The 55,688-nt window shown below is 66.6% G+C and carries 57 protein-coding genes, 1 pseudogene and 1 riboswitch (1 of these 59 running past the window's edge); of the genes and pseudogenes, 29 read left to right on the top strand and 29 right to left on the bottom strand.

The genetic code is table 11. The annotated features are described in order from the left end of the window. The 6 genes from B9C43_RS45310 to B9C43_RS45285 form a co-directional block, all read right to left on the bottom strand. Positions 1-1,429, bottom strand: partial view of an MFS transporter gene (locus B9C43_RS45310; RefSeq protein ID WP_084433545.1) — the 5' portion only. The gene continues 125 nt to the left of window position 1, outside the view; the window shows 1,429 of its 1,554 coding nt (coding positions 1-1,429); it begins with the start codon at positions 1,427-1,429; its stop codon lies off the left edge, out of view. 144 nt (positions 1,430-1,573) lie between these two features. Next, positions 1,574-2,578 (bottom strand): LLM class flavin-dependent oxidoreductase, encoded by a 1,005-nt coding sequence (locus B9C43_RS45305; protein WP_143447064.1) that lies wholly within the window; start codon positions 2,576-2,578, stop codon positions 1,574-1,576. Continuing rightward, on the bottom strand, positions 2,556-3,752 hold the full coding sequence (locus B9C43_RS45300; RefSeq protein ID WP_084433544.1) for an MAB_1171c family putative transporter: 1,197 nt from the start codon (positions 3,750-3,752) through the stop codon (positions 2,556-2,558). Before B9C43_RS45300 ends, B9C43_RS45305 begins: the two co-directional genes overlap by 23 nt. After that, positions 3,742-4,698, bottom strand: coding sequence for an ImmA/IrrE family metallo-endopeptidase (locus B9C43_RS45295; protein ID WP_084433543.1), 957 nt, complete (start codon positions 4,696-4,698; stop codon positions 3,742-3,744). Before B9C43_RS45295 ends, B9C43_RS45300 begins: the two co-directional genes overlap by 11 nt. After that, entirely contained in the window at positions 4,695-5,237 is a 543-nt protein-coding gene (locus tag B9C43_RS45290) for a hypothetical protein (protein WP_084433542.1), read from the bottom strand. Before B9C43_RS45290 ends, B9C43_RS45295 begins: the two co-directional genes overlap by 4 nt. Before the next feature lie 255 nt (positions 5,238-5,492). Continuing rightward, entirely contained in the window at positions 5,493-5,864 is a 372-nt protein-coding gene (locus B9C43_RS45285) for a winged helix-turn-helix transcriptional regulator (RefSeq protein ID WP_033388012.1), read from the bottom strand. Positions 5,865-5,975: 111 nt separating this feature from the next. On the opposite strand from B9C43_RS45285, the gene B9C43_RS45280 reads away from it, so the two are divergent. Continuing rightward, positions 5,976-6,371, top strand: a complete 396-nt coding sequence (locus B9C43_RS45280; protein WP_084433541.1) for a nuclear transport factor 2 family protein — start codon at positions 5,976-5,978, stop codon at positions 6,369-6,371. Positions 6,372-6,374: 3 nt separating this feature from the next. Here the strand turns inward: B9C43_RS45280 and trpC are convergent, their stop codons facing one another. Then, positions 6,375-7,163 carry an indole-3-glycerol phosphate synthase TrpC gene (gene trpC, locus B9C43_RS45275; protein ID WP_084433832.1) on the bottom strand — a complete coding sequence of 263 codons (789 nt, stop codon included), beginning with the start codon at positions 7,161-7,163 and terminating at the stop codon, positions 6,375-6,377. A 53-nt stretch (positions 7,164-7,216) separates the two neighbouring features. On the opposite strand from trpC, the gene B9C43_RS45270 reads away from it, so the two are divergent. Beyond that, positions 7,217-7,816, top strand: a complete 600-nt coding sequence (locus tag B9C43_RS45270; RefSeq protein WP_084433540.1) for a phosphoribosylanthranilate isomerase — start codon at positions 7,217-7,219, stop codon at positions 7,814-7,816. Here the strand turns inward: B9C43_RS45270 and B9C43_RS45265 are convergent. Next, the gene (locus tag B9C43_RS45265) at positions 7,813-8,466 is read right to left on the bottom strand and encodes a TetR/AcrR family transcriptional regulator (protein WP_235039225.1); all 654 of its coding nucleotides are present in this window, start codon (positions 8,464-8,466) and stop codon (positions 7,813-7,815) included. The two genes, B9C43_RS45270 and B9C43_RS45265, sit on opposite strands and share 4 nt — an antisense overlap. A 158-nt stretch (positions 8,467-8,624) precedes the next feature. Here B9C43_RS45265 and B9C43_RS45260 point away from each other — a divergent pair, with 158 nt between their 5' ends. Genes B9C43_RS45260 through atzF form a run of 5 tightly spaced genes read left to right on the top strand, consistent with a single transcriptional unit; the run spans position 8,625 to position 16,822 of the window. Further along, positions 8,625-10,127 carry an amino acid permease gene (locus B9C43_RS45260; protein WP_084433538.1) on the top strand — a complete coding sequence of 501 codons (1,503 nt, stop codon included), beginning with the start codon at positions 8,625-8,627 and terminating at the stop codon, positions 10,125-10,127. 41 nt (positions 10,128-10,168) lie between these two features. Beyond that, positions 10,169-10,999: an urea amidolyase associated protein UAAP1 gene (locus B9C43_RS45255; protein ID WP_084433537.1), complete on the top strand. Its 831-nt coding sequence runs from the start codon at positions 10,169-10,171 to the stop codon at positions 10,997-10,999. Beyond that, positions 10,996-11,613 carry an urea amidolyase associated protein UAAP2 gene (locus B9C43_RS45250; protein WP_033388016.1) on the top strand — a complete coding sequence of 206 codons (618 nt, stop codon included), beginning with the start codon at positions 10,996-10,998 and terminating at the stop codon, positions 11,611-11,613. The genes B9C43_RS45255 and B9C43_RS45250 overlap by 4 nt, the downstream gene beginning before the upstream one ends. Next, on the top strand, positions 11,610-15,164 hold the full coding sequence (gene uca, locus B9C43_RS45245; RefSeq protein WP_084433536.1) for an urea carboxylase: 3,555 nt from the start codon (positions 11,610-11,612) through the stop codon (positions 15,162-15,164). The genes B9C43_RS45250 and uca overlap by 4 nt, the downstream gene beginning before the upstream one ends. After that, complete coding sequence (gene atzF / locus B9C43_RS45240) at positions 15,161-16,822, top strand: allophanate hydrolase (protein WP_084433535.1); 1,662 nt, start codon at positions 15,161-15,163, stop codon at positions 16,820-16,822. The genes uca and atzF overlap by 4 nt, the downstream gene beginning before the upstream one ends. A 30-nt stretch (positions 16,823-16,852) precedes the next feature. On the opposite strand, the gene B9C43_RS45235 is transcribed toward atzF, so the two are convergent. Then, on the bottom strand, positions 16,853-17,224 hold the full coding sequence (locus B9C43_RS45235) for a winged helix-turn-helix transcriptional regulator (protein ID WP_084433534.1): 372 nt from the start codon (positions 17,222-17,224) through the stop codon (positions 16,853-16,855). 138 nt (positions 17,225-17,362) lie between these two features. On the opposite strand from B9C43_RS45235, the gene B9C43_RS45230 reads away from it, so the two are divergent. Next, positions 17,363-17,770, top strand: coding sequence for a RidA family protein (locus B9C43_RS45230; protein WP_084433533.1), 408 nt, complete (start codon positions 17,363-17,365; stop codon positions 17,768-17,770). A gap of 60 nt (positions 17,771-17,830) precedes the next feature. Here B9C43_RS45230 and B9C43_RS45225 read toward each other — a convergent pair whose 3' ends face one another. After that, on the bottom strand, positions 17,831-18,391 hold the full coding sequence (locus B9C43_RS45225) for a dihydrofolate reductase family protein (protein WP_084433532.1): 561 nt from the start codon (positions 18,389-18,391) through the stop codon (positions 17,831-17,833). 164 nt (positions 18,392-18,555) lie between these two features. On the opposite strand from B9C43_RS45225, the gene B9C43_RS45220 reads away from it, so the two are divergent. Then, positions 18,556-19,227 carry a TetR/AcrR family transcriptional regulator gene (locus B9C43_RS45220; protein WP_051896668.1) on the top strand — a complete coding sequence of 224 codons (672 nt, stop codon included), beginning with the start codon at positions 18,556-18,558 and terminating at the stop codon, positions 19,225-19,227. A gap of 33 nt (positions 19,228-19,260) precedes the next feature. On the opposite strand, the gene B9C43_RS45215 is transcribed toward B9C43_RS45220, so the two are convergent. Continuing rightward, entirely contained in the window at positions 19,261-20,649 is a 1,389-nt protein-coding gene (locus B9C43_RS45215) for an MFS transporter (RefSeq protein ID WP_084433531.1), read from the bottom strand. A gap of 155 nt (positions 20,650-20,804) precedes the next feature. On the opposite strand from B9C43_RS45215, the gene B9C43_RS45210 reads away from it, so the two are divergent. Continuing rightward, positions 20,805-22,379, top strand: a complete 1,575-nt coding sequence (locus B9C43_RS45210) for a C1 family peptidase (RefSeq protein WP_084433530.1) — start codon at positions 20,805-20,807, stop codon at positions 22,377-22,379. A gap of 50 nt (positions 22,380-22,429) precedes the next feature. Here B9C43_RS45210 and B9C43_RS45205 read toward each other — a convergent pair whose 3' ends face one another. After that, positions 22,430-22,951 carry an RICIN domain-containing protein gene (locus B9C43_RS45205; RefSeq protein ID WP_084433529.1) on the bottom strand — a complete coding sequence of 174 codons (522 nt, stop codon included), beginning with the start codon at positions 22,949-22,951 and terminating at the stop codon, positions 22,430-22,432. 417 nt (positions 22,952-23,368) lie between these two features. On the opposite strand from B9C43_RS45205, the gene B9C43_RS45195 reads away from it, so the two are divergent. Further along, on the top strand, positions 23,369-24,307 hold the full coding sequence (locus B9C43_RS45195; RefSeq protein WP_084433527.1) for a Dyp-type peroxidase: 939 nt from the start codon (positions 23,369-23,371) through the stop codon (positions 24,305-24,307). On the opposite strand, the gene B9C43_RS45190 is transcribed toward B9C43_RS45195, so the two are convergent. Then, positions 24,304-25,626 (bottom strand): neutral zinc metallopeptidase, encoded by a 1,323-nt coding sequence (locus tag B9C43_RS45190; protein WP_084433526.1) that lies wholly within the window; start codon positions 25,624-25,626, stop codon positions 24,304-24,306. The two genes, B9C43_RS45195 and B9C43_RS45190, sit on opposite strands and share 4 nt — an antisense overlap. 93 nt (positions 25,627-25,719) lie before the next feature. Next, complete coding sequence (locus tag B9C43_RS45185) at positions 25,720-26,121, bottom strand: hypothetical protein (protein WP_143447063.1); 402 nt, start codon at positions 26,119-26,121, stop codon at positions 25,720-25,722. Positions 26,122-26,262: 141 nt separating this feature from the next. Here B9C43_RS45185 and B9C43_RS45180 point away from each other — a divergent pair, with 141 nt between their 5' ends. Beyond that, positions 26,263-27,225 carry a MucR family transcriptional regulator gene (locus B9C43_RS45180; protein ID WP_084433524.1) on the top strand — a complete coding sequence of 321 codons (963 nt, stop codon included), beginning with the start codon at positions 26,263-26,265 and terminating at the stop codon, positions 27,223-27,225. On the opposite strand, the gene B9C43_RS45175 is transcribed toward B9C43_RS45180, so the two are convergent. Then, a complete protein-coding gene (locus tag B9C43_RS45175; protein WP_084433831.1) occupies positions 27,194-27,706 on the bottom strand; it encodes a PadR family transcriptional regulator in 513 nt (170 codons plus the stop codon). The genes B9C43_RS45180 and B9C43_RS45175 overlap by 32 nt on opposite strands. A 95-nt stretch (positions 27,707-27,801) precedes the next feature. Here B9C43_RS45175 and B9C43_RS45170 point away from each other — a divergent pair, with 95 nt between their 5' ends. Beyond that, positions 27,802-28,644 (top strand): MBL fold metallo-hydrolase, encoded by an 843-nt coding sequence (locus B9C43_RS45170; protein WP_200825994.1) that lies wholly within the window; start codon positions 27,802-27,804, stop codon positions 28,642-28,644. On the opposite strand, the gene B9C43_RS45165 is transcribed toward B9C43_RS45170, so the two are convergent. The 7 genes from B9C43_RS45165 to B9C43_RS45135 all read right to left on the bottom strand — a co-directional run bounded on the left by B9C43_RS45165 (position 28,629) and on the right by B9C43_RS45135 (position 35,518). Next, positions 28,629-29,972, bottom strand: coding sequence for a DUF6297 family protein (locus B9C43_RS45165; protein ID WP_084433522.1), 1,344 nt, complete (start codon positions 29,970-29,972; stop codon positions 28,629-28,631). The two genes, B9C43_RS45170 and B9C43_RS45165, sit on opposite strands and share 16 nt — an antisense overlap. Continuing rightward, a complete protein-coding gene (locus B9C43_RS45160; RefSeq protein ID WP_033388053.1) occupies positions 29,972-30,595 on the bottom strand; it encodes an ABC transporter ATP-binding protein in 624 nt (207 codons plus the stop codon). Before B9C43_RS45160 ends, B9C43_RS45165 begins: the two co-directional genes overlap by 1 nt. A 28-nt stretch (positions 30,596-30,623) precedes the next feature. Then, the gene (locus B9C43_RS57915; protein WP_084433521.1) at positions 30,624-31,586 is read right to left on the bottom strand and encodes a glycine betaine ABC transporter substrate-binding protein; all 963 of its coding nucleotides are present in this window, start codon (positions 31,584-31,586) and stop codon (positions 30,624-30,626) included. Further along, complete coding sequence (locus B9C43_RS57910) at positions 31,583-32,299, bottom strand: ABC transporter permease (protein WP_051896676.1); 717 nt, start codon at positions 32,297-32,299, stop codon at positions 31,583-31,585. Before B9C43_RS57910 ends, B9C43_RS57915 begins: the two co-directional genes overlap by 4 nt. A 32-nt stretch (positions 32,300-32,331) precedes the next feature. Beyond that, on the bottom strand, positions 32,332-33,429 hold the full coding sequence (locus B9C43_RS45145) for an ABC transporter ATP-binding protein (protein ID WP_084433520.1): 1,098 nt from the start codon (positions 33,427-33,429) through the stop codon (positions 32,332-32,334). Then, on the bottom strand, positions 33,419-34,069 hold the full coding sequence (locus tag B9C43_RS45140) for an ABC transporter permease (RefSeq protein ID WP_084433519.1): 651 nt from the start codon (positions 34,067-34,069) through the stop codon (positions 33,419-33,421). The genes B9C43_RS45145 and B9C43_RS45140 overlap by 11 nt, the downstream gene beginning before the upstream one ends. 333 nt (positions 34,070-34,402) lie before the next feature. Further along, a complete protein-coding gene (locus B9C43_RS45135; protein WP_084433518.1) occupies positions 34,403-35,518 on the bottom strand; it encodes a hypothetical protein in 1,116 nt (371 codons plus the stop codon). 82 nt (positions 35,519-35,600) lie between these two features. On the opposite strand from B9C43_RS45135, the gene B9C43_RS45130 reads away from it, so the two are divergent. Beyond that, positions 35,601-37,217, top strand: coding sequence for a hypothetical protein (locus B9C43_RS45130; protein WP_084433517.1), 1,617 nt, complete (start codon positions 35,601-35,603; stop codon positions 37,215-37,217). 81 nt (positions 37,218-37,298) lie between these two features. After that, positions 37,299-37,523 carry a hypothetical protein gene (locus tag B9C43_RS45125; RefSeq protein WP_033388057.1) on the top strand — a complete coding sequence of 75 codons (225 nt, stop codon included), beginning with the start codon at positions 37,299-37,301 and terminating at the stop codon, positions 37,521-37,523. Positions 37,524-37,572: 49 nt separating this feature from the next. On the opposite strand, the gene B9C43_RS45120 is transcribed toward B9C43_RS45125, so the two are convergent. Next, complete coding sequence (locus B9C43_RS45120) at positions 37,573-38,058, bottom strand: carboxymuconolactone decarboxylase family protein (RefSeq protein WP_033388045.1); 486 nt, start codon at positions 38,056-38,058, stop codon at positions 37,573-37,575. 184 nt (positions 38,059-38,242) lie between these two features. On the opposite strand from B9C43_RS45120, the gene B9C43_RS45115 reads away from it, so the two are divergent. The 5 genes from B9C43_RS45115 (at position 38,243) to B9C43_RS45095 (ending at position 42,084) form a co-directional block, all read left to right on the top strand. Continuing rightward, positions 38,243-39,124 (top strand): RNA polymerase sigma-70 factor, encoded by an 882-nt coding sequence (locus B9C43_RS45115; RefSeq protein ID WP_033388046.1) that lies wholly within the window; start codon positions 38,243-38,245, stop codon positions 39,122-39,124. Positions 39,125-39,226: 102 nt separating this feature from the next. Further along, the gene (locus B9C43_RS45110; protein ID WP_033388047.1) at positions 39,227-40,414 is read left to right on the top strand and encodes an LLM class flavin-dependent oxidoreductase; all 1,188 of its coding nucleotides are present in this window, start codon (positions 39,227-39,229) and stop codon (positions 40,412-40,414) included. A gap of 2 nt (positions 40,415-40,416) precedes the next feature. Continuing rightward, on the top strand, positions 40,417-40,854 hold the full coding sequence (locus tag B9C43_RS45105) for a MarR family winged helix-turn-helix transcriptional regulator (RefSeq protein WP_033388048.1): 438 nt from the start codon (positions 40,417-40,419) through the stop codon (positions 40,852-40,854). Further along, positions 40,851-41,516 carry a CE1759 family FMN reductase gene (locus B9C43_RS45100; RefSeq protein WP_033388049.1) on the top strand — a complete coding sequence of 222 codons (666 nt, stop codon included), beginning with the start codon at positions 40,851-40,853 and terminating at the stop codon, positions 41,514-41,516. Before B9C43_RS45105 ends, B9C43_RS45100 begins: the two co-directional genes overlap by 4 nt. Positions 41,517-41,526: 10 nt before the next feature. Next, a complete protein-coding gene (locus B9C43_RS45095) occupies positions 41,527-42,084 on the top strand; it encodes a hypothetical protein (protein WP_143447061.1) in 558 nt (185 codons plus the stop codon). Here the strand turns inward: B9C43_RS45095 and B9C43_RS45090 are convergent. Both B9C43_RS45090 and B9C43_RS45085 read right to left on the bottom strand, forming a co-directional pair. Next, positions 42,077-43,297 carry a multicopper oxidase family protein gene (locus B9C43_RS45090; RefSeq protein ID WP_160097166.1) on the bottom strand — a complete coding sequence of 407 codons (1,221 nt, stop codon included), beginning with the start codon at positions 43,295-43,297 and terminating at the stop codon, positions 42,077-42,079. The genes B9C43_RS45095 and B9C43_RS45090 overlap by 8 nt on opposite strands. Beyond that, positions 43,290-44,012 (bottom strand): cupredoxin domain-containing protein, encoded by a 723-nt coding sequence (locus B9C43_RS45085; RefSeq protein ID WP_084433514.1) that lies wholly within the window; start codon positions 44,010-44,012, stop codon positions 43,290-43,292. Before B9C43_RS45085 ends, B9C43_RS45090 begins: the two co-directional genes overlap by 8 nt. 142 nt (positions 44,013-44,154) lie before the next feature. Here B9C43_RS45085 and B9C43_RS45080 point away from each other — a divergent pair, with 142 nt between their 5' ends. Genes B9C43_RS45080 through B9C43_RS45070 form a run of 3 tightly spaced genes read left to right on the top strand, consistent with a single transcriptional unit; the run spans position 44,155 to position 46,123 of the window. Beyond that, positions 44,155-45,300 carry an MFS transporter gene (locus B9C43_RS45080; protein WP_084433513.1) on the top strand — a complete coding sequence of 382 codons (1,146 nt, stop codon included), beginning with the start codon at positions 44,155-44,157 and terminating at the stop codon, positions 45,298-45,300. Continuing rightward, positions 45,297-45,713 (top strand): Dabb family protein, encoded by a 417-nt coding sequence (locus tag B9C43_RS45075; protein WP_033388063.1) that lies wholly within the window; start codon positions 45,297-45,299, stop codon positions 45,711-45,713. Before B9C43_RS45080 ends, B9C43_RS45075 begins: the two co-directional genes overlap by 4 nt. 2 nt (positions 45,714-45,715) lie before the next feature. Next, the gene (locus B9C43_RS45070) at positions 45,716-46,123 is read left to right on the top strand and encodes an ester cyclase (RefSeq protein WP_160097164.1); all 408 of its coding nucleotides are present in this window, start codon (positions 45,716-45,718) and stop codon (positions 46,121-46,123) included. Here the strand turns inward: B9C43_RS45070 and B9C43_RS45065 are convergent. Next, complete coding sequence (locus B9C43_RS45065) at positions 46,116-48,713, bottom strand: ATP-binding protein (RefSeq protein WP_084433511.1); 2,598 nt, start codon at positions 48,711-48,713, stop codon at positions 46,116-46,118. The two genes, B9C43_RS45070 and B9C43_RS45065, sit on opposite strands and share 8 nt — an antisense overlap. Before the next feature lie 23 nt (positions 48,714-48,736). Further along, positions 48,737-49,078 (bottom strand): nuclear transport factor 2 family protein, encoded by a 342-nt coding sequence (locus B9C43_RS45060; protein ID WP_084433510.1) that lies wholly within the window; start codon positions 49,076-49,078, stop codon positions 48,737-48,739. Between the two features lie 114 nt (positions 49,079-49,192). Between B9C43_RS45060 and B9C43_RS45055 the strand changes: the two genes are divergently transcribed. The 6 genes from B9C43_RS45055 (at position 49,193) to B9C43_RS45030 (ending at position 54,068) form a co-directional block, all read left to right on the top strand. After that, positions 49,193-49,678 carry a nitroreductase/quinone reductase family protein gene (locus B9C43_RS45055; protein ID WP_143447060.1) on the top strand — a complete coding sequence of 162 codons (486 nt, stop codon included), beginning with the start codon at positions 49,193-49,195 and terminating at the stop codon, positions 49,676-49,678. 99 nt (positions 49,679-49,777) lie between these two features. Next, entirely contained in the window at positions 49,778-50,722 is a 945-nt protein-coding gene (locus tag B9C43_RS45050; protein WP_143447059.1) for a hypothetical protein, read from the top strand. Then, positions 50,716-51,075, top strand: coding sequence for a GntR family transcriptional regulator (locus B9C43_RS45045; RefSeq protein WP_033388068.1), 360 nt, complete (start codon positions 50,716-50,718; stop codon positions 51,073-51,075). Before B9C43_RS45050 ends, B9C43_RS45045 begins: the two co-directional genes overlap by 7 nt. 13 nt (positions 51,076-51,088) lie before the next feature. Continuing rightward, a riboswitch (cobalamin riboswitch) is annotated at positions 51,089-51,222 on the top strand. A 31-nt stretch (positions 51,223-51,253) separates the two neighbouring features. Next, positions 51,254-52,195: an ABC transporter substrate-binding protein gene (locus tag B9C43_RS45040; protein ID WP_084433828.1), complete on the top strand. Its 942-nt coding sequence runs from the start codon at positions 51,254-51,256 to the stop codon at positions 52,193-52,195. Next, positions 52,192-53,223, top strand: a complete 1,032-nt coding sequence (locus tag B9C43_RS45035; protein ID WP_084433508.1) for a FecCD family ABC transporter permease — start codon at positions 52,192-52,194, stop codon at positions 53,221-53,223. Before B9C43_RS45040 ends, B9C43_RS45035 begins: the two co-directional genes overlap by 4 nt. Next, positions 53,220-54,068, top strand: a complete 849-nt coding sequence (locus tag B9C43_RS45030; protein WP_084433507.1) for an ABC transporter ATP-binding protein — start codon at positions 53,220-53,222, stop codon at positions 54,066-54,068. Before B9C43_RS45035 ends, B9C43_RS45030 begins: the two co-directional genes overlap by 4 nt. Here the strand turns inward: B9C43_RS45030 and B9C43_RS45025 are convergent. Together B9C43_RS45025 and B9C43_RS45020 are read right to left on the bottom strand one after the other, a co-directional pair. After that, positions 54,041-54,874 (bottom strand): chitosanase, encoded by an 834-nt coding sequence (locus tag B9C43_RS45025; RefSeq protein WP_407657169.1) that lies wholly within the window; start codon positions 54,872-54,874, stop codon positions 54,041-54,043. The genes B9C43_RS45030 and B9C43_RS45025 overlap by 28 nt on opposite strands. Positions 54,875-55,196: 322 nt before the next feature. Then, a pseudogene (locus B9C43_RS45020) lies at positions 55,197-55,688 on the bottom strand (hypothetical protein); the annotation flags it as partial.

Below are 55,688 nucleotides of genomic sequence, written 5' to 3'. Positions count from 1 at the left end.
CGTTGACGAACGTGCTGCTGGCGGCGAAGCGCAGCGCGTCACCGAGTGCGGTGGGCAGGCTCGCGGCCGCCTCGAAGGCTGAGCCGAGCGTTTCCTTTGCCTGCACGAGAACCTCTGCGGGAAGACCGTCCGGTGCGGACAGTTCAAGGTCGTTGCGGTAGACCACGGCGCCGAGGCTGCCCAGCAACGCGATGCCGGTCGCGCCGCCGAACTCGTTGGCTGTCTCGGAGATCGCCGCTGCCGCACCCGCGCTCTCCTTCGGCGCGGTCGCGAGCACGAGATCCGTCGAAATCGTCGCCACCGCACCGATTCCACCGGCCAGCACGATTTGCGACGCCACCACCCACGCCACTCCTGACTCCACACTGACCTGAGCGAACAACGCGAAGCCGGCCCCGCTGAGCACCAGTCCTGACGCGACGATCACCGAAGGCTTGAGTTTCGCGGCGATCGCGGTTGCCGTGCTCACGCCGACCAGCATCCCCGCCATCCCGGGCAGACACCACAGCGCGGCCTCGAGCGGGCCGTATCCCAGCACCAGTTGCAGGTACTGCGAGACGAACATGCCCAGTCCGGCGAGGACGAGGAACGTGATCGCGCACGCGCCGACCGCGCCGCTGAACTGAGCCCTGCGGAACAGCCGCACATCGACCATCGGGTGCTCGGCGGTCGACATGCGGCGCAGGAACGTCGCACCGAACGCAAGCCCCAGCGCGATGGAACCGACGTATTCCCAAGCGAATCCGTCCGCCGCGAGCTTCTTGATCCCGTAGATCACCGGCAGGATCGTCGCCAGCGACAGCACGGCACCGAGCAGATCGAACCGTCCGGCCTTGGGGTTGCGGAACTCCGGCAGCAGAGCCGGGCCGAGCACGAGCAGAAGCACCATCACCGGGACGTTGAGCAGGAACACCGAGCCCCACCAGAAGTGCTCGAGCATGAACCCGCCGACGATCGGCCCGACGATCGCACCGCCCGCGAACCCGAGCGTCCACACACTCACCGCGACCTGACGTTGCCGCGGATCATGAAACATGTTGCGGATCAACGAAAGCGTGGACGGAGCCAGCGTCGCGCCCGCGATTCCGAGCACTGCCCGCGCGGCGATGAGCATCTCGGTGGACTGTGCGTAGGCCGCGGCGACGGACGCCAGGCCGAACAGCGCCGCACCGGCGAGCAACACCTTGCGCCGCCCGATCCGGTCGCCGAGGGTTCCCATCGATATCAGGAATCCGGCCAGCACGAACCCGTACAGGTCAAGGATCCACAGCAGCTGCGAACTGCTCGGCGCCAGATCCGCGCTGAGGAACGGCAGCGCGTAGAACAGCACCGACAGATCCATCGAAACCAGCAGGCACGGCAAAACGAGGACGACCAGCCCTAGCCACTCGCGCCGGGTCGCCATCCGGTGCGGTGTCACCAACTGCATGAGATCCCCCTCGGGTGTTTACATGGCAAACAAGCGTCGTTTACAACGTATACACAGCGCAGCGCGGACGCAACGCATTAGGTGAGAGGGAGAAGTTATTGTCGAAGCCTGTGCTTACTGTGTAATCATCGGGGATGGTCAGGGCTAGCGCTTCGGGCTGAGCCGGTCGGCGATGGACGCCAGCAGCTCGTACGACAGGCGGCGGTCCGCGTGGTCGTACACCGGTGTGGTCACCATGATCTCGTTGGCGCCACTGTCATCCAGGATCTTTTGCAGCTGCTTGGCCACCGTGTCCGGGCTGCCGACGAGGACACCGCCCGCGCGGGCGGCGATTTCCGCGCGGTCATCCTCGGTGTACGGATACGCCGCCGCGTCCTGCGGGCTCGGCAGCTGGATGCGTTTGCCGCGGATCCGGCTGAGCACCTTCACTCTGGTGGAGCCAGCGAGCCATTCGGCGCGTTCGTCGTCCTCTGCGACGATGACCGACAGGCTGACCAGCATCTTCGGCGTCGCGGCACTTTCCCGGTAGACGCGGGTGGCCTCGGCGGTCATGTCCAGGTTGAGGTGACCGGCGTAGGCGTACGCCAGGCCGAGTTCGGCGGCCAGTTGAGCGCTGTTGGGCGAGGATCCGAGCAACCAGATCGGCGGTACGTTGCCTCCGACAACGGGAACCGCTTTGATCCGTGCGTCCTGCGCGGGGTTGAACCACGCCAGCAGCTCTTCCAGCTGTTGGCGGAAGGTCTTCGCGTTGCGCTCCCGCTCGGGACGAACCGCTTCCACGGCCGAACTGGGACCGCCGGGCGCGCGGCCGATGCCGAGGTCGATCCGGCCAGGATGGAGTGCGGCCAACGTGCCGAACTGTTCGGCCACGACGATCGGAGCGTGATTGGGCAGCAGCACACCGCCCGCGCCGACGCGTAGCTGGTGTGTACGGTTCGCGAGGTGGCCGACCAGCACGGCCGGGGCGGAGCTGGCGACGCCGCGCATGCTGTGGTGCTCGGGCACCCAGTACCGGTGATAGCCCAACGTATCCGCGAGGATCGCGAGATCGACCGTGTTCTCGAGCGCTTGCTTTGGCGTGGACCCCTGCACGATCGGCGAGGTGTCCAATACCGACAGACGAATCTCAGCCTGCCGAAGCGGGCTCATGTTCGTCCTCTTCGATCACTCCGCGGCTGCGCAGGAGTTCCGTCACCGAGGTCATCCATTGGGCGCGGCTGCGCCAATCGGGGAAGTCCGGTTCAAGGCGTGGGTACGGCGGCTCAGCCGGTACCTCGTCGTCACCGGCCCACTGCGCCTTCCGTTGGTCGGCGCGCCGCAGCAAGCCCGCGGCGATGGCGTCCGCCGCCACTTGCGGATCGCGGATGTCCCCGGTCGGTGCCGGGCAGTCTCTGGCCAGCTCGCTCAGGCCGTCGGTGATCTCGGTGGTGACCCGGTCGTAATCGATCACTCCGCTATCGACACTGTCGACACCGTCGAGCGCGACATAGGGAAACTCAGCAGTCAATGTCCGCCACAGTGGCAGCATCCGCTTGCTGTAGCGGGCGCGCAACGACTTCTCGTAGCGCGCCCGCAGCGACACCACGATGGTCGCCAGCGGGACCAGGGCCAAGCCCAGTGCCAGCACGAACTGCCCGCCGAGCTGACCGATGGAGTACAACGAGGTCAGCCAGTCCGGATCGAACTTCGTGTCGAACTGACGGCCGAACTGGCGGACGAGGACCACACCGTCGACGCCGATCGCCATCGCGGCGGACCCGACGATGACGATCCAGAACGCGGCCCGCGCCCAGGCCTGGCTCAGTTTGCGCCGCAACACCAAGGCGCGGCGGACACCCACGAACCACACTGTCAGGGCGTAGCCGGACACCGACAGGTACCACGCGGTGCGTTCCCAGTCGTGGTAGCGCTCCGGGCTCGCGGCGGGCCGGCGGATCCCGTCGACGGAGATCTCCTTGACCACCACCATGATCACCAGCGCGGCGACCAGGAAACCGAGCTCGATCAGCGCCTTGCGCCTGCGCTGCGCCTCCGGCTTGTCCGTGTTGGCCAGCAGGAAGAACGTGGCCCAGCAGTAGGCCATCGCCATCCAGCAGCCGTTGAGGATGTACCCCCACACCTCGGGCCCGAAGAAGTCCTTGATCGGCTCGAGGATCGGTGTCTTGATCCCGAACGTCGCCGCGATGGCGAGGAACACGAGTCCCAGGGTCAGCACTCGCAGGGCTGGATCATTCGGTCTGCGGGACAGTTGCACGATCTCCCAGATCGCGACGGCGCAGATGACCACGCCCTTGGTCCACCGGATGACCAGCTCAACGTCCATACGTGAACCCAAACGCCCCTGCGATGCTGTGATCGGCCGACCCTGCTGCGTGCGGCAGACGGTTCGGCTTCGGTCGTTGCTGTGCCAACCGCGCCAACTCGCGTGCCCCGACTTCAGCCTCCCACTCGCGCCAGTCGGCATACGCACCGGCCGCTGGATCTTCGGCGGCACCGACACCACAGGTGAAAGTGTCACCCAGCGCGAGGTGATCCCGCACGATGTGCATCACCTCGTGGAAGATCACCAGCGACTGCTGTGGCGCGGGGGAGTCCCGTTCGACGAAGATCCGGTCGACGTCGCGGCTGGGCGCCAGGTGCCCGACACCGGACGTGCCACCGAGATCGGTCGCCTTGACCTTGATACGCCTGCCGCGGAGTTTGGCGAGCCGGTCGCACAGGTCATGCGGGCCAAATGGCGTGTTCAACCCGAGGTCGTCGACCAGCTTCCGACACAGCCCATGGAGCTGCGAAATGCTCATTGGCGTCGATGTCATCCCCGTCGTCCCGCCGTCGTGCCCCGGCTCCTCCTCGGCCCGCCGGTCATCATGCCACGTTCGTAGGGTGCCGATGACTGCACGTTCGCGCAAAATCGCGCGCCGCAACTGTTCGCGCTGGGTAGCCGTCGGGACGGACATCCGGCAGATCAAATACGACAGGAACCCGCACTCGCGCAGTGCTCGGATGAGCAGTTCATCCCGGATCCGATCGACCACTGCCTTGTCATCGCCGAAGAACGCCGGATCCACGCCGAAGAACTCGGCGAGTGCTGCCAGTTGGCCGGGTTCCGCTGTGGCGCCGGCACGCAACTGCTCGACAACCGTTCCGCCTGCTTCCGCGTTCGTGTAGGGCCGCCAGGCGCCCGTGGCTGGGTCGCGTGCGACGACCACGTCGAACAGCCAGTTCAGCCGCTCGGCCACGGACCCGGGCGCTGGCCCGGGTGCGCTCACGCAGGTGCCCCGTCGTCCTCGTCATCGTCGTCGACCAAGGCCTTGGCCAGTGCCCGCATCATGGACGCCTGCTCACGCGCTGTCCTGGCGTTTCCGGCCGCGTCCCTGCGGGCAGTCCGCGTCACACCGGAGGCACGCAGCGCCTCCTGCAGCTCCTTCGCCGCGTTGCGCAGCTCGTCCTGCGCCTGCCGGCTCTCGGCGAGTTGCTCGTGCAGCCGCTGTTCTCGTTCGACCAGGCCACGTTCCACCTCGGCGGTCACCGCCGGGTCGGTGAAGTACCCGACCGGGACGTCGAAGAACCACGCCACCGCCTTCAGGGTGCGCAGCGTGGGGTTCTGTTTGACGCCCCGGCGCAGCTCGCTGAGGTGCGACTCGGACAGGTCCCAGCCCTCGGCCCGGCAGGCCGTGACCACCTCTCGGTTGGTGAACGTCCGGTCGGGCGAGCCGGCCGGCCGCAGCACCTCGAACAGACGGTTGAGCTGCGCGCCCAAGCTGCCAGGTGGTTGCGCCGCGGCGTGCGGCTGCTCGTCGTGTGCCATCGCATGTCTCCCGCAGTATCAGTAGCACTGCCCGAGAACGAGGACAACACGTGCCTGCTCAGCGTCCTCGGTGTGCATCACTACTGCATGTTGTCACGCTCCAGCGTAGCGCAACCCCTAAAACGTGTTGTACAGTTTCGCTGAAGCGGCCTGGGGGTGCGCTTCAGTGGGGGTTCGGTTCGCTGCGTGTGATCCGGGCTAGAGGGAAGATTGGCCGGTACTGCCCCAGGTCAGGGGCAGTACCGGCACCGCGCGTCAGGCGCGTTGGCTGTCGTAGTGCTCGCGAGCGGCGAGAACTTCCGGGACGTGCAGCTCCGCCCAGTCGACCAGGGCCCGTAGGGGGTCGTAAAGGGTGCGGCCCAGTGGCGTGAGGCGATACTCGACGCGCGGCGGGACTTCGGCGTATGCCTGGCGTTCGACGAGGCCGTCCCGTTCGAGGTCGCGCAGCGTCTCGGTGAGGACCTTGCCGCTGATGCCGTCAAGTGCCGTGCGGATGTCGGTGAAGCGCAGCTGCTTGCCTGCGAGCACGGTCACGATCATCGCGGTCCACTTGTTCGCGATCCGCGCCAACGATTTCCGGGATGGGCAGGTGCGGGCCAGCACACTCCAGTCGACCGGTTGTGACATGGCGCACACACTTCCAATGGTTACGTTGAGGTAATTGGTTACTGATCCACACCATAGGCGGCGTCCAGTCATTGGATCAACACTCGCCGGACCAACATGGAGGAGCGCGCCATGAGCGTGGCAGCCGTCGCCCAGAAGTACTTCGACGCCCTGGAGGCCAAGCAGTTCGACGTCGTGGCGGGCATGTTCGCCGACGACATCGTCTGGCACCAGCCGGGCGCCAACCGGTTCTCCGGCACCCACCGCGGCGCCGGTGCCGTGAACGCCATGATCGGCGGGATGATGGAGATCAGCCGCGGCACGTTCGCCTTGTCGTTGCGGTCGGCGCCGATGGTGAACGGCGACCTGGTCGCCGCAGAGGTCCGTTTCGGTGGCGAGCGGGAAGGCGCGTCGATGGCGCAGGACGGCGTCGACGTGATGCGTGTGTCTGATGGCCAGATCGTCGAGGTGTGGCTGTACTCCGGGGACCAGAAGGCAGAGGACGCTTTCTGGGGTCCTGCGGCGTAGAGCTCAGCGGGTAGTGGCCTGGCGGATGAACTCGCCGACCGACGAGCGGGGATCGCCGGAGCGCACCAGCGCCTCCCCGACCAGCACGACGTCGGCGCCCCACTGGTGGTAGTCGGCGACGTCCGCCGGGCCGCTGACACCGGACTCCGCGACCCGGACCCTGCCTTCGGGGATCTGCGGGACCAGCCGCTTGAGCACGGTGCGATCCACGTTCAGCGTGGTCAGGTCACGGGCGTTGACGCCGATCAACTCGGCGCCAGCGTCCACGGCGCGGGAAAGTTCGTCCTCGGTGTGCGCCTCGACCAACGCGGTCAGCCCGATTTCGGTTGCCAGGCCCAGCAAATCCCGCAGTTGCCCGCCTGGCAGCGAGACCACCATGAGCAGCGCGAGATCCGCGCCCCAGACGCGTGCCTCCCACAACTGGTACGGCGTGACGATGAAGTCCTTGCGCAGCACGGGAATGTCCACGGCTTTGCGCACGGCAGCCAGGTCGGCCAGCGAGCCGCCGAAACGACGTTGCTCAGTCAGCACGCTGATCGCCGACGCGCCACCCAGTGCGTACTCGCTTGCCAGCCCGGCGGGATCGGTGATGTCGGCCAGCGCGCCTTTGCTCGGGCTTTTCCGTTTCACCTCGGCGATGATCGAGACGCCGGGTTCGCGGAACTTCGGCAACGGGTCCATTGTGGGCGGTATGTCCGCCGCGCGCGCCTGCAGTTCGCGGAGCGGGACTTCGCTTTGCCGCTGAGCCAAGTCTTCCAGCACGCCGTCAAGAATCCCGTCGAGAACGCTCACATCGATGCCTTCCTCGTGTCGCATGTTCATGCTAGGCCGTTATCCTCGTTGGCGTGTACGTGAAGGTGTGCGGTCTGCGGACCGAAGCGGACGTCGCCACGGCAGTCGAGGCGGGCGCGGACGCGGTCGGCTTCGTGTTCGCCGCGAGCCCACGGCAGATCGACATCCCCACTGCTCAGAAGCTCATCGCCGACGTCCCGCCGCACGTGCTCACGGTCGGCGTCTTCCTCGAACAACCGGCCGGCGAGGTCCGGCAGATCGCCACGGAAGCCGGAGTCGGCATGATCCAGCTGCACGGCGACTATCCACGTGAGACATTCGCCGAACTGGCTGGTTCTCGCCTCATGCGGGCGACGACATTGACGCCGGAAACCGACGTGACCGTTGGGGCGTACGGGGAAGAAATGCTGTTGCTGGACTCGCCGAAGGCAGGCTCCGGCGAACAGTGGGATCTCACCCGGCTCACCACGTCCCGCCCGGACGGCCCATGGCTGCTCGCCGGTGGTTTGACCCCGGGGAACGTCCGAGCCGCCATCGAAGCGGCGCGGCCGTGGGGCGTCGACGTGTCCAGCGGGGTGGAGTCCAGCCGAGGCGTGAAGGACCACGGCCTGATCCGCACGTTCGTCGCGGAGGCCAAGCGGGACCAGCGCTAAAGCGGAACCTCCAGCAAAGCCATCGCGGCGGACCGGAGCTGGGAATTCGGCGAATGAAAACCAGCGAGCCGCAAAACCCCGTCGGCCCCGTGATGAGCGTGAGCGTCGATATCCAGATCGGGCTCATCCCGCCGGACAACCGCGATGCTTTCCACCAAGCCGAAAGCGAGATCGGTCCGGGTAGCCGTCGGGGCCTCATCGGGAATCTGATCGATCAGCCCTCGATAAGCATCCTTCAACTCGGCCCGTTCCTGCCGGAAAGTAGCCAACCCGGGCGAAGCCACTTCTGGCAGCAAGTACAAGGCCCCCAGGTTGTACCTGGCAGCCCCGAGCAACTGGATATCCGAGTACGCCAAAGCCCAAAGCTTCGTGGCCGCGTCACCCTCAGCCCCCGGCAGCGTACGAGCAACCTGCAGCGAAGGCCGTACCGTCTCGGCCAGCAACGCGCACAGGATGTCTTCCTTCGCAGGGAAGTGGTAGTACAGCGTCGCCTGTCGTAGTCCCGCCCGTTCTGCGATCGACCGTGTCGTTGTCGCCGCGTAGCCCGTGGCCGTGAACAACTCCGCTGCTGCTTCCATGACGGCGCGTTTCGCGTCTTGGCTGCTTGCCATCGCTCCGCTGGCGCGTGGCCGTCCCACCCTGCTGGTCACCCCTAGATCCTGCCAGCTGCCATCACGTTACGGATTTCGGTAACACGACCGGCTTGCCGTTTACGCCCCGGCAACACGGGTGAGACCGCACTGTCGTCCCGTGGACCTAATTTCGGTCGACCGATCGAAATTGCTGACCTGCATGGACGGGAGCGGTGATGACCACTACGGCAAGTGAGCTCGCTGAGTTCGGCTACCGCCAGGAGTTACGGCGGACCCTCGGCGGCTTCTCGGCGTTCGCCGCGGGCTTCTCCTTCGTGTCCATCCTCACCACTGTCTTCCAGCTCTTCGGGTTCGGCTATTCGTTCGGTGGCACGCTCTTCTTCTGGACTTGGCCGGTGGTTCTGCTCGGCCAGCTGATGGTCGCGCTCACCTTCGCCGAACTGGCCTCCCGCTACCCGCTCGCCGGGTCGGTGTACCAATGGGCGAAACAACTCGCCAGCGGCTTCCGCGGCTGGTTGGCCGGTTGGACGATGCTGCTCGGGTGCGTTGTCGCGCTCGCGTCGGCAGCCATCGCGTTGCAGGTCGTGCTGCCATCGGTGTGGAGCGGGTTTCAGATCGTCGGTGGTGATCCGTCGATCACCTCGGCCACTGGCGCCACCAACGCGGCCTTGCTCGGCGCGCTCCTTCTTGTCTGCACGACTGTCGTCAACGCCATTGGTGTGCGCGTCATGGCTCGTATCAACGACATCGGGGTCGCGGCCGAACTGGTCGGTGTCGTGGTGTTGATCGGTGGGCTTGTCACGTTCGCGGTCAGAGGCCCGCAGGTTGTCCTGCAGGAGTCGTCCGGCGGTGGAGGAGCGTGGTTGGCTTCCGCGCTCGCTGCGGCGTACGTGCTCTACGGCTTCGACACTGCGGCTTCCGTGTCCGAGGAAACCAAGAACGCGCGCCGGGCGGCGCCGCGGGCAGTACTGCGGGCACTGGTGATCTCCGGTGTCGGCGCGCTGGCCGTGGTCCTGGTCGCGTTGATGGCCGCCCCAAGCCTGACCGACGGAAACTTGGCTGGCCGAGGTCTGCCGTATGTGATCACGTCGGTGTTCGGCGAGACCTTCGGCCGGATCTTCCTTGCTGACGTGGCCGTCGCTGTGGTCGTGTGCACGCTGACCATCCAGACCGGCACGATCCGGCTGTTCTACGCGATGGCTCGCGACAACGCGCTGCCGTTCTCCGCCAGGCTGTCCCGGGTCAATGAACGGACCGGCACTCCAATCGCGCCCGCAGTGGTCTCCGGTGCACTCGCGATCGCGCTGTTGTTGTTGAACCTCGGCAACTCGACGCTCTTCGCCACGATCGCCGCGACCTCTGTCGTCCTGGTGTACCTGGCCTATCTGCTGGTGACCACGCCGCTGCTGGGCAAACGTCTGCGCAAGCAGTTCCCCGCGCCGCAGCCTGGCTGGTTCTCGCTCGGCCGTTGGGCGCTGCCGGTCACGATCGCGGCCGTCGCGTACGGCGCGCTGATGATCGTGAACATCGCCTGGCCGCGTGGTGAGATCTACGACCTTGCAGGTACGGGATCCATCTGGATGCTGCTGTTCCCCATCGAGTTCGTCGTGGTCGCGGTGCTGGTCGGCTGGTTGTACTGGCGTAGCCGCGAAAGCGCTATTTCGGTCGATCGATCGAAATTTCTGACCTGCATAGACTCCAGCGTTCGGGAGCACTAGGGTCGCTTGGAGGTAGCCGTGAGTCCGGAAGGAGCCCTGCCTTGACCACCGCCACCACGTACGGCGCACGCGATCACGCGCGCGCCCAGGATGGCACCGTTGTCGAGACCATGCCGACGATCCCGGCGACGAACTGGCCGGACCCGCCTGAGGGCGTAGCGCCCGAAAAGCTTGTCTGGGCGGAAACTGTCGCAGGCGGCGGATACACCCACAAGGTCCTGGCGCGCGGCACGGAGCTGCGGCTGACCGACCTGCGCGGCGACGCCTGCGCTCACCTGCTGTTCTACAACGCCGACGCGCCTTGGGAGCGGTTGAATGTCGCGGACACCGTCAAGGTCCAGTGGAACGCTTACCTGGGCCGGTCAATGGCTTTGCTGTCCGACCAGGCCAGGGTGCTCGCCACGGTCGTGAGCGACGAGTCCGAGCGGCACGACGCGCTATGCGGCACGTCGACCATCGCGGGCAACACCGAGCGCTATGGCGACGGCAGCCCGCAAGGCGAGTCGCCTGCTGGCTTTGGATTGTTCACGTTGGCCGCCGCCAAGCACGGCCTTACCCCACGGGACATTCCGCCGAGCTTGTCGCTGTTCCAAGGTGTACGGGTGGAACACGACGGGACACTGGAGTTCGAAGGATCGGCCGGAGCGGGCTGCTCGGTGCTGATCCGGACCGAGATGCCGGTGATCGTGCTGATCGCCAACGTGCCGCATCCGTTGGACCCACGGCCTGACTACACCGTGACTCCGTTGCAGGTACTCGCTTGGCGAGCCGAACCGTCCACGCCGGAGAGTCCGGAGTGGAACGCCACGCCGGAAACGCGCCGCGCCTTCGAGAACACCGCCGACTACCTGAGCGCCAGGGGGATCGCGTGACGAACGCCGTGCTGGACATGGAGGTCGCCGCGCGGGCGCCGTTCTCCACCATCGTCCGAAAAGGACAGGTGCTGAGCATCATCGACCTCGGTGGCAACCAGGCCGTGGACTTCCTGGCCTACGACGCCGCGGACACGAGCAAGCGGTACAGCGCGGCAGCCACGATCGCTGCTCAGCGCAACATCTTCCTCACCACCGGAAGCGTGCTGCGCACGCAAGAAGGCGCGCCGCTGATGACGGTCGTCGCCGACACATGCGGCCGCCACGACACGCTTGGTGGCGCGTGCAGCAAGGAATCCAACACCCTGCGGTACGGCCAGCACACCCGTTTCCAGCACGCGTGTGTGGAGAACTTCCTCATCGAGGGCGCTCGTTGGGGGCTGGGCAAGCGCGACCTGGTCAGCAACGTCAACTGGTACATGAACGTGCCGGTCGAGAAGGACGGCACCCTCGGCATCGTCGACGGCATCTCCGCGCCAGGGCTGGAAGTCCAGTTGCGCGCGGAGACGGACACGCTGGTGCTGGTGTCGAACTGCCCGCAGATCAACAACCCGTGCAACGGGTTCGACCCGACCCCGGTGCGGATGATCGTCACCGAAGGCGGCACCGGGTGAAGCTGCTGATCGCCAATCGCGGCGAGATCGCCACCCGGATCATCCGAAGCGCCCACGAACTCGGCATTCCTTGCGTCGCCGTGTACTCCGACGCCGACCGCATGTCGCCCCACGTGCGGTCGGCTGACGAAGCCGTCCGCATCGGACCCGAAGCCGCCCGCGACAGCTATCTCAGGGCAGATGCCGTCATCCAGGCCGCGCTGGACACCGGCGCGGACGCGATCCACCCGGGGTACGGCTTCCTCTCCGAGGACACGAGCTTCGCCCAGAAAACCGAAGCGGCGGGTATCGCGTTCGTCGGGCCCACGCCGGAACACCTGGAAGTGTTCGGCAGCAAGCACACCGCGCGCGAGAAGGCGATCGCGGCCAGTGTTCCCTTGTTGCCTGGCACGGGGTTGCTCGCGACCGTGGACGAGGCGACGGCGGCGGCCGAGGAGATCGGCTACCCGGTGATGCTCAAGGCCACCGGCGGCGGTGGCGGGATCGGCATGCGCGCCTGCCACACTCCGGACGAACTGCGGGCCGCGTGGGATTCCGTGCAGAGCATCGCTGCGAAGAGCTTCGCGACGTCCGGCGTGTTCCTCGAACGGCTCGTGCAGCGGGCACGGCACGTCGAAGTGCAGATATTCGGTGACGGCGAAGGCCGCGTGCTCGCGCTGGGCACCCGCGACTGCACGTTGCAACGGCGCAACCAGAAGGTCGTCGAGGAGTGCCCCGCGCCCGGCCTCCCGGAGGCCGTGGTCAAGCGCTTGCTCGAATCGGCGGTCGCGCTCGGCGAGTCGGTGCGGTACCGGTCGGCAGGCACGGTCGAGTTCGTCTACGACCCTGTTCGCCAGGAGGAAGCGTTCCTGGAAGTGAACACCCGCCTGCAGGTCGAGCACCCGGTGACCGAGGCGGTGTACGGGATCGACCTCGTGGCGTGGATGCTCCGCTTGGCCAACGGCGACAAGGGAATGTTCGACGTCATCCCGGAACCGCGCGGTCACGCTGTCGAAGCGCGTGTCTACGCCGAAGATCCCAACGCGGGACATCGCCCCAGCGCGGGATTGCTGACGGGTGTGCGTTTTCCGGCCGATGCACGCGTGGATACGTGGGTGGAAGCGGGCTTGACCGTCACCACCCACTATGACCCGTTGCTGGCCAAGGTCATTGTCACAGGCGCGGACCGCGCAGACGCACTTGACCGGCTCGGCGATGCTCTCGCCGAAACCCGCATCGACGGCATTCGCACCAACCTTGGCCAGTTGCGCGCTGCCGTCCAGCATCCGGACGTTCGCGAGGCTCAGCACGACACGGCGACTTTGGACGGCGTGCCCGACGCGGACCCGCGTATCGAGGTCCTGCGCGGCGGCACGTCCACGACCGTGCAGGAATGGCCGGGCCGTATCGGCTATTGGCACGTCGGCGTTCCGCCGAGCGGGCCGATGGACGACTTGTCGTTCCGGCTCGGCAACATCGCGGTCGGTAACGACGAAGGCGTGGCCGGGCTTGAGTGCACTGTGGATGGTGCAGTGCTGCGCTTCAGCCATGAGACCGTGGTGTGTGTGACGGGTGCGCCCGCCGCGATCACAGTGGACGGAACCGATGTTCCTCAGTGGACGCCTGTGACCATTCTCGCCGGCGGGGAACTCGACATCGGCCCGAGCAGCCTGGGCCTGCGGACCTATGTCCTGGTGCGCGGCGGTCTGGACGTGGCCGCGTTCCTTGGCAGCAAAGCGACATTCACCCTGGGGAAGTTCGGCGGCCATGGTGGTCGCGCGCTGGCCACAGGGGACGTGCTCACGCCCGGTGCCGAACCGGAAACCCCGGTAGCGGGCGAAGTCCCGGCGGACCAACGACCGGTGTTCGGCCAGCACTGGGAGATAGGCGCGCTCGAAGGGCCGCACGCCGCGCCCGAATTCTTCACCTCCGAGGACATCGACCAGTTCTACGCGGCAACCTGGAACGTGCACTTCAACTCCGCGCGAACCGGTGTCCGGCTCGTCGGCCCCCGGCCTGCTTGGGCACGTGAGGACGGCGGCGAGGCAGGACTGCACCCGTCGAACATCCACGACACCCCGTACTCCGTCGGTGCCGTTGACTACACCGGCGACCTGCCGATCCTGCTCGGGCCGGACGGCCCCAGCCTCGGTGGGTTCGTCTGTCCGGCCACAGTGGTCACTGGCCAGCGGTGGAAGCTCGGGCAGTTGCGGCCCCGCGACACAGTCCGATTTGTACCCGTCGATACCGAACAAGCCACTGCGTTGCGCAGCAAGCCGGTGAGGGCACTCACTGCCGCAAGGCTTTCGGATGGTGGCGTACTGGACCGGCTTGACTCTACTGCGGACCGACCGGCTGTGACGTACCGGCGCAGCGGTGACGACAACGTGCTCGTCGAGTACGGGCCGATGAAGCTGGACCTGGCGCTGCGGATGCGGGTGCACGCGTTGGCCGAGCGGCTCGCGAAGGTCGACGTACCCGGCATTGTGGACATCACGCCGGGTATCCGGTCGCTGCAGGTGCACACCGACCCTGACCAGTTGTCGGTCAGCAAGGCGCTGGGCCTGGTCCGTGAACTGGAGCAGGAGCTGCCCGCGACCGGGGACCTGGTGGTGCCCAGCCGGTCGGTGCGGCTGCCGCTGTCCTGGGACGACCCGGCGACACGCGAGGCGATCGAGCGGTACATGGCAGGCGTCCGCTCGGACGCGCCGTGGTGTCCGTGGAACATCGAGTTCATCCGCCGGATCAACGGTTTGTCCAGTGTGGACGACGTGTACCGGACGGTGTTCGACGCCTCGTACTTGGTACTGGGTCTGGGCGACGTGTACCTGGGCGCCCCGGTCGCGACACCACTGGATCCGCGACACCGCCTGGTCACGACGAAGTACAATCCGGCGCGGACGTGGACAGCGGAGAACTCCGTCGGCATCGGTGGCGCCTATCTGTGCATCTACGGCATGGAAGGGCCGGGCGGGTACCAGTTCGTCGGCCGGACCGTGCAGGTGTGGAACGGCTGGCAGCAGCGTGGCTCGTTCGAACCGGGATCGCCGTGGCTGCTGCGGTTCTTCGACCGGATCTCCTGGTATCCCGTGTCGGCGGATGAATTGCTGGAGATGCGTGCGGCCAGTGCCGCCGGGCAGCTCGAGTTGGACATCACCGACGGCGAGTTCGCGTTGGCCGACTACGAGAGGTTCCTCGACGACAACGCGGAATCGATCGCCGAGTTCCGTGCCCGGCAGTCGGTCGCGTTCGAGGCCGAACGGCAGGCGTGGGCCGCGGCCGGCGAGTTCGACCCCAAGCCCGAACCAGAACCCGTGGTCGCGGCCACAACGAAGGTGTCGGCGCCGCCCGGCGGACGGGTCGTGGAGGCTCCGTTCGCGGCGACGGTGTGGCGGGTCGACGTTCAGTCAGGCGACCGTGTCGGCAAAGGACAACCATTGGTGGCGCTGGAGGCGATGAAGACGGAAACGCAGTTGTCCGCACCCGCACCAGGCGTGGTGGTGGAGCTCTTGGTGCAACCCGGCACACAGGTCGCGCCTGGGACCCCGGTTGCCGTGCTGGGGCCGGCATGAGCGCGGTCGAGCGGGTGCGGGCCGCGTACCGCAGGATCGCCGAGGTCGACCGGCCGGAAGTGTGGATCACGCTGCGCGACTGCGACGAGGTGCTCGCCGAGGCCGCCGAGGTACGTCCGGACCTGCCGCTTTCCGGACTGGTGTGTGCGATCAAGGACAACATCGATGTCGGGGGACTGCCGACCACTGCGGCGTGTCCTGCTTTCGCTTACACGCCAAGGAAAGACGCGACCGTCGTACAGAGGTTGCGCGACGCGGGCGCGATAGTCATCGGCAAGACGAACCTCGATCAGTTCGCGACCGGCCTGGTCGGCACGCGAAGCCCCTACGGCGCGGTGCGCAACGCCCACCGGCCTGACCGGATCTCCGGCGGGTCCAGTTCGGGCTCGGCTGTCGCGGTCGCGCTGGGGATCGTGGACTTCGCGCTCGGTACGGACACTGCCGGGTCTGGCCGGGTCCCGGCGGCGTTGCACGGCATCGTCGGTATCAAGCCAACGCTTGGTCTGGTGCCGAGTACCGGTGTCATCCCGGCAGCGCGTCCGTACGACTCCGTCAGCGTGTTCACAGTGGACCTCGCCCTTGCGCAGCGTGTGATGAAGGTGGTGGCAGGCCCGGATCACGCCGATCCGGGTAGCCGCGACTGGCCTGTCTCGGTCCGGCTCGCTGCCAGCCCTCAGCCTCCGGTGGCCGTACCGACACCGAACGGGTTGGCGCCGCTTTCCGCACAGGCCCGAGAGGCCTTCGACGCAGCGGTGGACACGCTGCGCGCGGCCGGTGCTCGCGTGTCCGAAGTGGACGTCAAGGTGCTGCTTGACGCGGCCAAGCTCCTCTACGACGGTGCACTGGTCGCTGAGCGGTACGCGGCCGTCGGTGAGTTCCTCGAAGAGCATCACGACGAAGCCGATCCGACCGTGGCCGGCATCATTCTGGCTGCCGGGAAGCTGCCCGCTCACCAGCTCGCGACGGACCAGGCGCGGCTCGCGGAGGCTCGAAACGCGGCTTCCGTTGTGCTGACAGGGTTCGACGCGCTCCTGCTGCCCACGACAGTCGGGCATCCAACGCTGGCCGAGGTCGCGGCTGACCCTGTCGGCGTGAACAGCAGGCTCGGCACGTACACGAACTTCGTGAACCTCCTGGACATGGCCGCGGTCGCGGTTCCGGCGGGGCAAGCCGACGGCAGTCCGTTCGGAGTCAGCGTGATCACCCGCGCCTTCGATGACCAAGTAGCGCTCGACATCGCCGCGTTGCTCACCGGGGAAACCGCGCCCGATCCGTTCGCTCCTTCGGTTGGGCTCGCGGTGTTCGGCGCGCACCTACGCGGACAGCCCTTGAACCACCAGTTGACCGCGCTGGGCGCGCGGTTCGATGGCGAGATCACGACCGCGCCGGAATACCGGATGGTCGCGTTGCCAACCGATCCAGCCAAACCCGGTGTGGTCCGGTCGGACGAAGGCGCGTCCTTGCGCGGCGAACGCTGGCTGCTGTCCAGTGCCGCGTTGGGTACGTTCCTCGCGGGGCTTCCCGCCCCGATGTCGCTCGGCCGGATCAGACTGGACACCGGTGAGGAAGTCCTTGGCTTCCAGTGCGATCCGGTGTCCGCGGCGGCGGGCAAGGACATTACGGGCTACGGCAGCTGGCCTGCCTGGCTGGCCGAATGAAATATCGGGCCGGTCGCATCAGCGCAACCGTCAGGCGTCGAAGCGGTGGCGGGCGGCCTCGATGCGGCCGAAGTACCGGTGGGTCCAGTCACACATTCCATCGACGGTTGCGCGTAGGCCCTGGCCCGGCTCAGTGAGGGTGTACTCGACACGCGGCGGGACGGTGGCGTGTGCGCTGCGCTCGACCAAGCCATTGCGCTCCAGCATGCGCAGGTTCTGGGTGAGCATCTTGTGGCTGATGCCCTCGATCTCCTTCCGCAGTTCGCTGAATCGCAGGGTGCGTTCACCGAGAGTCTCGATGATCAGCAACGCCCACTTGTTGGCGACGTCGGAGAAGATCTCTCGCGCCAACGAGTCCGCGCGCCTGAGGTCTGCGTCCTCGGATCGGCCCTTGGTCACCATTAGGTTCCCCAGTCACTAAAAAGTGCGTTCTTCCATGTCAGCGGCCACTCTCTTACAGTTCCTCAGTAACCACAAGAGACCACGAGGGTCTGGCGTGACGAGCACGGGCCCCCGATGCCCGGACAAGGAGCGGACGGCATGGCCATCACCCTGGTGAACCCCAGCGGATTGCCCGAGATCGATGTCTACCGGCAGGTGTCGATCGCAACTGGGTCAAAGCTGGTCTTCATCGCCGGTCAGGTCGCCTGGGACGCCGAGGGGATCACGGTCGGCGAGGGCGACCTCGCCGCGCAGGTCGAGCAGTGCTACCTCAACATCGGCACCGCACTGGCCGAAGTCGGCGGTTCCTTCGACGACGTCGCGAAACTGACCGCCTACGTTGTCGACTGGACTCCTGACAAGATGCCCCTGCTGCTGGAGGGGATGTCGCGGGCGGCCGCGAAGCTGGGAATCACCCCGGTCCCGCCGGCCACACTGCTGGGTGTCGCGGCACTCGACGTACCCGACCACCTGGTCGAGATCGAAGCCACCGCGGTCCTCGACTGAACTGGTGACGTCGCCGCCGGCCGAGCCGGTGGGTGGCGTCGTCGATCTGCAGCAGGAGCACTAGAGGCTGTCACCGACGCGGTAGTCGAGCAGCACCAGGTTCTCGTCGATCACGGTGGTGCCGACGAGAGTCAGTTCGACCGCCGGAAGCTCGCTGAACAGCGGGCCTTCGCCTTTTATGCCGTGCACCATCGGAAAGACCATCACCCGCAGGCGATCGACCAGATGGTGCTTGAACAGGCTGCGCACGAGCGATGGGCTGCCGATGGTGCGCATGGGCGCCCCGTCGGGTTCGGCCTTCAAAGCGGGCACGGCCGTCTCGATCGGCGAGTCGACGATCGTGGTGTTCGCCCAAGTCAGCGGCGGTGTGAGGGTCTTGGAGAAGACAATCTTCGGCAGTTCGGCCATCCGAGGGAACGTCGGGTCGTCGCCGGTCGCGACGATGTCGGACATAAGGCGGTACGACGTCGCGCCCATGACCATCACGTGGTCCTCGGCGAGCTGTGCGTGCATCCACTCGTACAAGCCTGGCCCGCCGTAGCCCCAGTACGGTGCCGACCGTGGCCCGCCGGAACCGAACCCGTCGACCGTGCTGAACATGTCCACCTGCAGTTCGCGCATGACAACCTCCTTCTAATCATGGACTCCTGCATAGGCTGACGGCCGAGGCACCGCTAACTCATCGATACCGCGTCCAGGCCGCGGTTGTCGCCTATGAAGCAGGCTTGATCCCGCCGGGAAGTTGACAACGTATACTTGGCCGCAGTCGCCCGCGAAGGAGGACCATGCCGGGGGAGGTGGCTGCGAGCAAGCGGCCAAGTCTGAGCCTGCCGCTGATCGTGTCCACCGCCATCGGGCTCGCCGACGAAGGCGGCTTGGACGCGGTCACGATGCGCGGTGTCGGTGAGCGGCTGCACGCCACTGGAATGGCTCTGTACCGGCACGTGGCGAACCGGGACGCGTTGGTGGAGTTGATGGTCGACGCCGTCGCCGCGGAGTACGCGTATCCCGAACCGAGGCCGATCGGCTGGCGTGCGGCACTGGAAGCGGTGGCACGGCAGGATTGGCGCTCGTACTTCGCGCACCCGTGGGTGCTTCATGCGACGGCGTCGTCCAGGCCGCCGATGGGTCCGAACACGTTGGCGTCAATGGAATGGGCGCTGGCGTCGTTCGACAACCTCGGCCTGTCCGGCCGTGAGCAACTCTTCCTGCTTGGAACCGTTGTCTCGTATGGGCAAGGCCTTGCGATGACGTGGATCCACGAGCGTTCGGACGATACGAACGAGTGGTGGGAGAGCCGGGTCGCCGACGCGGGCGCGGACCGTTACCCGAGACTCGCGGCAGTCACCGCCGCGGTCGGAGCGGACAGCCGAACCGGCACGTTCATCGACGAGGAGTTCGAGTTCGGCCTGCACCGAGTACTCGACGGCGTCGAGGCTTACCTCTCCGCGCGCTGACCGCAGACCCGCCACCGATTCATCCGTACCCGATCACTGGTTATCGCGGGTGATCGGGTCCGTGCGGCGGGCGATGAACGCGCCGAGTACGGCGATGGCGGCCAGGCCGAACATCAGGAACTGGGCCGAGCGTGACATCGACGGAGAACCTAGGTTGACCAACAGGCCGCCGAGTGCTGAGCCGAACGACAGGCCGATGAGCTCGACGGTGTTGATGCCCGCGGAAGCCTTGCCTGCCTCAACGGGATCCGTCGTGCTGCCCATGACCGCGACGAGCTGGTGCGGGAACGCGATGCCAACGCCCGCACCGGCCACCGCGAGTGCGACGAACCAGATCGCGACCTGTCCCGGCCCGGCACCGTCCACTTGGAACAGGCCCGTCACCGTGAGTCCTACGGCCAGAATGGCTGGGCCTGCGATCCGCATCCGCCGTAGCGTCTTGGGGCGGGTGGCGCCCGCGCTGAACAGCATGGTGACCGACCAGCCAACCGAGACGGCGGCACCGAGGAAGCCCGCGACCAACGGCTGCAGTCCGGCCAGCCGCTGACCGAACAGCGGAGCGAACGCCTCGGACACCGTCCCCATCGCCAGGATGCCGATGGACAGGTACATCCACTTCAACGGTGACCGTGCACTGTATGTGGAGGCAGGCAGGACGCGTACGGCACTGCGCCGCTCTCGCCGGATGAACCAGGCGATCACGACCAACGCGGCCACGATCGTCATCGTGATCATGGCGATGTCGGTGAGCACGCCGGCAACGCTGATCAAGGCGGCGGCCAGGGCGAACACAGTGAGCGATACGACCGGAATTCGCTCGTTGACGGCCACTTGAGCGGAACGCGGCAGCGCACGAGGGACGACGACGGCAATCACCACGCCCAGCACGGTCAACAGCCAGAACGCCAGGCGCCATGCGCCGAACTGCGCGAACGCCCCGCCGATGGCGGGCCCGGCCACCGTGCCGACTCCCCACATCGCCGAGACCAACGCAGTTGCCCTGGCCCACAGTCGCTCGGGGTACGCGGTCTGGATGACGGCGTAGCCCAACCCTGCCAGCAGCCCGCCACCAATGCCCTGGATGGCGCGGCCGATCAGCATGACCTCCATCGTCGGGCTGAGCGCGGCCACGACCGTGCCGAGCAGGAACGGCGCCAGCGCGATCAGATAGGCCATCGCCGGTCCTCGTCCGGCCACCAAGCGGCTGACCAGCATCGACGAGATCACCGACGCGATCGTGAACACCGTCGCGCTCCACGCGTACAGCCGCTCGCCGCCAATCTCGCTGATCGCCGTCGGCAGCAGGCTGATGGTGAGGAACAGGTTGATCGCGTGCAGGGCGACCCCGCCCGCCAGCACCACGGATGTGGCGAACAGGCTGGCCGAAGAGGAAGCCACGGGAGCTGCCGGCGTCTTCGTCATGTCCGGAAGGTAAGACCGCGACCCGACTCGAGGTCAACGGTGACGTCGGCCACCCCTGTCCCGGGAGACATCCCGGATCACCTAGGGCCCTGCCCTCTGTCGGCCGGGACGATCCCGCGCCAGGCTGGGGAAAACCTTTGACCGGCAGGAGGATCGTGGCTGTCAATCGAAGAAACGCGCTCCGGTTGGGTGTGGTGGCAGGTGCGGCGGCAACGGGTCTGGTGAATTCCGGTGCGGCCGCGGTGGCGCAGCGGCATGTGCTCCTCGATGCGGCCGAGCACAAGCTGGCCGTCGATCGGGCGAACACGGCCGCAGAGCTGAACAACCTGGTCCAGGTCCCTGAATTGGCGACGCCGGACACGCACACCCTCGCGCACAACCAGACCAGCTTCAAAAACCAGGGTGGGCGCGGCACGTGCTACGCCTTCGCGGCCTGTGCGGCGGTCGAGGCGGCGTACAAGCGCAAGTACGGCCTCGAACTCGACCTGTCGGAACAGTTCGCGTTCCACGTCAACAAGGCAGGCGAGCTCTACCCCGACTACATGACCACTCCAGTGCGGCACGAGAACAACAGCTCCTACTGGGGTGACCAAGGCAGCTGCGACCTGATCGACAAGCTCGCCAGGGCAGCGATCCCGACCGAGTCGTGGGCGCCGTACCTCGACAGCGGGCCGATGGAGAGCCTAAGGCTCGCCAACCCCGCGTGCGGCGCACTCACATGGGAGGCAACACAAGAAGAAGTAGATGCCTTCGAGTTCCTTGAGGGCCACGTGCCGCTCCGCTCGCGGCACAACGCCAAGTACCGGGTCACGAAGTTCGCCGCGTTGCCAGGCAATCCGACGCCGAGTCAGATCGAGGCGGTGATCGCCAGCGGGTACGAGGTCGTGGCCGACATACCCCGGCACTGCATCCTGGTCGTCGGCTACGACCGGACCAAGCGGGTGTACTACGTCAAGAACTCGTGGGGCGAAGGGCGCCTGATCGAGGTTTCCTACGACTCCACCGACTGGCGGCTGCTGTCCGGCCGATACGTGATCGACGTCGAAAACCCCAACGCCGCACCGCAAATGGACGCGTTCTGGGTGGGCCGCTGGCTGATGGACCACGACGGCTGGCGCGGCGAGCTCGTGATCCGCCGCACCACCGACTACCGCTCAGGGCAAGGCCAGCCGACGAAACTCGGGAACTACTACCGCGACGGCCAGCGCTACGACGTCAACGGTGTCACCGCGCAGAACGGCCAGGCACTGAACTTCTGGATCGCCGACACCACCGCGCGCGTTCAACCCGGTGCCAAGCGCGGTCAGGAATTCTGGGCCTACGCCTACGGAGGCGACCCCAGCCAGGCGGCGGGCTTGACCACGTGGAGCGGAATTCCCTTCGGTGTCAGCCTTTCCCGCTCCGCGCTGCCCGGACGGCCGACGCAAGGCTTCACGGCCAACGACTGGATCGGTACCTGGGCGATGAACCACGACGGCTGGCCCGGGACATTGCGCATCACGTCCGTGCAACCGTTCGTGGCCACGTACACCCGGCCGAGCGGCGAGAACCTCCAGGTCAGCGGAGGCGTGGACGGCGCCCACTCGCACGTGCTGCGCGTGCGGATCAGGTTCTCCGGGGACAACCTCCAGCCGTTCCAGCTGCACGCCCACACCTTCGGCAAGGACGTCTTCTCGGGAACGACCCAATGGGCGGGCCTGACCTTCGGAGCCAAGGGCCGCCGCGTCTGACGAGTCATACCTGGTCGGCTGAGCCCGCGGGCTCAGCCGACACCGGTGGTTCAGTCGAAGTACCAGTACTGGTCGCGGTAGCTGCCGCACGTGGTGAGCCGTGCGGGTGTCTCGGCGACGTTGCTTTGCAGCAGCAGGCACGAGTTGGTGCCGCGCACCCGCAGCCGGAACTGTGTCGAGGTCACGTAGTCGTGCACCCACTGCCCGGTGGAGTCCACCGCCGAGCACCGGTTCACCATCACGTTGTTCGAGTCCGGGTTCTTCATCATGCAGCGGGCAGGCGAGCCGACTTGGTTCTGGTAGTTCCACCAAGCAGGATTCTCGCTGCGCAGCACGGGTGCCCAGCGCTGGTCGGCGAATGTCCCGCAGGAAACGCCGCGGACGGTCCAGTCCGTGCCATTCCTGGCGACCAGGCAACGCGCCGGATGCGAGACGTTCCGCAGCCGGTGATAAGCGACTTGGACGCCCACATCGGTATTCAAATTTGCGGACGCCGGTACCGCGACGATGGTGATCGCGCTCAACAGCGCGAAGGCGATCACGGATAACCGAAACGCCAGTCGTCCGATCATGGTTCCTCCCTTTCGAAACGGCGTTCTACGGGTAATACGGGTTGTTCTTGGTGTCCGAGCGGGAATTGCCGAAGGCCAAGGTGTTGCGTGCTGCTGCACCAGTGCACGGTGAAACGGTTCGCGTCGATCCAGTCAATCCGGCCGGCCAGTTGGGCACCGTAGCCGTCCTGTGCGATGTCGAACCCGAGCGCGATCACGGACCTTCTTGGACGACTTTTCACTCACGACCGCTCAATCTTTTTCGTGGTTGTTCCCGGTTGGTGAGGCGAGCGGCTTCAACGTAGGGCGCCGGTTTTTGTTCAGCGACGGCCGAACGTGCTTGACAAACAAACCTGGCCACTGGTGGCGAGATATCGCCGTCACGGCCGGTAGCCGCCGAAGACATGCGAGCCGGGGCTGAACGGTTAAGTTGATCGCATGAACGATGGTCGTCCGCAGCTCGAGGCCGAGGTGCAGAACGTGTTCGGGTCCCTGACTCACGCGGCGGTCTTTCTGATCGTCACCGTCAACGTGGGCGGCGAGGACAAGGCCAGGGAGCTGCTGGCGAATGTGACCGGGCTGGAGCGGACCGTGGGCTCGCGGTCACTGGGCGGGGCGTTGTCCTGTGTGGCGGGTGTCTCCGCGTCGGCGTGGGACCGGCTGTACGGCGCTCCGCGGCCTGCCGAGCTGCGCGACCTGCCGGTGTTCGCGGGGGAGAAGCATCAGAGCGTCACAACGGACGGTGACCTGATGTTCCACATCCGGGCCGAGCGGATGGACCTGTGCTTCGAGCTCGCGACGCTGATCATGGACGAGCTCGCTGGTGCGGTGACCGTCGTTGACGAGGTGCAGGGCTTCCGGTACTTCGACGGCCGTGACGTGCTCGGATTTGTCGACGGGACCGAGAACCCGGTCGGGGCCGAGGCGTACGCGGCGACCCTGGTCGATGACGACGAGGGCTTCAACGGCGGCAGCTACGTCATCGTCCAGAAGTACCTGCACGACATGGCAGGCTGGAACGCGCTGGCCACAGAGGCGCAGGAGCACGCGATCGGCAGGCGCAAGCTGTCCAATGTGGAGCTCGCCGAAGGTGTCCAGCCGGACAACTCCCACGTGGCGCTGACCCAGGTCACCGACACCGAGGGGAACGAACTGAAGATCCTGCGGGACAACATGCCGTTCGGCCGTCCCGGCTACGGCGAGTTCGGCACGTACTTCATCGGCTACGCGAAGTCGCCGAGCGTGGTCGAACGCATGCTGGAGAACATGTTCGTCGGCTCACCGCCCGGCAACTACGACCGGATCCTCGACTACTCGACGCCGGTCACCGGCGTGCTGTTCTACGTCCCGACGGTCGACTTCCTCGAACGGGACTAGCGGTACTTCGCCAAGCAGGTGTCCGCGCTGCGCAGGAAGCCGTCGCGGAACGCCTCGACGCGATCGAAACCGGAAGATGCGCTGGCGCCCTTGACATCGGCGGCGATGAGGCTCTTCGGCGCGAGCATCTCGGCGACGGCCTCGTCCAGGTCGCCGGGCGACAGTTCAAGCGCCGCGCCCGAACCGCTGACGATGGTGGCGGCCCAGGTTCCGGTCAGGCACGCAGTCCGTTGTGCGGCAGCCGGTCCCTCGATCGTGAGCCCGGCCGACTGCTGCACGGACAGCACGTAGCGCGAGGCGATCTCGGCGAAGGCCGCGAAGTCGCCGATTCCGCCGCCCTCGCGCCCGCGCCGCGGCGGAGTGCCGATCTTGACCAGATCCTGCATGCTCAACGAGATCACGTTCGTGCTGGGGCAATATGCCACCGGAGAGGTCAGCGGCGCGTCCGCGCATCGGGCCCTTGCCCGGGTCACCGTCGGCTGTGACCGCGGGAACGCCGCGCGCAAGGTCCTGATCAGCTGTTCCTGCGCCTGTGCGTCGTCGACGCGGATGTTGCCCTTGCCCAGCCCGACATCCCTCTCGTCCGGGCCGAACTTCTGCTGGGTGCTGCGCCGGCTGATCTCGGCGATGTCGATCCGGGCGCAGCGCGCGGGTCCTTCGCTGAACCCGAACTGGAACGCGGTGACCCGGTCGAAGGCGCTGCCGTGTGCGCCTTGGGCGTCGAAGTCACTGCCGACGGCGTCCCGGATGAAGAACAAAGTGGACAGAATCGGGTTGAGCCCTTGCCCGGCGTCCAGTTTGAAGGTGCGCGACTTGCCGTCGGTGGTCCACCGGAAGTACGCGCCGGTATAGCAGTCCGCCTGCTGCTCCCGGACAATGGTCGGGGTCCCGGGCCGGTCGCCGAGCCGCAGTTGCACGGCATGGCCGATTTCGTGCGCCAGTACGGCGACTACCGAAGCCTCGCCGAAGGACTCGCTCAGCATCGGCAACAATTCGCCGCGGTCCCAAGCGATCGAGTCGTCGGCCGGACAGTAGAACGCGTTCGGCACACCGGCGGTCTTGGCGCCGCAGAACTCCTGGCTCGCCCCGGTTGAGTCGTAGGAAACCAGCCGCCGGACCGGTGTGAACTCCCCGTTGAAGGTGCTGGGAAACGTTTCCTGCCAGAACGCCTGGACATCGGTGACGGCGTCGGCTGCCAGTTTGTCGATCGCACCACCGTCTCCGCCGGACACCGGCAGATCGACCGTCGGGGCGGCAGGCTGCCCAGCGCACGCGACGACTGTGGCGACCGCTGCGATCGCGGTGATGATCCGCAACATGGCGGCCTCCCAGCGGGTTCACGACCCCGGCTGGGATCGGCTCAGCCACCACACGGATCCGGTCCCGGCCCGGTTGAGTGACCGGAGCCACAGCTACTTGGCCAGGCTCGACAGCACCCACTCGAGGTTGACCGGCGCGGCGACGCCCAGTTCGAGCGTGGCGGCCGGCGACTTCACCGTGACGATGTCGCACGTCGGGTTGATCTTGATGATTTCGATGCCCCGCGTCCCGCGTCGAGTGGTCATGTCGACCGCGACGATCTCGGCGGTCACCGGCTTACGGCGCAGGAACCGCACGCCACCAACCGTGCTCACCATCTCCAAGCTGCCGGGCGACAGGGTGGCCACGCCGGTGAGCCACGATTTGCGCAGCCCGGGCACCTCGCCCTCCAGGACCCGCAGGGCCAACTCGACCTTGTTCTGGTCGGACAGCCAGAGAGCCCGGTGCGCCTGTACCTCGTCGCCGACCACGCTGCCCATCAGCGCTCCGGTCACCCCTCGTACCAGCTCTTCGAACAACGTTCGCCCCGCTTCCTCGGTATGCGGGGAGTGTATTCGGTCAGTCTCTGATCATCCGTTGACTTCCGCCGCCGCTCAGCTAGTCTCAGTGTGACTAGCTGACTCGGGAGGTGGTTTGTGGCTGTCGGCACCGTCGAGCGTGAGGGCGACCGCGTGCAGTGTCACCTGTGTGAACGCTGGTTCAAGTCGGTCACCGCGCACCTGTCGTCGCACGGGTGGGACCACATCGCGTACCGCGAGGCGTTCGGCCTGGAACGGGGTGCCTCGCTGGAAGGTGACGCGACGCGGAAACGTCGGGCGGCCTTGATGCGCAAGCGACGGGTGCTGGACCCGGCGATCAGACAGGGCGTGCAGCACGGCATCGAGATGGCCCGGTCGGGCCTGCTTGCCAAGGCAGCCGCCGAGGCGGCACGCGGGAAGCCGCAGCCGGAACAACGCAAGCGCAAAACCCTGCGGACCTTGGCGCAGATCGGGCCGGAGGCACGCGCCGAAGGCCGACGGCGTCAAGGTACCGAGCAGTTACGACGGACCGCTGCCGAGGCGGCGGCGAGCTTGGGCTTCGAGAGCATCGGCGCGTTGGTGCGTGACCGGGTCGGGCAAGGCGTGAGCCTGGCCGCGATCAGCCGGGAAGCCGGTCTGCACAAGGACTGGCTGTCCCGGAAACTGGCCATTGTGGACCCACAGGCCGCCGGCTTCGCCGCGCGGGCCGATCGCCGATGGGACGCGCCATGGCTGCCGGTGGTCGGTGAGCTCGGCTTCGCGGACGTGGCGGACTACTTGACCGACAGGCACTTTGTGCGGCACGAAACCGTGTGGGCCATCGCCGCGGAGACCGGCTTTTCCCGCAGGGCCGTGGAGTCAGCCTTGGCACGGCATGGGTTGGCCAGGCGCCCGCATGCCCGTAAACGCAACGCCTTGCGGCAACGAGCCGACGAGGTCGCCGACCGATTCGGGTTTGCCGACATCGCCGCCTATCTCGCCGACCGTCGGGCCGCGGGGTGGAGCTGGCAGGCCATCGCGCGGGAAGCCGGCCAGCCACAGACCTGGATCAGGCGCCGGGCCCGGGAAGCAGGTCTGTGACGAAGCCAAGAGCCGCGCTGGCATTGGTGTACCGCCACGCCGCGAGCACCCCGTCGAACCCTTCCTGACGCTCCTTGGCCAAAGCCGCGACGATCGGTTCGAGCACATCCTGTTGCCGCCGCAGCAAAGGCGTGGGATCGATGCCCCGCAGATCCAGCAGCGCCAGCTTGACCAGCAGATGCGACCGCATGTCGCGGACATGCCGGACCGGCTCGGTGAGCCACTCGTCCACAGCGTCCGCGCCCGCGGGGGTCAACTCGTAGATCGTCCGCTGCGGCCCAGGCCCGGACTCGACTGTCAACGGCCGGATCAACTGCGCCGCCTCGAGCCGGTCGAGCGCCCGGTAGATCACCGGCCGCGCGATCTGCCAGACCCGCCCGACAGGCCCGTCCACGGCCGTGCTCGCGGCGATGGCGAAGCCGTGCCGTGGCTGCTCACGCAGCAACGCCAAAACGGTCCACTCCGGCAACGCCCAATTCATGCCTTGCAGGGTACGGTCGAGGTGCTGGAGTCGCCGCGCAAGGGGAGTGCAAGGACGAGATCGGGCGGTTGAACGCGCAGTCGGCCATTCGAACGGTGGAAGTCGACGACGTGCGCGTCACCTACGTCGTCGACGGTGCGTTGGAGATCCGGCCGGAGGCGTCCTTCCCGGCTTTGCCCGCGGAGTACTGGCAGGACAACCCGGACGCGCTGACCGGCACCGGGTTCGTCGCGATGACCGCGGGTGGATTGCTCGTGGAACGGGCCGGGCATCGGCTGCTCATCGACGCGGGTTACGGGCCAGTCCAGTCCAAGAGCGCGTTCGCCACGATCAAGTGCGGGGCGTTGCTCGAATCGCTGGCCTATCTCGGCGTCGCGGCCGACGACATCGACGTGTTCGCGTTGACGCATCTGCACATCGATCACACTGGGTGGGCCTTTGTGGACAGTCAGCCGACGTTCCCGTCCGCGGTTTACCGTGTGGCGGAACAGGAATGGGGTGACGAGGTCCGCACGATCGGCACCCCCGCGCCCGAAGTGATCAGCGCGTTCGACGCAGTGAAGTCGACCTTCAGCGACGGTGACGAGGTCGCTCCGGGCGTCTTCGCGATCGTCACACCAGGGCACACCGCGGGCCACACCACGTACCGCATCACAACCTCCGCGGGGCGCGGCATCATCGCGTTCGGCGATGCCTTTCACATCCCGGCGCAGATCAGCCACCCTGAATGGCCGTCGGCGGCGGACGCCGACATCACGAACGTGCTGAAGGTACGCACTCAGCTTCTCGGCGAACTCGAGCAGCCGGACACGATCGGCTTCGGGACACACTTCGGCGACCAGGTGTTCGGCCGAGTCGTCCGTGATGCTGAGGATGTTCCTGTCTGGCAACCGGTTCCGTCGATCGTTCGCGGGCGGGTGAGTCAGGCGTACAGCTGAACCGCGGCAAGCAACAGCAACAGCAGCGGGCCCCGGAACAGTTGCCGGAGCAGGTCCGGCTGGAGCATTCCGAACGGCGTGTCCACCGCGGCACCGGAGTAGTCGAAAGACGGCTGCGTCGCGCGGCGATATGCGAATCCGACAGCCCCGATGGGGACGATCACCGATGCGAGCGCGAAGCCTGTGGCGGGGCTCGTCAGAAGTGTCCATGCGACGGCCATCGCGGACGGCACCACGAGGTGGATCAGGTGCAGTCCTGCGTCGCTGCCGCCGAGGTTCCGTCGCAGTGACGCTGACCTGCAGATAGTGCGGAGGCCGCTGGCGAATGGGGCGACCGCGATCGTGCACATCACCAACTGGACCGTGGGTACGAATGCTGCCGGGATCAGCCGGTCGGCGGCGTACGGCGTGAGCAACAGCCCTGCCCAGACGTAACACGCCGCCCGGTTGCGGAACACTCGGCGGATGTCAGCGAACAACATTGCCGCGTAACGGGTTCCGGGCAACGGCCGACTGGTGACCCGGCCGATCCTGCGCCACTTGCGGGATGCCGCGATGCCGGTGAAGAGCCCGGGGTCGAACCAGCTCACCGCGACCCGGGTCGCGGTGAGCATGTCCGCGCCGCCCGTCAGCGCGGCCCGATCGAGCGTGTCGAGCGCTTGGTAGGCACGGATCACGGCGAAGATCGGCGGGATCACGACCGCGGCCACCACCACAGGAAGCTCGACGACCGGAGGCGTCGCGAACACCGCCGAGCCGGCCGTCAGCACACCGGTCACGGTGAGCACAGTGGACAGACGGCCGCCGTCCCTTCCGCTCTGCTGAAGCAGAACACAGACCGCCACCAGTCCCGCGGCCATCCCGGCGCCGATCGACGTGCTCAGCAGTTTGCCCGCCATATCGGCCCGCAGCAGAGCCGAGGACGCCAGGCCCAGCAGGCCGCCGATGAGCGTGGCGATCACGGCCATCCACCAGAACCTGCGGCTCAGCAACGATCGGCGGTTCAGCGGCGTGGACAGCAACCAGAACTGGAACGGCCCACCGGCGACGACCGGACCGAACACCAGCAGCGCACGGATCAGCAACCCGAGCCCAAGCACCGCGCAGCCGATGAAAAGCCATTGCGCGACCGGCAGATTGGTCAGAACGGGCCCGACCGGCGGCGCCGCGATCATCCGCCGGACGGCCTGCACCAGGATCCCGCCGTAGATCAGGATTCCGAGCATGACCATGTAGATCTTGTCGTTGCGCGCCCGCCGGGCCTGCACGGGCCGCGACCGCAGCCGTGCCGCACGCAGTTCCGCGCGGATCGCCCGGACCGTCGTCATCAGCCCAGCTCGATCCGCACGTCCGCGACCGCGTCCACCAACTGCGGATCGTGCGAGGCCAACAGGATCGCGCATCCCGCGGCCTTCTCGTCCTGCAGCTTCTCCGCCAGCCACGCCCGGCCTGCCACGTCCAGCCGCTGCTCCGGTTCGTCGAGGACCAACAGCCTGCGCGGACGGACAAGGCACGCGCCAAGCGTGAACCGCCTGCGCTGCCCACTGGACAGGGTGACGGGCAGTTGGTCGCGTTGGTCAACGAGATCCAGTTCGGACAGCACCTCCTCGACGACTTCGCCAGGGTCCGCCACCCCGTGTGCCCTGGCCAGCAGTTCCAGGTGCTCGACAACGGACAGCTCAGCGAAGAAGTCCGCGTCGTCCAGCGCGCACGCCATCGCGGCGCGCACCTTGGGGTCGCTCTCCACCAGCCGCTCGCCGTCGAGCAGGACGTCACCGTCGTCCGGAATGTCCGCGCCGACCACACAGCGCAGCAACGTGGTCTTGCCGGAACCGTTCGGCCCGGTCAACGCCGCCGCACGTCCACTGTGGAGGTCGAACGACACGGCGTCGAGCACCACCAGGTCGTTGAACTGGCGGGTCAGCGCATGGACTTCGAGCAGTGGCCGCACTCCGCCAACGGTACCGTGGACGGCCTGTTCACCGTTGCGTCACGAAGCCCTCACGGACCAGCCAGTCCCGGGCCACCACGGCCGGGTCACGGCCGTCGACGTCGACTTCGGCGTTGAGCTTTCGCATGGTGTCGTTGTCGAGCTTGGCCAGTATCGGTGCCATCACCTGAGCGACCTGGGGATGGGCTTCGTTGAAGTCCTTGCGCAGCGTGATCGTGGCGTTGTACTGCGGGAAGAACTTCTTGTCGTCCTCGAGGACCACCAGGTTCAGTGCCAGAATCCGGCCGTCGGTGGTGAACACCTCGCCGAAGTTGCAGTTCCCACCGGCTGTCGCGGTGTAGATGGTGCCGGTCCCGAAGACCTTGACCTGCACCGTGCGCGGGTCGAAGTCGTACGCCTTGGCCACGCCGGGGAAGCCGTCCTGGCGGCTGACGAACTCGGTCTCCAGGCAGAAGATCCCCTTCGCCGGGTCCTTCTTGATCAACTCGACCATGTCGCTGGTGGTCTTGAGATCGTTGGCCTTGGCGAACTCCTGGGTGACGGCGAAGGCGTACGTGTTGTTCACCGCCGAATAGGGCAGCCACACGATGCCGTTCTTGGCCAGATCGGCGTCCCTGACCGCCTCGTACTGTCCGCGCTCGTCCGGGATCGGGGTGGTGTTGGCCAGATACGAGATCCAGCCTGTCCCGGTGTAGTCCCACGACAGGTCGATGTCGCCGGTCAACAGGGCTTGCCTGGCGCTGTTGGACCCCTGGATGTTGGTCATGTCACGGACATCCGCGCCCGCCGCGGTCAACGCGACTTCGGCGATGTAGCCGAAGACATGGCTCTCGGTGAAGTCCTTCGAGCCGACCGCGACGTCCACACCGGACAGTTCTGGGACCGGCTTGATCGAGCCCGGCCCGACTTCGAACGGCAGCGTGTACGTGGTCTCCAGGCCGCATCCGGCGAGCAGTCCGGCCGTGGCCGCCAACGCGGCAAGGCGTTTCACCGCAACCCCTTCGGTCCGAGGTACCTCTCCGCGACCGTGCCGAGCCAGTCCACCAGCAACGCCAGTGCGACGGCCAGGACAGCGCCGGTGATGAGCACCGTGAGCCGCGACAGCTTGTATCCGGTGTCGATCAGCAGCCCGAGCCCGCCGCCGTTGACGAACACCGCGAGCGTCGCCACACCGACCGCGTGCACAAGTGATGTCCGTGCACCAGCGAGGATGAGCGGAATCGCCAGCGGCAACTCGATTCTGCGGAGGACCGCGAACGCGGACATCCCGATGCCCCTGCCCGCGTCGACCAACGCGCTGTCGACCTGCTGCAGACCGACCATTGTGTTGCGCAGCACCGGAAGCAGCGAGTAGAACGTGATCGGGATGACCGCCGCCCACAGGCCTTCCCACCCGGACAGCAGGAAGAACAGCACGAGAATGCCGATCGACGGCGAAGCCTGCCCGATGGTGGCGATCCCTAGGAACACCGGTGCCGCGGGACGAGCCCACTGCCTGGTCAGCACGATCCCGAGCGGCACCGCGATGACTATCACCAGCGCTGTCACGACAAAGCTGATGACCAGGTGGTCCCATACCGCGTCCAGCAGGACCGGTCCGTTGATGTTCTGCCGTTCGATCGCGTCCAGGTCCCGCGTGAACGCCCACGCGAGTACGGCCGTGACCAGCACGACGACCGCGATCGGCTGGGCGAACATCCGCATGACGGTCGCCCGCTTGGTCTCCACCGCGGCTGTCACACCGTCTCCCGCAGTTCGCGAACGGCCGCCATGACGGTGTCGATCTCCACCAGCCCCACGTACTCGCCGCGTCCTCCGGTGACCACAGCATTGCCGCCCTCGGTCAGGATCGCTTCCAAAGCGTCCTGCAGAGTCGACTCGTTCGACACCATGTCCCGGATCGGCCGCCGCACTTGCGGTTCACGCACGTGCACCCACGCAACCGGGCGTCGGCGCGGATCCAGGACCAGCGCGAAACTCTTGCCCGCCTCCCGCAGGCGGCGCCGGATCTCGCCAGGTTCGTCCTGAGTGGACACGATGACATGGGCTTGGGTCAGCTCGACATCCCGGACTCGCCGCAACGTCAACTGCTTCAGCGACGCGCCTGCCCCGACAAATCCCGCGACCGTGTCGTCGGCCGGGTTTGCCAGCACTGCCTCGGGTGTGTCGTACTGCAGGATCTTGGACTGGTTGCCGAGTACGGCGATCCGGTCGCCGAGCTTGACCGCTTCGTCGAAGTCGTGCGTGACGAACACGATTGTCTTGCGCAGCTCGGCCTGCAGCCGCATCAGTTCGTCCTGCAGGTTGCCCCGGGTGATCGGGTCGACCGCGCCGAACGGCTCGTCCATCAGCAGAACCGGGGGATCGGCGGCCAACGCCCGCGCCACACCGACTCGTTGCTGCTGCCCACCGGACAGCTCACGCGGGTAGCGGTCACGGAACTCGGCCGGGTCGAGCCCGACGAGATCGAGCATCTCCTCGACGCGGCCGGTGATCTTCTTGCGGTCCCAGCCCAGCAGGCCCGGCACGACACTGACGTTCTGGGCGACCGTCATGTGCGGGAACAACCCGGCTTGCTGGATGGCGTAACCGATGGTGCGCCGCAGCTTGTCCGGGTCGAGGGTGGACGTGTCCTCGCCGCCGATGGTGATCCGGCCGGACGTGGGCTCGATCAGCCGGTTGATCATGCGCATGGTGGTGGTCTTGCCGCAGCCGGACGGCCCGACGAAGACCACGATCTCCCCCGCGGGGATGGTGATCGAGAAGGCGTCGACCGCGGGTGGGCGGCGGCCGTAGCGCTTGGTCACCTCGGTCAACTGGATCTCACTGGCCACGGATCCCCCTTGCAGTCGTGTAGCGGCCGATCAGCACGAAGATGCCGTCCAGCACCAGTGCGAGGATCACGATGCCGACCGTGCCCGCGATCGCCTGGTTGGTGGCGTTGGCACTGCCCGCTCTGGTCAGCCCGGCGAAGATCTCCACACCGAGCCCGGGTCCACGGGCATAGGCCGCGATCGCGGCGATCCCCATCAGCATCTGCGTGGACACACGCATGCCCGCGAGAATGGCCGGCCACGCCAGCCGCAGTTCGATCCGCGTGAGCACACCGAACCGATTCATCCCGATGCCACGGGCGGCGTCGGTGATCGCACCGTCCACACCGGCCAGCCCGACAATGGTGTTGCGCACGATGGGCAACAGTCCGTAGAGGACCAGAGCGGCGACGGTCGGCGGCGCGCCGAGCCCGAGGACGGGAATCAGCAGGCCCAGCAGCGCGAACGACGGAATGGTGAGGATCGCGCTGGTGAGAGCGGTCGCGATGGTCGAACCGGCCGGGCTGCGGTACACGGCGATCCCGACGGTGACGCCGACCAATGCGGCCAGGATGGTGCACTGGATGACCGCGCTGACGTGCAGCAGTGATTCACTGAGCAGCCTGCTCCAGCGGTCCTGCACGAAGTCCCAGAAGCTCACGGCCCTCCCCCGGTCGAACAATGACACCGGAAGGTGCCCACTGCCCGGCCGGGCTAAACCACCCTGGTCCAAAGAGGAGGACACAGCGGGCTGGAAATCGCGGTCCACCTGGCAATGACTGTGCCCATCGGGCGCGCCAACGGCATCTTGGCGCGTGAAGAGCGCACAATCGGGCGGAGTGCGGTTCATCGTGCGCATTTCGGCCTCGACATCGCCGCTCCACTGAGGACAGCGTGGAGATTCCTTTTATTTCCAAGGAGAGCACTTGTGCACGCAGCCCGCGAAGGTGGCCCCGCAGTTGGAATCGCCCCACCGTGGTACGGACCGTGGGCCTCAGTCGGCGACGAGGTACCAGGGCTGACCGTGTTCCTTGGTGATGGCGATGACCAGGCGGCCGGAGACGTGAGCGGATACGCCGTCGTCCTCGAACTGGCTGGAAGGACGCAGCCGTGCGTTGATCTCGGTTGAGATCGGGCCTTCGAGCACGCCGAGCAAGAACGAGCCTGTAGACGTGCCGAGCAGGTCGAGAGCGGCCCAGGTGCCGCGCATGCGTTGCCCGCCGACGCGGATGTCTGGGTCGGGCGCGGTTGCGTACAGCTGGTCGGCGATGTCGCCGACGCGTTGAGAGATCCTGAGGGTGAGTTCACGGGCCGAGCTGCGGTCGAGGTCCCTGGTGCCGCCGCGGCGCGCTGGGGTGACGGGTGGTGGTTCGGGTTGCCGCGCCGGTGCGTCGAGTTGGTCCTGATCGAACAGATCCGTCTGGGTTGGCATGGGCGACGGCAGTGGCTGACCGATCGGCCCCAGCATCCCGGGCAACCGCCCTGACCTCGTGAACAGGTCGACGGTCATGCCCAGGCCGGTCGCGTACGCCCACGACATGGCCAGCGGGTGCGTGCCGTGGTGATGTGACCATGGCAGCAGGCTGTTCAGGCGGTCACGTTGCTGTGCAGTCACGCGCGTCGGCGGCGCTTCGGAGCGGCCGCGTGCCTCACCGGCCAAGGTCAGGCCGGGCCGGTCGAACAGCAGGTCAGGGCGGTTCTTAGTGGCGCTGACCTGCCCGGCGAGTGCTGTCGGCAAGGCGTCGATATGGGCGGCCGGGTCCTGCCATTGGTACGCGGCCTGCACGGTCGCCGTGAGCATGCCGAGGCCGATGGACTCGCTCACGAACCTGCGGATGTGCGCGGCGCTGGCCCTGAACGGCTCGTCACGCAGTCGTAGGGGATTGCCGTCCAGGTAGCACAGCACCAGGCGGAGCTCGTGCTGACGGGTTTCGTATCTGACCGGGCCGCTCGCGGGCACCGCAAGGGCGTTCACGCTGATCGCGTAGCTCAGATCGATGGGCAGCAGACGGTCCGCCGCGACCCGGTGGATGCCGTCCACCTCGGGGTACGGATCGACGTACCCGGGCCGTTCGGTCCAGGCGAACTGCCGCAAGGTGATCCAGGCCACCCCCGCAGATTAGCCGGGAGAAGAAAACCGCAAGACCCGTCGGGTGCAATGAACCGTCCACTGTGGCGGAGGAGGCTGCTCGATGCGGGTGTGGGTTGTGCTGTTCGTGCTGGTCGCTGGGCTTTTGGCGGGCTGTGACGACGAACCTGAACAGACCCCCAAGGTGCAGACCACGGCTCAGCCCGACAAAGCCGACCCCGCCATGGCCGAGCGCTTCGCGCCGCTGGTGTTCCTGGCCCAGGGTGAATCGAACCTGCCGATGGACGCCACGACCTACGCGCAGAAGTCCTCGCTGTGGTTCGCCAACGACGCGTACTGCGAAGACGCTGGGGTCGCCGACCGGGTCGAGCCGCGGCGGCTGGGCAAGGGCCCGGACGTCTACAAGTCCGGCGGGTGCTCGATGACCGAGTCCATGTCGGTGACCGATGCGAAGTTCCCCGAGCGCACCGGGTTCTACCTGCGGCCCAACAACGACGCGCGCAAAGGCGAGGGCGCGTCCGCGCCCGCGTACTGGGAGTACCACGAGCACGAAGGCAAGGCGGCCTACGTGTACTGGTTCTTCTACGGCCACAACAGCGCTCTCAACGTGCACGACGGGGACTGGGAGCGGATCGCGGTGCACGTCGACGGGGACAAACCGAAGGCTGTGACCTTCTACGGACACGGCCGTCCACCGTGTGTCATGCCGTGGCAGGACCAGCAGCTGGCCAAGACCGGCGACCACCCCCAGATCTACTCGGCCAAGGGGTCGCACGCGTCCTACCCGAACACCGCCAACATCGCGCTGGACAAGCGGTCCGCGGGGACTCAGTGGAACACGTGGGAACGGCTGCGCCCAGTCGGCGAGGAACCGTGGTTCGGGTATCGCGGCTGGTGGGGTGACCAGAGCTGGGTGCCTGTTCCCGGGTTCGACGGCCCCATTGGCCCGTACCCCCAGCGGACGCTCAACGTGTTCACCGACGAGCCGTGTGACGAGTCGAAGTCCACGATCACCGCGCAGCTCCCGCAGGCCTTCGAAGGGCGGTGGGAGACGAAGGAACCGGCGACCCAGAAGCCCGCGGCGACGCCGTATCACATGCGCGTCAGCCTGGCGAAGGACAAGAGCACGGTCCGCTACCGCACGACGTGGACCGAGCCGAACCCGAAGCTGGAATGCGACGGCACGTGGTCGGTCACGGCCGCGACCGACCAGTACGCCGAGTTGCACGAGCAGATCACAGGCAAGGCAGCCGGGAACTGTGTCACGGAAGGAACTGTCACGCTGACCCGTGACGGTGACGCGCTGAAAGCGAACTACCGCAGCGGTTCCTTCAAGATGACGGCGAAGCTGTACAAGCGAACCCAGGCTGACGACACCAAAGCCGGCGCGTTGGAACGCTTCGAGCAATACCTGCACGCGGTGGGCAACGAGGACCTCGACACTGTCTGTGAGATCGCCGGACCCGGCGCCAAGAAAGCCGAGCAGCAGGGCTTCGGCACGTGCAGGCAGACGATGCCGGTGATGTTCGGGATGATCTCGCCCGCGCAGAAGAAGGCCCTGCAGACTGCCACAGTGGACCCGAGCCAGGTGACCGAGAAGCCGGGAACGGTCGAGGTGCCCGCGAAAGCCATCCGTGCGGGCAGCGTCAAGTTCACGTCGTCCAACCTCGGCGACTACACGCTGACGTTCATGAACGGGCAGTGGTTCATCACGGACTGACCGGCACGCGATAGTCCACAGTGGAGGGTCGGTAGGATTGCCTCGTTCTGCTCGACGGTCCCCACTGATAGGAGCATGACCATGGCAGTCTCCGCCGACCTGGCGAAGCAGCTCGACAAGGCGTACGAGGACAAGAGCGTCGCGGAGGTGCTGGACGCGCCCGTCGCCGCACTGTCCGGCGTGAGTGAAGGTGATGCGGAGAAGCTGGACGCGGCCTTCGGCATCAAGACCGTGCGCGACCTCGGCACCAACAAGTACTTCCGGCTCGCCGCGGCGCTCACCGAAATCGACGCCGCCGCCAAGTGAACAGGCGATGAAGAATGCCCGGGGAAAAGTCCCCGGGCATTCTCGGTTTTCAGTCCTTGTAGCTGTCGAACATGCCCGGCTCGTAGGAACCCGCCGGGGTCCGCGCGATCACGTTCATCCGGTTGGCCGCGTTGATCAGGCCGACCAGGCACACCAGTGCGGCGATCTGGTCGTCGTCGTAGTGCTTGCGCACCTGGGCCCATGTCTCGTCCGACACGCCCTGGTGGGTGTCGGCGAGCCGGGTGCCTTCCTCGGTGAACGCCAGCGCGGCCCGCTCCGCCTCAGTGAACACGGTCGCCTCGCGCCACGCGGCGACCAGATTGAGCCGGACCGCGGATTCCCCAGCCGCTGTCGCGTCCTTGGTGTGCATGTCGGTGCAGAAGCCGCAGCCGTTGATCTGGCTGGCGCGCAACGACACCAGTTCCTGCGTCGGCTTCGGCAGCGGCGACTGCGTGATCACCGTGCTGGCGTTGGCGAACCGCTTGCCGAACTTGCCCGCGAGCTCGTTGGCCATCAGGTTGAATCGAGCTTCCATGATCTCGTCCTCACTTCGTGCTGCACTGGGTCGAATGTTTTGGGTCGAATGTTTTGGGTCGAACACCAGATGCCGCCCGCCCGCATCCTGTGACAGCCCGGTGAAGTGACGTGGACCACATGGCTGCCGAGTCACAAAACCGGCTCGGCCGGCGTCTGGTGGGCGAGGAGAGAGGAGCAGGCCCATGCCGGACCCCGCGACCGAGGCCTTCGTGACCCATCGCAACCTGCTGTTCACGGTTGCCTACGAGATGCTCGGCTCGGCGGCCGACGCCGAGGACGTCCTGCAGGAGACCTGGCTGCGCTGGGTGGGCGTGGATCTGGACACCGTGCGGGACAATCGCGCCTACCTGGTCCGGATCACCACCCGCCAGGCGCTCACCCGGCTGCGCACGCTGGGTCGCCGTAAGGAGTCCTACGTCGGTCCCTGGCTGCCTGAGCCGTTGCTGACCTCGCCGGACGTGGCCGAGGACATCGAGTTGGCCGACAGCGTCTCGATGGCGATGATGCTGGTCCTCGAAACGCTCACACCGACCGAGCGCGCGGTGTTCGTGCTGCGTGACGTGTTCGACTTCGACTACGACGAGATCGCCGAAGCCGTCGGCAAGACCACGGCCGCGGTCCGCCAGATCGCCCACCGCGCACGGGGTCACGTCGCCGCGCGCCGCCCGCGCGGGGGCGCTTCCCCCAAGGACGCCCAAGGCGCGATGGACGCGTTCCAGCGGGCGCTGGAGACCGGCGACTTGCAGCAGCTGTTCGACATCCTCGCGCCTGACGTCGTGATGATGGGTGACGGCGGCGGTATCAAGCAGGCTGTGCTGCGGCCGATTGTCGGAGCCGAGCGCGTCGCGCGGCTGCTGGCCGTCGGGCTCGACCGCGTCGGCGCGGTGCTGACCTTGGAGCCGGTGCAGGTCAACGGCTATCCAGCGCTGATCTTCCGGCTGAACGGCGAGCTGGACAGCGTAGTGGCGCTGCGGATCGACGACGGCCAGATCACTGGCCTCTACGCCGTGCGCAACCCGGAGAAGCTCTCCCACATGGAGCATGTGACGCCCCTGTGCCGCTGATCACGGCGGGAATTTGCCGAGGCAAGTACCTGTTCAACTGCATGCAAATGCATATACTTGGCGCGCTGGCGATGCCAGGAGCGGCGAAGATGTGGAGGAGTCATGCAGTTCGGAGTGTTCTCGGTCAGCGACATCACGCGGGACCCGGTGTCGGGCGAGACCCCGAGCGAGGCGGAGCGGATCGACGCCATCGTGCGGATCGCCCAGAAGACCGAGGAGGTCGGGCTCGATGTGTTCGCCATCGGTGAGCACCACAACCCGCCGTTCTTCTCGTCGTCGCCGACGACCTTGCTCTCGTACATCGCGGCGACGACCAAGCGGCTGGTGGTGACCACCGCGACCACGCTGATCACGACCAACGACCCGGTGCGCATCGCCGAGGAGTACGCGATGCTCCAGCACCTGTCGAAGGGCCGCGTCGACCTGATGCTCGGCCGTGGCAACACCGCGCCGGTGTACCCGTGGTTCGGCCAGGACATCCGCAACGGCCTGCCGTTGGCGCTGGAGAACTACAACCTGCTGCACCGGTTGTGGCGGGAGGACGTGGTCGACTTCGAAGGCAAGTTCCGCACGCCGCTGCAGGGCTTCACCTCGGTCCCGCGCCCGCTGGACGACGTGCCGCCGTTCGTCTGGCACGGCTCGATCCGGACCCCGGAGATCGCCGAGCAGGCCGCGTTCTACGGCAACGGCTTCTTCGCCAACAACATCTTCTGGCCCAAGGAGCACTACATCCGGCTGATCAACTTCTACCGGCAGCGCTACGCGCACTACGGCCACGGCACCGAGAAGCAGGCCATCGTCGGCCTCGGTGGCCAGGCGTTCATCGCCAAGAACTCGCAGGACGCGGTCAAGCAGTTCCGTCCTTACTTCAACGAGGCCCCGGTCTACGGCCACGGCCCGACGATGGAGGACTTCATGCGGATGACGCCGCTGTCGGTGGGCAGCCCGCAGGAGGTCATCGACAAGACGCTGACCTTCCGCGAGTACTTCGGCGACTACCAGCGCCAGCTGTGGCTGATGGACCACGCGGGCCTGCCGCTGGGCACCGTGCTCGACCAGCTCGAGCTGCTCGGTGGCGAGGTCGTGCCGGTGCTGCGCAAGGAACTGGAAGCCAAGCGTGACCCGGAGGTGCCGGACGCGCCGACGCACCAGAGCCTGGTGAAGGCGAAGTACGGCGACAACCCGCCGCGCCAGCCGCGTCCGAACGCCAACCGCGGCGACAACGTCACCGGCGCGTCGCCCTACCAGGACAGCGACCCGGCTCTCGAGGCCAGCTACCCGGCGCTGTGACCATGGCTGGGAGCACGAACAAGACCGCCAACGCCGCGTGGGAGGCCCTGATGACCGCCTACGCGACGTTGATGCGGGACTTCGCCGCACAGGACATCTGGCAGGAGGCGTCGATGCGCGAGTACGACGTGCTCTACTCGTTGTCCAAGTGCCCCGAGCCCCTGCGGATCGGCGAGCTGCACAAGCACCTCCTGCTCAGCCAACCTGCTCTGTCACGGATGGTGGACAGGCTGGTCCAGCGCGGGTTCGTCGAGCGGTTGGCCGCTCCGGAAGACGGCCGCGGCGTACGCCTGGCGCTGACGGACACCGGACGCAAAGTGCAGCAGGACATCGGCCGCAAGCACGCTCGTGACGTCGCCCGCGCGGTCACCGCGCGGGTCAACGCCGAGGAACTCAGGCAACTTGAAGCAATCTGCAAGAAACTGGCAGGGGAGTCATGAGCACTTTCAAGGTGGTCGCTGTTTCCGCCGGAACAAGCGACCCGTCGTCGACGCGGTTGCTGGCTGACCGTGTCGCCCAGCGCGTCGACGCGTTGGCGGGCGAGCGCGAGCACGAGGTGCAGCTCCAGGTCATCGACTTGCGCGAGCTGGCCACGGAAATCACCACCGCGCTGGTGTCGCAGCTGACCGGACCTCGCTTGACCAAAGCGATCGAAGCGCTCGGCGAGGCCGACGGCCTGATCGTCAGCACGCCGGTCTACAAGGCCGGGGCAAGTGGCCTGTTCACGTCGTTCTTCCAGATCCTGGACAACGACCTGCTCATCGCCAAGCCGATCGTGCTGGCGGCCACGGCCGGAACCGCGCGGCACGCGTTGGTCGTGGACGAGCAGTTGCGCGGGTTGTTCGCGTTCATGCGGACCACGGCCGTCCCGACCTCGCTGTTCGCGTCCACTGAGGACTGGGGTGACCCCGCGCTGACCAAGCGCATCGACCGCGCCGCCTTCGAATTGTTGCTGCTGATGGAAAGCGGCTTCGCCAAGCAGGTCAGGGGCGAGTCGTGGCAGAACTACCAGCACGAGTTCGGCAGCGCGGGCGGCACGGAGCTGTCCATCGACCTCGACTCGGACCTGATGCGCCTGGCCACGGGTGGGTCGGCCAAGTAGGTTTCCCGCCGTGACAACGCAGATACCCGACGAGGTGTTCTTCGAACGAGGCTGGTTCTCGGTGGCCGCGGTCGACGGTACCGGCCTCTTCGATCCGGACGCGCATGATCTTGATCCGATGACGACCAGCTCCGCTTGCTGGCGCGGCTACATCTGCGGGTACGCCGTCAGCGACGGGCATTTGGTGGTGCGGGATCTGATTCTGGGGTCGGAGGATCCGCCGCCCTTGATCGGGAAGATCCATCCGGTGCGGGAAGACGATGACGCGCGATGGCGCTACGAAGGGCTGGACATCCCGGTGGACTTCACCGGGCGGCTGCTGATCGGCGATGGCGACGTCGACGACCGCCCGTATCTGAACATGGGGTTCCAGCCAGCCTGGATGTACAGCGAAGTCCACGAACTGACATTCCAGGCAGGCACGTTGGTCACCGCCGCTGACCGTTCCGCTGAGCTGGCGGCGGTACGGGCGGCGGGCCCGGCCACCGAACCTGCGCAAGGCGAATCGACCAAGGACTGGGTCTCCCGTACGTTCTCCTTGAGCTACGACTACAGCTGGCCTAGGTGACTTCCAGGATCCCCATCATTCCAAGGTCCTCATGGGACGCGATGTGGCAGTGGTAGACCGTGCGGCCCGGCGGGCCGTGGAACGGGATCACGATCCGTACGGTTGAGCCAGGTGGCACGTTGACAGTGTCGCGCCACGCGCGGAAAGGCGCGTCAACCACCTGGAACGAGTAGCTGTGCAGGTGGAACGGGTGGTCCATGGTGTGCTCGTTGACCAGCTCCCAGATCTCCGTGGTGCCTGACTTCACCTCCATATCCACGCGGTTGTGGTCAAACGTACGGCCGTTGATGGTGAACATGCTGTCCCCGTGACCGTTCAGCACAAGACGACGGGTACGTGAACCCGTTGGTGCGTCGATCTTCCGCATCGACCAGGGCAACGGGATCGGGACGAGACCGGCGGGCACGTCGAGACTCGCCAGCAACCGATCCTCGCTCTGCGCACCGCCGGGCCCATAGACCGAGTACGGCAGCGCCCGCAGTTCGAGCCGTCCCGCTGTCGTCGTGTCCACGAGGATCTCGGCGCGTTCGCCTGGGGTGAGCAGGATTTCGGTGAGCGGCACCGGGTTCTCGACCAGCCCGCCGTCGGTGGCGATGAGGTGGAAGGTCTGCTGATCGCCGTCGCGCAGCACACCCAGCAGCAGCGTGTCCGCGGCGGTCGCGTTGATCAGCCTGAGCCGGACACGGCCGGAACGCGGCGTGATCACGGGCCGTGCGACGCCGTTGACCTGTAAATCCTTGGTGATCATCACCAGCCGGTCGTCCGCGTCGATCCGTCCGTCGTCCACGACGATCGGTCCGGCCAGGCCCATCAGCAGCTGGCGTTCGACGTCTCCGTGCGCGTGCGGGTGGTACCAGTAGGTGCCCGCTGTGCCTGGCGGGATGGTGAAGTCGCGGTGGTCGCTCTCGCCCGGCTTGAGGTGCGTGAGCGGGGCGTCGACCGCGGGCGAGAGCGGCAGGCCGTGGATGTGCAGGCTGGTCGGGGCGTCGAGTCCGTTGCGGAAAGCCAACTGGACACGGTCGCCTTCCCGGACTTTCAGCAGTGGCCCCGGAAACTGGCCCGAGTAGCCCGAAGGCGTCGCGACGAGTTCGTACGGCTCCGAAAGCGCTTGCGGCTGTGGGAGTTGCGGCCCGTCCGGCACCGAGCAAGCGGCAACACCGCTTGCCAGCGCGACTCCACCGAACAGGAACGCGCGGCGGGACACCTCAGCCATGGTGGTGCTGTCCGTCCACCATGAGACGGCCGACCATCCCGGACTCGCGGTGATCGCCCATCGAGCAGTGCAGTGCATACGTTCCGGCCGGCACATCGACGACCGCGACCCGCGTACGTCCACTCGGGACACTCAGGTCGATGCCCAGCTGGTCGATCACGAAGTCGTGGTCGTCCCCGCTGGTGTTGACGAACCGGAACGCGACCGGCTGCCCGGCCGGGACCTTCAGCTGCGCGGGTTCGAACCGGTAGTTGACCATGGTCACGGTGGGCACCTTGGCGAGCTGGTCCGCGGTCAGCCTGCCGGTGTCGTCGGTCTGCCCCAGTGCCAGCGCGATGCCGAGTCCGGCGACCGCGCTGACCGCCAGCCCGGAGGCCATACCCACCCGTACGGTGAACGGCCGGAGGAAGGCGATCGCGACACCGGACGCGAGAAGCAGCGCGACGGCGACGGCGAACGGGCCGACCGAACCGGGACGGACCAAGTCGAACGACAGCGCGCCGATCCCGCTGCCGATCACCGCCGCGACCGCGACGAGCACGGCCGTCACGGCGACCCACTTCCGTCGGGTCTGTAGAAGCGCGGCGGCAACTAACGGAACGGCCGCGACGGCCATCATGCCGACGTTGGGCTGGCCGCTCAGTACTCCGTACGTGACGAGCTGCCCCACTGCGAGCACGACCAACGCGCCCTGAGCAATCCGGTTGTTTTCCATGCTCACAGGCTCGGGCCAGCACGCGCGCCCTCGCGTCGGCGAAAACCACCTATGTCGTACGCAGGCACCGAATAGGCAACTTTCGCCGACGCGAGCACGACGGCGCCGCTGCGAGTCTCGATCCCATCACCAGGGAGGAGGCATGATGCCGACACGGATAGCAAGAGCAACGTTGCTGGCAGCAGCGATGTTGACGATCATGGCGGCGGCGATCATCGCGCCGAGCCTGCCCGCGATGACCAAGGTCTTCCCCGGCTCGGACGTCCTCGTCCGGCTCGCGCTGACCGTCACATCGCTCGCGATCGCGATGAGCGCACCCGTGGCGGGAACGGTCGCGGACCGTCTCGGCCGACGACCGCTGCTGGTCGGCAGCCTCGTCCTGTACGCACTCGCGGGCACCGCGGGCTACTTCGTCGACGACCTGTACGTCCTGCTGGCCACCCGCGCACTGCTCGGCGCGGCGGTCGGCGGGATCATGACGGCCGTCAGCGCGATGATCACCGATTGGTTCGAAGGACCGCGGCGAGCCTCTTTCCTCGGCCTGCAACAGGCTTTCGCGAGCCTGGGCGGAGTCATCTTCCTGCCGCTGGCGGGTCTGCTGGCCGCCGTGGACTGGAAGGCGCCGTTCTGGATCTACGCCTTCGCCGCGGTCATCGTTCCCTTCGCGCTTCTCGCCGTACCGGAAAGACCTCGGACCGGCGGTGAGGTCACGGTATCGCCGGAATCGGAACACCAGAAGCGGATCCTGGGGATCTACGCGTTGGCTCTCGTCGCGACGCTTGTCTTCTACATGGCGCCGGCGCAACTTCCGTTCCTGCTGGCCGACTTCGGCGTCGGCCCGGCACTCACCGGTGCTGTGGTCGCTGGCAGCACAGTGACTGGAGTCATTGGCGCGCTTGCCTTCCCGGTGACGCGTAACCGATTGAACCCCACCATGATCACTACCGCGAGCGTCCTGGCGCTCGGTGCGGGATGGGTGCTGATCGGCACGGCAGGCAACGTCGCCCTCATCGTGATCGGGTTGCTCGTCGGGGGTGCCGGTGTCGGGCTTGTCGTCCCGAACCTGAACCTGCGACTGGCGGACCTCGCGCACCCGGCACGGCGCGGGAGAGTCCTCAGTGGACTTGTCGCAGGCATCTTCCTCGGCCAGTTCCTCTCGCCGCTGGCCGTGCACCCACTCGTCCAGACCATCGGCATCGCCGACGCCTTCACCTACAGCGGTGCGGCGCTGGCGGTCGCCGCCGTCGGATCGGCATTCGTCACCACCAAGGAAAGGACAGTTCGATGATCTACCACGGCAACCGTTTCACCCTCAAGCCGGACGCATCGGCGGAACAGATCGAAGTGGCCCTGGAAAGCCTGCGCAACCAGGGCAGGGTCATCCCGTCGGTGAAGTCCTTCGTCGTCGGCCGTGACCACGGCGGCGAATACGAATGGGGCGCGACCTTCGTACTGGAGGACCTCGATGGCTACTGGGAGTACCTCATCCACCCGGCGCACCTGAACACCGACCGCGTCGGTCTGCCTCTGGTCGACAAGTTCATGTCGTTCGACATCACCGACGACCTCGACCCCGACCTGGGCGCGAAGATCGCCGAGCTGCACAAGCGCCGCTACGACACCATGCCTGACATCAACAAGCTCGTGTCCGATCTCGGCGAGTACAGCGGCAGCGCGGCCCCCGGAAAGCACGGAGAATGACGATGTCCTTCGACAGGATAGTCACGGCATGGGCCAAGATCTGGAACGGCGACCTGTCGTTGATCGACAGCGTGATCCATCCCGGCTTCACCTCGCACGCCGCCCCGCTCGCCGGTGGCGGCCCGGCGGCCGACTTGGTGGGCAGGCAGAACCTGCACACGTGGGTCAGCGGCATCCACGCGATGATCTCCGAGCTGCGGTTCGGCATCCATGTCGGCCCGTTCGTGGACGATCCCTTTGTCGTGATCAGGTGGCACGCGGAGGGAACGTACGAAGGCCGGAGGATCGAGTTCTACGGCACCGACATCCTCAAGGTGGACGACGAGGTGATCACGGAGTACTGGGCGAACGCGGACAGCCTGTGGTTCGCCCAGCAGATCGGGATGAAAGAGGTCCCGGCCCTCACCTGAGGTCCGGCAGATCCCTCAGCTGCCGCCGCGAGGTGATCCCCAGTTTGCGGAAGATGTTGCGCAGATGGGCATCGATCGTCCGCGGGCTGAGAAACAGCCGGGCGGCAACCTCTTTGGACGTCGCGCCGGTGGCCACGAGCCGCGCGATGTGCGTCTCCTGCATCGTGAGTTCGTCGAGGGAGTTCGTCGCGCGGCTGCGTGCTTGCGCACCGGTCGCGCGCAATTCATCAAAGGCACGGCGAGCGAACGCCTCCATGCCGATGGTGGACAACAGGTCATGGGCCGTGCGGAGCTGGGTGCGGGCGTCCAGCCTCCGGTTCTGGCGCCGCAGCCATTCTCCGTACAGCAAATGGGCCCTGGCCTGGTATGTGCGGCCCGGGGAATCGGCGAGCAGTTCGATCGCGGCGCGGTAGTCGTCCTCGTCGCCGGTGACCATGCCACGCGAGTACGCCGTGAGGCCCAAACCCCACGGCGTGCCGCTGGCCTGGGTTCGTTCGGTCAGCGATTCCAGCGCCGACGCGGCGAGATCGTTCTCGCCGCATCGGACCGCGGCCTCCACCAGTTCCGGCATGGCGGCTCCGGCCAGGAACAGATCACCGGCCGCTGCTGCTTGCCGTGCCATCGCCAGCGCGGCCGGATAATCGCCGAGGCCGTTGTGCAACACGGCGGCGGACCAGTGGACGTTCGCCACCAACTGGCCGATCCCTTTCGCCTTGGCCACCGTGGTCGCGGTCTCGATCAGCTCGGTCGCTTCCTCGCGCCGGCCACGCAGTGCCGTGACAAACAGCCGGGGGTACGTCATCGAAGGCGTACCGATCGCGTCCGCGAGAGCTTCCTCCTCCGCGATCGCGTCCACCGCCTTGGGAAGGTCTCCGGTCAGCGCGGCCTCCAACGCGCCTTGCGCGAGGCCCAGCCGGAGCACCATCGGCGCACCTGATTGCCTGCCTGTCTTCATCAGCCAGTCGACGATCGCCGTGTGCGCGTCGATGTCCCACAGTTCACCGGCGACCATGGTGGCCAGCGCAGGCCGTCGCGTCCACGCCGCGCTGTCGGCGAGGACATCGCGCAGCGCGGGAACCGCGGCTTTGTGCCCGGATGTGTTCAACAGCACCAAGGCGTCCAGGAAGTCGGTCGCGGGTGGCGCGGAACGGGCCGCGTTCAGAACCATGTCCATGACGCCGCTGCCACGGCCCACGACCATCGCCATTTCCAGCGCGTCCAGGAAACATGTCCGTGACCAGGCTGGATCGATGTCAGCCAGCCGCCGGGCGGCGTGCAACATGAACGTGGGGCCGTTGCTGTCGCCGTGGCGCACGAACGCGACCTGCCCACGCAACAAGTCGGCCTTCGCTTGCGTGCGTTCGTCCAGCGTCTTGAGTTCCACAGTGGTCAGCAGCGCGGCTGCCGCATCGGTCGCACCCGCGTCGAGCTTGGCCTGCGCGGCGGCGAGCGTCCGGTCGACACGCTTGGAGTTGTCCGCGGACAAGGCCGCCGCGCGTTCGAGGAAGGCCGCGGCCGCCGCGACGCCGCCACGCGACCGCGCGCGGGACGCGGAGTCTTCCAGTTCGGTGGCGACGTCCTCGTTGGGCCCGGTGCCGGACTGGGATCGGTGCCAGGCGCGGCGGTCGGGGTCGGTGGTCGCATCGGTTACGTCAGCGAGCGCTCGGTGCACGTTGTGCAACAGGCCTGCGTCAGCGGCTCGGTAGACGGCGGATCTGGCCAGCGGATGGCAGAACCGCACGCGCGTGCCGAACTCGACCAGGCCGGAGGCTTCCGCGGCGCCACCAGCCGCTGCCTCGACGCCCAGCCGACTGGCCGCGGTCCACAGCAGGTTCGGGTCGCCGGTCGGGTCCGCGCTCGCGAGGGTGAGCAAGAGCCGGACCTCGTCGGACAGGCTGTCCAGCCTGGCTTGGAAGCTGCGTTCGATCCGGCTCGTGATCGTGGACGTGTCCGGTGGCGCGAAGCCACCTGCCTTTGGCAGCTCTAGCAACGCCAACGGGTTGCCGCGTGCTTCGGCGACGATGCGGTCACGTACTTGCTCGTCCAAGGTCGCCCGCAGCAATGTGCGTGCGTCGGCGTCTGGCAGTCCGTCGAGAACCAGGCTAGGCAGTTCTTCCAGGCCGTACCGTGCCGCGAACACCATCGCGATCGGCTCTGACGCGATGCGTCGCGCGAGGAACGTGAGCGCTTTCGCTGACGCGTCATCCAGCCAGTGCGCGTCGTCCACGAGACAAAGGACTGGACGGTCCTTGGCTGCTTGACCGAGCAGTCCCAACGTGGCCAGGCCAACCTGGAACAGCTGCGGCGTGCCGGTGGCCAGGCCGAACGCGACCCGCAGCGCGTCCGGCAGATCTGCCTTGATCGGCACGCATAGCTGGTGCAGGGCCGCGAACGGCAGTTCGGACTCGAACTCCGAGCCGGACGCCTCGATCACCATGAAGCCGGACGCCGCCTGCCGGACGTGGTCAAGCAGTGCGCTCTTGCCGATGCCCGGCTCTCCGCGCAGCACAAGCACACCGCCGTTGCCCCGGCGGGCCGCACCGACGAGGTCCGCGAGCCGCTGGACCTCGTCCTGTCTTCCGACCAGCATGGTGCGAACCTACAACGAGCCCCTCAGCCCGGGACCTTGTCCAGGAAGCCGTGGACGTTCTTGATCTTGCCATCGGCCAGGACGATCACGTCGAAGCCGACGATGGCGTCGCCCAGTTCCCAGGTGAACCGGGCGATGTCGTGATGCCCGTCGACCGGCCCGAGACTGAACGTCAGCCCGGCGAACTGCTGCTGGACAGCGCCGACCATCTGGTCGATGGCCTGCGGCCCGGTGGCCGTGCCAAGAGGATCGGTGTACGTCGCGTCCGATGTGTACAGCTCCTCGATGATGTGCTTGCGTTTCACCGGGTCGGTCTCGTTCCAGCTGTCGATGTAGCGCTGCGCGGTGTTCTCGTATTCGGTCATGTTTTAAGCATGTCCAGCGCGCGGCGCCTAGTCGATTACGTCCGAGGTAAGCGCACCAGCTACCGTGTCACGGGCCGTCACTTTGACTGTCCACTGAGGATTGAAGGACGTGGCATGTCCGTACTGCGGCGAGTAATCGCCAACTTCGGCAAAACCAGGACGTTCGCGGCGATCGGGCGCCGCCTCGCGCCCGCCGACCGCTGGATGCTGCGGGCAACCGGCGGGAAGCTCGGTGTCGGTTCGGCAGTCGGCCTGCGCACGCTGTTGCTGACCACGATCGGCCGGACAAGCGGGCAGAAACGCGAAGTCCCGCTGCTGTACGTGGAACGCGAGGGCAGGTACATCGTGATCGGCTCGAACTGGGGCGGCGAACGCCACCCTGCGTGGTCGTCGAACCTGCTCGCCAACCCGGGCGCGGTCATCGCTCTGCGGGGCAAGCGCTTGGCCGTCCGGGGCAGGCTGTTGACCGGCGACGAGCGACAGGAGATGTGGGACGCGGTCGCCTCGTACTGGCCCGCGTACAACAGCTATGCCGACCGCGCCGACCACCGTGAGATCCGGGTATTCGTGCTCGAACCCGTTACCGAGGAGGGCTTCTGATGTCGACCGGGCCGTCTTGAGAACGTCACCGCCTCCGGCCACAGGCTTGACTATTGTGCCCTTTGTTACCGTACTATAGTAACAACTCGGGGAGGTGTCATGACTTGGCGTACTCGTGTATGGGTGCTGGCCTTGCTGCCTGTGGTGCTTGCCGTGGTCACGCCGTGGATCCTGCTGGCCGTTTTCTCCGAACGCCTGCCTGACCGGGCATACGTGGATGGCTGGTCACGGACGGGCCCTGATCACGCACAGGGGGCGCCGACCTGGCCGGAATGGGCGAGCGGGTTCTTGTTCTTCACGGCCGCGGCCTGCGTCGCGGCCGTCGCCCTGGTGTATTGGCGGCGGGTGCCCAGGCTGCAGCGCTGGGTTGTGGCGGTGTCCTGGGCGTTCGCCGGACAGATCGCCGGTGGCGTGATCATCGATGTGGCGCCGGTCGTGGACGTCACCGGGTATCCCACGCAACAGGCGCCCGGCTGGGCGGACCTCGCGAAACTGGCGATCGGGCTGGTCACCGCGGTCATGGGCTGGGTTCTCGTCGGACGCCTGCCTGCCGCGCCGGACGCGAAAGACAACCTGCCTGAAGGTGCTCTGCGCCGGAACCTTGGTCCAACGGAACGTGTCGTGTTCTTCGAGTCCATGCGGTCAGTGAAGGCCGCGTGTCTTGGCTGTGCCCTCGTGGCGGTGGCGATCGTGCTCAACGCGGCGGCATTCGCTGTGATGGGTGTCGCGTTGTTTTTGCTGGCACGGGCGAACGTGCAGATCGACAGCGAAGGCGTCCTGCTCGACCTGCCGTTGATGCGAGTCCGTCAACGGGTGCCGTATCAGCAGATCAAGTACGCGGAAGCCGTGAATCAAAGGTATACAAGGGAATGGTCGCCTTTGCTGGAGGACATCCATCGTTTCGGGTACGTCGGCCAGCGCGGCGACCACATGGTTCTTCATCTGAGCGACGCGCGTGACTTCGTGGTGAGTCTGCGTGCCGCAGCGGCTGCCGTCGCGTTGGTCAACGGAGAGATCGCGCGTCGCCGGGAGTTGGCGTGCTGATCTCGATCGACCCTTCGTTGCCGGTCCAGCTCGCCGATCAGGTGGCCCGCTCGGTGCGCGCCGGGCTCGCCGACGGGTCCATCAAGCCCGGCGACAAATTGCCGCCCGCCCGAGAACTCGCGTCTTCGCTCGGCATCGGACTGCACACGGTTCTGCGCGGCTATCAACAACTGCGTGACGAAGGACTGGTTGAGCTCAGACGCGGCCGTGGCGCGGTGATCACCGACGCCGGTGATTCCCTGCACACCCAGCTCCGGCAGCTCGCCAGGGGGTTCGCCGAATCGGTCCGCAGGCTCGGCGTTGACGAGGACCAGGCGATCGAGTTCGTCCGCAACGCATTGCGCAGTCCGTAGCTCCTCGATGTAGGGTGTGCCCGCCGGTCCGAGATGGACCGGTTCCGTTCAGGTACCAGGAAGCCGGTGTGAGTCCGGCGCGGTCCCGCCACTGTGACCGTGACCTCGTCACGGAAGTCAGGAACTGCCCTGTTCGGACGGCCCCAGCTGGGACGTGGACATCCCGGACGGAGTGGTGATGGTGCGTGCACGGGCTCTTCTGATCGTCATGGCGTTGGCCCTCAGTGGTTGCGCGGAAAGCAAGCCGACGGCAAGCACGGCGGGGGTGACGATCGACAACTGTGGGATGCAGATCACGTTCGACGGCGTGCCGCAGCGCGTGATCGGCTACTACCAGCATCCGACCGAGATCATGGTCGCGTTGGGACTGCAGGACAAGCTCGTCGGCATGGTCTACCCGGACAACGATCCGCTGCCGCGCTACGCCGATGTGTACAAGGCGATTCCGAAGATCTCCGACAAGGACGCGTCGTTCGAGCAACTGCTCGCCAAAACCCCGGATCTGGTCTACGGCGGCTACGACAGTTCCTTCGACGACAAGGAAGGCCGGTCGCGCGAGGCGTTCACCAAGGCCGGGATCAAGACCTACCTCAGCCGCGAGGAATGCATCGACCGGGCGGTCACAATGGACGACGTGTGGGAGGAGATCCGCACGATCGGCCGCGTTTTCCAGGTTCCGGACCGGGCCGACGCGCTGATCGCCGAGCTGCAGGCGAACGTCGCGAAGACAACCGAGCGGCTCAACGGCGTTCAGCCCTTGAAGGTCTTCGTGTACGACAGCGGCGACGCCACAGCGTTCACGTCGGGCGGCACGGGAATCGGCAACGAGGTCATCAAACTGGCCGGTGGTGTGAACGTCTTCGGTGACGTGCGGAAGGACTGGGCCGACGTGTCGTGGGAACAAGTCCTGCAGCGCTCACCCGACGTGATCGTCATCTACGACTACTACGGCACACCAGCCGTGGACAAGAAAATCGAGTTCCTGCTGGGCAAACCGGAACTGGCCGGAGTGCCGGCGATCCGCGACCGCCGATTCGCGCGATTGACGTTGCAGGACACGGTTCTGGGTGTCCGCGCGCCCTTCGCGGTCGAGGGCCTCGCCAAGCAGTTGCACCCATGAAGATCTCCTACCCGGCCGCCATCGCCCTGCTGGTGTTGATCCTGGTGGTCTCGATGATCGCTGGAGTCGGCATCGGGTCGATCGCGATCGCGCCGATGGACGTGGTCACCGCTGTGCTGCACCAGATCGTGCCGGATCTGGTCGCTTCGTCCGGGCCGGCGTACGTCGAAGCGGTGGTCACCAACACCCGCGGTCCGAGGGTGATTCTGGGTGCGGTCGTCGGCGCGGGACTGGCCACTGTGGGCATGGTGCTTCAGGCACTCGTCCGCAATCCCCTTGCCGATCCGTACCTCCTCGGGATTTCCTCCGGTGCCTCGGTCGGCGCTGTGGCCTCGATTCTGACCGGCTTTGCCTTGTTCGGGGCCGCTTCGACCTCGGTGGCGGCTTTCGCCGGGGCGTTCGCGGCTTTGCTCGTCGTGTACTTCGTCGCGCGATCTGGTGGACGCCTCACGACAGTCGGGCTCGTGCTCGCGGGCGTCGCGGTGGCGTACGTGCTGTCCGCGCTGACGAGCTTGATGCTTTTGCTTGCCGACAATGCTCAGCACGCCCGTCAGATTTTGTCGTGGCTGCTTGGTGCTTTGGGCGGTGCGACTTGGTCGCTGTGGGTTCCGCTCGGGGCGCTTGTCGTCGGTCTTGTCATTCTGATGGCCAACGCTCGTGCGCTCAATCTTCTCTACGCGGGGGAGGAGGCGGCGATCGCGATGGGCTTGGACGTCAACAGATTCCGTATCACGATGTTCGTCATCACGTCCTTGCTGACCGGGTTGCTGGTCGCGGTCAGCGGACCGATCGGCTTTGTCGGGCTGATCCTGCCGCATGCGGTGCGCTTGGTCGTCGGCAGCGATCACCGCCGGGCACTTCCCGCAGTGGCTTTGGCTGGCGCTTCTTTCCTTGTGCTGGCCGACATTGCCGCGCGGACAGTCGCGTCCCCGCAGGAGATTCCGGTTGGTGTCTTCACAGCGTTGTGCGGCGGACCGTTCTTCCTATGGCTGGTTCGTCGTCAGACTCGTCGTGGGGTGAAGACATGACGGCGCGCGTCGAGGTTTCCGGGATCGGCGTGGAGCTGGGCGGAAGGCGTGTCGTGGACGATGTGTCCTTTGCCGCGAAGCCCGGCGAAGTGATCGGAATCGTCGGCCCGAACGGGTCGGGAAAGTCCACTTTGCTGCGTGCGATGATCGGCATTCTCACCCCGGCAGCGGGATCGGTCCACATCGACGGCCTCGATGTGGCCAAGACCAAGGCCCGTGACCGTGCACGTGTGCTCGCAGCGGTGTTGCAGGACGCCACAGGCGACTTCGACCTGACCGTGCAGGACGTGGTGATGATGGGCCGCGCCTGCTACAAGAAGGCTTTCGAACGTGACGACGATCGCGACAGGACAGTCGTAGCCGACGCGTTACGGGCCGTCGGTGCAGTGGACCTCAGGGATCGGCGGTTTGCATTTCTGTCCGGTGGGGAACGGCAACGTGTCCTGATCGCGCGTGCGATCGCCCAACAGCCACGAGTGCTGGTGATGGACGAACCGACCAACCACCTCGATCTCCGGCACCAGTTCGATGCGTTGGCGTTACCCAGAAAACTCGGGGTGACGGCCGTGATCGCATTGCACGACCTGAACCTCGCCGCGCACTACTGCGACCAGTTGCTCGTGCTGCACCACGGTCGGCAGGTTCGTTCAGGAACACCAGAGGAAGTTCTCAACTCCGAAACGCTGGCCGAGGTTTACGGCGTCGCCGCTGCCGTGACACCCCACCCAGTCACCGGACGCCCGCACATAACGCTTGATCCCACCCACCAAGCCGAAACGGGCCAACCCCCTCGGAGCTGGCCCGTTCCCGGCAGGGATTACTTGATGGAGAAGGAGTCGCCGTAGACCTTCCAGGACAACGGGGTCTTGAGGTCGAAGTTGCCGTTGCGCAGGAACACCCGCTGCGCGGTGTCGACCCGGCTGGTGTCGGAGTGCGCCTCCTCCTGCTTCATCGCCCACACGCGTGCGTCGAGGAAGGCGTTGAGGTAGGCCGTCTCGTCGCCGCCCTGAGCCGGTGTCTTGGCCTTGGCCATGGCACGCTTGCGGATGTTGCTGAAGCTGGTCTTGTCGCCGCCGTCACCGTGCATCACGATGGCGTCGTAGTAGATGAACTGGCCGAGGGTGCGCAGCCCGTCCTGCTTCGCCCGGTTCACCGACGGGTTGAAGTACACCCGGTCGCGCTCGGCTTCCTGCGTGTCCTGGAAGACCTTGTCCTTGGCCGCGGTCTTCCAGTCCTTGGTGTAGTTCGGGTCCAGGCCTTCGTGCGAGTCCGAACCGTCGACCCGCTCCAGTGCGGGCAGGTACTTGGCCAGGACGTTGCCGGGCTTGCGGCGGGTGTACTCCCGGACGAGCTCCAGCATGTCGTGCGTGCCGGAGCAGAAGCCGATGATGCCCGCGGTGTAGCCGCGGCCGTCACCGATGTCCTCGATGTACTTGAACTGCGCCCGCCAGTCCAGTGAGGAGTTCTCCGCACTGGACACCAGCTTCATCGCGATTTCCTTCTTGGCTGGGTCATCCAGGCCGACCGCCGCGATCACCGCGGACTGCTGTGCGGCGCCCGGCAGGCTCGCCTGAGCGGCCGTCACACCCGCGACCGGCAGGAACAGGCATGCGGTGCAGACAACGGCGAAGGTACGCGTCTTCACAGGGATTCCTCCTTGCAGGGGGAGAAGTGGCACCGAGTCAACAGCCTCCGGGTGTAATTCGTCAAGACTCTTACCGAACCGGTTTTCCTTGGCTGCCAAGCAATGTCCGGAACCTCCGGTGCTGTCCAGTTGTGCGGGAATTCGCCGGACGCATAACGGAAGACGGCGCCTGGGCCGAGGACCCCAGGCGCCGTCGTGCCGACGAAATCAGGGCGTGATGGGCACGTTTGTCAGGCCCTTCTTCGCCGACGACACCGTGTTCGACGCATACACGGTGTCGGGCTTGTCCTTGCACTACGAGACCGTGGTGTGATCTCTTTGCCTTTCATCAGCGGCTCACGTTCTTGAGGAACAGTGACGGTGCGCTGTCGGTTTTGGTGGCGTCGATGCCGTGGCCGTTGGTGTAGTCGCGTTGTTCGTTCTTGGCCCAGTCGGGGATCGGGGTGCCGGCGATGTCCAGGTGCTGGTAGCCGGTGCCGTTCCAGCCGAAGATGTAGATCCGCTGCTTGTCCGGGTAGTAGTCCTGGAACGGGCCGTTGGTCGATAGTTGTTTGGTCATGGTGTTGTTGAAGAACACGTTGCGTGCGCCGGTCGCCCCGGACCACTTGACGGCTTTTTTGCCCGCGCCCCACCAGATCGGGAACCAGTTCGAGTCATCCGGGCCACCACCGCCCTCATCACCGCAGTTGGCCCGGCAGTTACCGGATCGGTGGCCGTAGCTGACGCGCACGGTGTTGAGCTCGAACAGGTTGTTGCGTTCCCACCCGCCGTGCAGGTTCAGATCCGAGTCGAAGTCGTTGCCGATCACCACGTTGCCCGA

The organism is Kibdelosporangium aridum (assembly GCF_900176515.1).
In the GTDB taxonomy this organism is placed as follows: domain Bacteria; phylum Actinomycetota; class Actinomycetes; order Mycobacteriales; family Pseudonocardiaceae; genus Kibdelosporangium; species Kibdelosporangium aridum.
This window is presented reverse-complemented; position numbering and strand designations above follow the sequence as displayed.

Coding starts and splice junctions, on each gene's coding strand:
- B9C43_RS45305 (WP_143447064.1), bottom strand. CDS start 2,578: ATGAGCCCGCTTCGGCAGGCTGAGATTCGTCTGTCGGTATTGGACACC.
- B9C43_RS45300 (WP_084433544.1), bottom strand. CDS start 3,752: ATGGACGTTGAGCTGGTCATCCGGTGGACCAAGGGCGTGGTCATCTGC.
- B9C43_RS45290 (WP_084433542.1), bottom strand. CDS start 5,237: ATGGCACACGACGAGCAGCCGCACGCCGCGGCGCAACCACCTGGCAGC.
- B9C43_RS45285 (WP_033388012.1), bottom strand. CDS start 5,864: ATGTCACAACCGGTCGACTGGAGTGTGCTGGCCCGCACCTGCCCATCC.
- B9C43_RS45280 (WP_084433541.1), top strand. CDS start 5,976: ATGAGCGTGGCAGCCGTCGCCCAGAAGTACTTCGACGCCCTGGAGGCC.
- B9C43_RS45260 (WP_084433538.1), top strand. CDS start 8,625: ATGACCACTACGGCAAGTGAGCTCGCTGAGTTCGGCTACCGCCAGGAG.
- atzF (WP_084433535.1), top strand. CDS start 15,161: ATGAGCGCGGTCGAGCGGGTGCGGGCCGCGTACCGCAGGATCGCCGAG.
- B9C43_RS45235 (WP_084433534.1), bottom strand. CDS start 17,224: ATGGTGACCAAGGGCCGATCCGAGGACGCAGACCTCAGGCGCGCGGAC.
- B9C43_RS45230 (WP_084433533.1), top strand. CDS start 17,363: ATGGCCATCACCCTGGTGAACCCCAGCGGATTGCCCGAGATCGATGTC.
- B9C43_RS45225 (WP_084433532.1), bottom strand. CDS start 18,391: ATGCGCGAACTGCAGGTGGACATGTTCAGCACGGTCGACGGGTTCGGT.
- B9C43_RS45220 (WP_051896668.1), top strand. CDS start 18,556: ATGCCGGGGGAGGTGGCTGCGAGCAAGCGGCCAAGTCTGAGCCTGCCG.
- B9C43_RS45215 (WP_084433531.1), bottom strand. CDS start 20,649: ATGACGAAGACGCCGGCAGCTCCCGTGGCTTCCTCTTCGGCCAGCCTG.
- B9C43_RS45205 (WP_084433529.1), bottom strand. CDS start 22,951: ATGATCGGACGACTGGCGTTTCGGTTATCCGTGATCGCCTTCGCGCTG.
- B9C43_RS45195 (WP_084433527.1), top strand. CDS start 23,369: ATGAACGATGGTCGTCCGCAGCTCGAGGCCGAGGTGCAGAACGTGTTC.
- B9C43_RS45190 (WP_084433526.1), bottom strand. CDS start 25,626: ATGTTGCGGATCATCACCGCGATCGCAGCGGTCGCCACAGTCGTCGCG.
- B9C43_RS45175 (WP_084433831.1), bottom strand. CDS start 27,706: ATGAATTGGGCGTTGCCGGAGTGGACCGTTTTGGCGTTGCTGCGTGAG.
- B9C43_RS45165 (WP_084433522.1), bottom strand. CDS start 29,972: ATGACGACGGTCCGGGCGATCCGCGCGGAACTGCGTGCGGCACGGCTG.
- B9C43_RS57910 (WP_051896676.1), bottom strand. CDS start 32,299: ATGCGGATGTTCGCCCAGCCGATCGCGGTCGTCGTGCTGGTCACGGCC.
- B9C43_RS45130 (WP_084433517.1), top strand. CDS start 35,601: ATGCGGGTGTGGGTTGTGCTGTTCGTGCTGGTCGCTGGGCTTTTGGCG.
- B9C43_RS45125 (WP_033388057.1), top strand. CDS start 37,299: ATGGCAGTCTCCGCCGACCTGGCGAAGCAGCTCGACAAGGCGTACGAG.
- B9C43_RS45120 (WP_033388045.1), bottom strand. CDS start 38,058: ATGGAAGCTCGATTCAACCTGATGGCCAACGAGCTCGCGGGCAAGTTC.
- B9C43_RS45115 (WP_033388046.1), top strand. CDS start 38,243: ATGCCGGACCCCGCGACCGAGGCCTTCGTGACCCATCGCAACCTGCTG.
- B9C43_RS45110 (WP_033388047.1), top strand. CDS start 39,227: ATGCAGTTCGGAGTGTTCTCGGTCAGCGACATCACGCGGGACCCGGTG.
- B9C43_RS45105 (WP_033388048.1), top strand. CDS start 40,417: ATGGCTGGGAGCACGAACAAGACCGCCAACGCCGCGTGGGAGGCCCTG.
- B9C43_RS45100 (WP_033388049.1), top strand. CDS start 40,851: ATGAGCACTTTCAAGGTGGTCGCTGTTTCCGCCGGAACAAGCGACCCG.
- B9C43_RS45090 (WP_160097166.1), bottom strand. CDS start 43,297: ATGGCTGAGGTGTCCCGCCGCGCGTTCCTGTTCGGTGGAGTCGCGCTG.
- B9C43_RS45085 (WP_084433514.1), bottom strand. CDS start 44,012: ATGGAAAACAACCGGATTGCTCAGGGCGCGTTGGTCGTGCTCGCAGTG.
- B9C43_RS45080 (WP_084433513.1), top strand. CDS start 44,155: ATGATGCCGACACGGATAGCAAGAGCAACGTTGCTGGCAGCAGCGATG.
- B9C43_RS45075 (WP_033388063.1), top strand. CDS start 45,297: ATGATCTACCACGGCAACCGTTTCACCCTCAAGCCGGACGCATCGGCG.
- B9C43_RS45070 (WP_160097164.1), top strand. CDS start 45,716: ATGTCCTTCGACAGGATAGTCACGGCATGGGCCAAGATCTGGAACGGC.
- B9C43_RS45065 (WP_084433511.1), bottom strand. CDS start 48,713: ATGCTGGTCGGAAGACAGGACGAGGTCCAGCGGCTCGCGGACCTCGTC.
- B9C43_RS45060 (WP_084433510.1), bottom strand. CDS start 49,078: ATGACCGAATACGAGAACACCGCGCAGCGCTACATCGACAGCTGGAAC.
- B9C43_RS45055 (WP_143447060.1), top strand. CDS start 49,193: ATGTCCGTACTGCGGCGAGTAATCGCCAACTTCGGCAAAACCAGGACG.
- B9C43_RS45050 (WP_143447059.1), top strand. CDS start 49,778: ATGACTTGGCGTACTCGTGTATGGGTGCTGGCCTTGCTGCCTGTGGTG.
- B9C43_RS45040 (WP_084433828.1), top strand. CDS start 51,254: ATGGTGCGTGCACGGGCTCTTCTGATCGTCATGGCGTTGGCCCTCAGT.
- B9C43_RS45035 (WP_084433508.1), top strand. CDS start 52,192: ATGAAGATCTCCTACCCGGCCGCCATCGCCCTGCTGGTGTTGATCCTG.
- B9C43_RS45030 (WP_084433507.1), top strand. CDS start 53,220: ATGACGGCGCGCGTCGAGGTTTCCGGGATCGGCGTGGAGCTGGGCGGA.